The organism is Cryptosporangium phraense (genome assembly GCF_006912135.1).
GTDB lineage: Bacteria > Actinomycetota > Actinomycetes > Mycobacteriales > Cryptosporangiaceae > Cryptosporangium > Cryptosporangium phraense.
Map to the genome: position 1 here is coordinate 1 of NZ_VIRS01000043.1, position 56,940 is coordinate 56,940.

Genomic DNA, 56,940 nt, shown 5'->3' on the forward strand with positions numbered 1-56,940 from the left:
AACGGACGTCCCATCAGCAACAACCTCTTCAACAGATGTTGCAACGACGCCCTGAATCCGCCCCCGCTGAGACCCCGAAAACCCGTGAATCCGCGAGGCCCCGCGCGCAGCGCGGGGCCTCGCGCGCACAGCGCGGGGCCTCGCGCGTGCTCCCGCTCTGCTACCCGGAACCCCTCGGGCGGAGGCTCCGCGCGGCGATGACTAGTGCGTACCCGGGAGGCACGGACGCTTCCCGGGGGTCATGCCAGCCAGGCGGCACGGATGCCGCCTCGCACACACGGGGATTGACATGGATGTCGAGCTTCCGGCCCGCTGGGCCGACGAGCCTGCCCGGCTCGCCGCGGTCCGACTGATGCGCGAGTTCAGCGCGTCGGTCGAGCCGGTGCTGACGAACATCGTCCGGATCGCGGCCGAGGCGGTGCGCGCGCCGATGGCGATGTTGACGCTGGTCGAGGCCGAGCGCGTGCGCGTGGTCTCGCGGCACAACGTCGGCATCACGCAGCTGCCGCGCAACGCCGCTCCGTGCGCCCGCGTCGTGGCCGGCCGGGCCCCGCTGCACATCCCCGACCTGCTCGACGACCCGCGCTACGCGGTCGGCCCGCTCACCGGCGGCGAGACCGGCGCCCGCTCGTACGCCGGCGTCCCGGTGCTCGACCCGACCGGGAACGTCGTCGGCTCGCTCGCCGTCCTCGACCGCACGCCGGGCTCGCTCGGCGCGGAGCGGACCCAGCTGCTCGGCCTGCTGGCCGACCAGGCCACCGCGATCCTCACGCTGGGCGCGACGGCCGACCGCGAGGCCGCCAACGCGGCCGCGATGGGCCAGTTCGGCGCCGAGTTCATCTCGCTGATCACCCACGAGGTGCGGACGCCGGTCGCGGTCATCACCGGCAACCTCGAGCTGCTCGACGAGCTCGGCGACATCCCGGACGTCTCCCGCGAGCGGATGGTCTCGGCGATCCGCCGCAACGCCGACCGGCTCGTTCGGCTGATCGACCACCTGCTGGTCACCGCCCGCGCCGGCGACGCGCTGGCCGCGACCGTGTCCCGGGCCCCGGTCGACCTGTCCGGGCTGGTCACCGAGGCCGTCCGGGCGAACGAGCCGAAGGCCAAGCAGGGTGGCATCGCGCTCGACCTCCAGGTCGAGCAGCCGGCCACCGTGCCCGGCGACGCCACGATCCTGCGCACCGCGATCGACAACCTGCTGAGCAACGCGCTGCTGTTCACCCAGCCGGGTGGCCGGATCAGCGTCCGGGTGTCGGCCGACACCCCGCAGGCCGCGCTCGTGACGATCACCGACACCGGTGTCGGCATCCCGGCCGAGGAGCTGTCCCGGGTGTTCGAGCGGTTCTACCGGGGCGCCCACGCGCAGCGGGTGGAGGCGCCGGGCGCCGGGCTGGGCCTGGCCGTCACCGAGGCGATCGCCGCCGCGCACGGCGGAGGCGTCCGGCTGGACAGCACGCCCGGCGCGGGCACCACGGTCCGCCTGGTGCTGCCCCTCTGAGCTCCCCGGCTCCGGTCGGATCCCCACCGGAGCCGGGTGAACACTCTCCGCCTGCCCGCCCCTCTGGGGAGGGATGGCCGGCGGAGGTCAGCCCACGATGCGGCCCTTCTGTCGAAGGGCCGCATCGTGGTGCGTCCGTCACATCCCACCAGGTGGTCCTCTACTCCGAGTAGAGGTTTCCGGACGCCGTGTCATCGGGCCAGGTGGGCGCTGCACACCACTGGATGGCACCGGATCTCGATCCGTCCCGATTACAGAGATCCGCTGGCCAGGCGTCGTTTGATTAGGCACGCTGAGTGCGGGGTCGCGGGAGCCCCGATTGGTCACCACAGGCACGTTCGACGGAGCGCCGGCCGTCGCAGGAGGGGAAGTCGTGACGGTTTTTGACACGAGTAGACCGACGGCATCCTCGACCGCGCCCAGCCCGGTGCCGCTCCGCCCTCGTGAGCAGGTCCAGCGCCGGCCGACCGGCGGCCCCCGGTGGGCGCCCGCCGCGGCCGGCATCGTCGTCGGCGTCTCCCGTGGCGACGACCCGACCGGAGTTCTGACCTGGGCCGCCCGCGAGGCCCGGGCCCTGCACGCACCGCTGGTCGTCTGCCACGCGGGCCACGACGAACGGGCCGACGCGGTGCTGGCCGAGGCCGGTGCGCTGGCCCGCCGCACGGTCCCGTCCGGGCACGTCCGGACGGTACGCGGCGACGGGCGCCCGCTGTCGGTGCTCGCCAGCGCGGCCGACCAGTCCGGCCTGGTCGTGGTCGGCACCGCCGCCGGGGCCGGTTCCGGCACCCAGCTCGTCGGCACGATCGCGGTCCGGCTCGCCACCGAGGGCCGGTCGGCCGCGGTGGTCGCGCGTCCGCCGGTGCGCACGGGTCAACCCCAGCTCGGGCCGTTCGGTGACCACGTGGTCGTCGGCGTCGACGGCTCGCCCGCGTCCCGGTCGGCGCTCGAGTACGCGTTCGCGCACGCTGCCGGTCACCGCAAGCCGCTGGTCGCGGTGTACGTCTCGACCGGCTCGGCGGCCGACTACTGGCTCGACGACAGCCTGCTCGACACGGTCGTCACCGACGACCCGGGTGCGGCGTCACTGCTCGACGACGAGGTAGGTCCGTTCGTCGAGCGCTACCGGGTCCGGGCGACGACCGCGGTGCACCGGGGCCGGCCGCTGGCCGTGCTCAGCCGGCTCTCCCGCGGAGCCGACCTGCTCGTCGTCGGCGTCAACGGACGCCCGGCCGGCGCGCGCTCGCGTCTGGGTTCGACGGCCCGGGGCGTTCTGCTCGACCCGCCGACCACAGTTGCCGCCGTCCGTGCGTGACCTGTGTCTCAGAGTCATCTGAACCGATCAACCTGGCGGCCACACAGCCGAAACGAAGAGCATGCACGCTCTTCTCATGGACAGTTTGACCGAGCACTACGTCAGCCAGATCAACCGGGCGATCGCCAGCGGCCGAGAAGACCTCATCGACGAGCTGACCGCACAACACGACGTCGAGACCCGCTCCACCTCGCTGCGAGCCCTGCTCAAGCGCGCCGACCGGCACCGCCGCTGATTCTATCGACCCCTGGTCAGCGACACATCAGCTCCCAGCAGGACCCGGTGACACCGTCTGCTGTTTAGGCTTCAAGTTCTGCGCCGAACCACCCCCGAAGCCGGAGCACCGCGTTGACCGACCGTCCATCCGCCCTGACCACCGAGATCGCCGCCGAGCAGCGTCACGTCGACGAGGTGTACGCCCGGCTCGAGGAGGTGCGCTCCGGCACCAGCGCGGTCGAAGCCGAAGGACACCTCCGGGCCCAGCTGGGCAACGAGGGCGCGCTCTACGAACGGGACGTACTGGTCCACAACGCGGCCCGGCGCCGGGCCGCACTCGACCGTGGCTACGACGGCCTGGTGTTCGGCCGGCTCGACCTCCGTACCGGAGAGGCCCGGCACATCGGGCGGCTCGGCGTCCTCGACGCGAAGTACGAGCCGCTGGTCGTCGACTGGCGCGCCCCAGCCGCGGCGCCGTTCTACCGCGCCACCTCCGAGGACCCGCTCGACGTCGTGCGGCGGCGGGTGATCCACTCCAGCGGCACCCGCGTAGTCGGGCTCTCCGACGACCTGCTCGACCCCTCGGCCGCACCCGAGGGCATGGCCGTCGTCGGCGAGGGCGCGCTGATGGCGACGCTGGCCCGGGCCCGCGGCACGGCGATGCGTGACATCGTCGCGACGATCCAGCGCGAGCAGGACGAGGCGATCCGGGCCCCGGCCGCCGGCACCACGATCATCGAGGGCGGCCCCGGCACCGGGAAGACCGCGGTCGCGCTGCACCGCGTCGCCTATCTGCTCTACTCCGACCGCAACCGGTACGCCGGCGACGGCGTGCTGGTCCTCGGACCGTCCCCGACGTTCGTCCGGTACATCGACCAGGTGCTGCCCTCGCTCGGCGAGGAGGGCGTCGTCCTCCGGTCGCTGGGCACGATGCTGACCGGCGTCGAGGCCACCCGCCGCGACGACGCGGCGCTCGCCGCGGTCAAGGGCGGGCTGCGGATCCGCCGCGTCCTCACCCGGCTGGTCTGGCAGCCGGCGCCTACGGCGCCGCAGAGGTTCCGCGCCGTCTACGGCGGTGAGGTTCTCATTCTGGACGCCGCGGCGCTGAGCGCCGCCCGCAAGGCGGCCCGACGGCGGGGCGCAGTGCCGAACGGGTCCCAGGGGCAGGCCCGGACCGCGCTGCTCGACGCGCTCTGGAACGTCTCGCGCGGCTGGGCCGAGCCCCCCGAGCACTGGGAACGCGAAGAGTTCGACGCCGAGATGCGCGAGCGCACCGAGTTCCAGGAGTTCGTCGCGGCCTGGTGGCCGATCGTCGACGCCGAGCAGGTCCTGCGCTGGGCCGCCGACCGGTCGCGGCTGGCCCGCAGCGCCGGGTCCGACCTCACCCGCGACGAGGTGGCCGCGCTGGCCACCTCGTTCCGGGCCGACGGCTGGTCGGTGGCCGACATCGCGCTGCTGGACGAGATCAAGGCCCTGCTCGGCAAGCCACCGCGGTCGGCGGCCCGGCGTCGTCGCCCGGAGGACTGGGAGATGCAGGAGATCCGGCTCTCCTCCGACCGGCCGGAGCGCGCGCCCGCGCCGGTCGACGAGGACGAGGAGTTCTCGCTGATCGTCGTCGACGAGGCTCAGGACCTCTCGCCGATGCAGTGGCGGATGCTCGGCCGGCGAGGGAAGTACGCGTCCTGGACGCTGGTCGGCGACCCGGCCCAGAGCGCCTGGGAGGACGCCGCCGAGGCCACCACCGCGATGGACGCGGCGGTCGGCACCCGGCTGCGCCGCCGGTACCTGCTGACGACGAACTACCGGAACTCGGCCGAGATCTTCGAGCTGGCCGCGCGGGTGCTCCGGCGCTGGGAGCCCGGGCTCGACCTGCCGACCGCGGTGCGCAAGACCGGCGCCGAGCCGAGCGAGCGGGTCGTACCGTCCGGCTCCCTTCCGGAAGCGACCCGCGCCGCCGCCCGAGAGCTCCTGGACGACGTGGAAGGCACCGTCGGTGTGGTGACCACCGCCCGGGCCCGCGACGAGGTGGCGGGCTGGCTGGAGGGGCTGGGTGCCGGGCGCCTCCAGGTCGTCGACAGCATCGAGGCCAAGGGCCTGGAGTACGACGGGGTGGTCGTCGTGGAGCCGGCCGGCATCATCGGCGAGTCGAGCGCCGGGCACCGGGTGCTCTACGTGTCGCTCAGCCGGGCCACCCACCGCCTGGTCGTGCTCACCACCGACCCGGAATGGGCCGAGCCGCCGTCCGACCGCCCGCGCAGCTCCGAGCCGCTGTCGCTGTTCTGAGCCGATGCTGCACCTGCGCCTGATCGTCCCGTCGGACCGGGTCCTCACCGTGCTGGAGCTGCTCGAGGGCGACGCGTCGGTGACGCATCTCGTCGTGCTGGCCGGCGCCGCTCGCGACCCGGCCGGCGACGTCGTCCTGTGCGACGTGGCCCGGGAGGGCGCCAGCGCGGTGCTGTCCGCGCTCCGCGACCTCGGCATCCCCGACGACGGCTCGATCGCGGTCGAGAACATCGACGTCGTGCTCTCGGCCGCCGGCGAGAAGGCCGAGCGGGACGCCCCCGGGCTGGGCACCGACGCGGTGGTCTGGGAGGAGATCGAGCAGCGGGTAGGCGACGAGGTCGAGCTGTCGGCGACGTATCTGGTGTTCCTGACCGTGGCCACGATCATCGCGGCGATCGGCGTCCTGCTGGATCAGCCGATCCTGATCGTCGGCGCGATGGTCGTCGGGCCCGACTTCGGGCCGCTGGCCGCGCTGTGTGTCGGCGTCGTGCTGCGGAAACGTGCGATGGCGGTAAAGGCCGCGGTCGCGCTGGTGGTCGGGTTCCCGGTCGCGATGCTGCTGACGCTCGGGGCGGTCCGGCTGCTCGACGTCGCCGGGTTGGTCGAGAAGTCGATGCTGCTCGCCGACCGGCCGCTGACCGACTTCATCTGGCGGCCGGACGCGCTGTCGTGGGTCGTCGGGTTCCTGGCCGGTATCGCCGGGATCGTGTCGCTGACGTCGGCCAAGTCGGGCGCGCTGGTCGGCGTCCTGATCTCGGTGACGACGGTGCCCGCGGCCGCCAACGTCTCGGTCGCGGTGGCCTACGGCGTCTACGACGAGGCCTGGGGCTCCACCGTCCAGCTGGTCGTCAACCTGGCCGCGATCGTCGTCGGGGGCGTCGTGACGCTCGTCGTCCAACGGACGTTCTGGCGGCAGCGGGCCCTGCGGCCGAAGCGGACCCGGGCCGCCCAGCTGGTGGCCGCGCGGGCCCGGCGGGCCGCACGCACGAAGGGCCGCAGCTGAACGCCCGCCCCGGTCCGGGGCGGGCGTCCAGTGCCTGACCGAGACGTGGAACAGGGCTAGGAGCCCCGCGGGTCAGTCGTCGCAGCGCCAGTCGCAGCCGCGGTGGTGGTGCCACCGCTTGAACGACGGGCAGTCCCAGCGGTGGTGGTACCGACGGCCACCGTCCCACCACCAGCCGCTGCGGAAGATCGGGCCACCGGCGAAGAAGAAGTCGTCGTCATCGTCGTCGTCGTCCACGACGACGATCGGCCGGACGATCGGCTGCACGATCACGGCACCGCGCGGGCCGATGTTGCCCACCGGGCCGGCGTTCCCGATCGGCGCCCCGTTGGCCACCGGAGCACCGTTTCCGACCGGCGCGCCCGCCGCCGGAGCGGCCGCGGCCGGGGCCGCAGCGGCCGGAGCAGCCGTGCCGGTGGCCGGCTGCGCGGCCGGGGCGGCCGGGGTTTCCTCGGCCGGAGTGGCGGCAGCCGGAGCAGCCGCTTCCTCGGCGGCCGGAGCCGCCGCCGCGCCGTACTTCTTCGAACCGACCGGAGTGCCGTCCGCGTTCGGCACCACGGCGGCGCTCGCGTTACCGCCCGAAGGCTTCGAACCCGCCGGAATTCCCGGGTCGGTGTTGCCGTCCTTCACCACTCCGGCCTGGGTGATTCCCGCTTTCGCAGTCACCACTCCGGAGTGCGGAACCGACGCCTGCGCGGCCGCGGCGCCGGCCAGGACGATGCCCGCCGAGACGGTTCCGACCTGCAGCGAACGACGAATCCAGATGTTCATCGAATTGGAGACCTCTCCTGAGGTACGTGTGAACTGAGTAAGTTCCGAGCGAAGGCGTCCGCACAGCGGGAAGCGGCGACTTCGGGTGGTCTCGGCCAAACACCGCCGATAACGACGCCGAATCGCGAGTCGGCTAGTTTCCGACCGACTTCCGACCCCACAATGGACTGTGGCGCAACGGACTAGAGGCCGCGGGAACGGTGCGCGGCGATCGTCGTCAGAGTGGCCGATCCGGCACTACCACGCGGCGCGCGCAACGCGCCGGTCCGGCAGTACACGAAGCATCCTCACCCTCGTACGTGTCAACCCCGTAGCTCCACTACGGCCACGGCACCGTCGAGCAGTAGCGGCAGCACCGCTCGATGAGGGGAACTTTGGTGCCAGAACGGACTATTTGCAACCCCTCAACGGGCCGACCGGGCGAGTTCTCCAATTTCACTCACGTAGTAGCCGTTAGGTGATCACCACTCTTGAATGATCATGTGATTACGGGCGGTATTGGTCGGGTGGCGAGGATCACCCGGTTCCACAAGACGCGTTCCTAATGGCCCCATGCGCTACGCGTAGAGCGTTATCCTGCAATCCACTGCTGACCGAGCAGGCCGACCAGCCACACTCACAGATTTGCGACGCAGCGGAACTCGGCCGACTTCCGATTCGTTGTCGAACGAGTTATCCGACCGTCTGCGGGAATAGTCCGGAACACACCAAGGGTGGGTGCCGGATTCGTTCCGGACGACTAGTAGGGTGTGGCCACCGATAGCACGACGAGGAGAACTTCTGTGGCGCGGAAAGTACAGGTCATGTTGGTGGACGACCTCGACGGCGGCACCGCCGAAGAGACCGTCTCCTTCGCGATCGATGGAACCTCTTACGAGATCGACCTGTCGGGCGACAATGCCGCCGCACTGCGGGAAACGATCAACACCTATGTCCAGGCCGCACGCAAGGCCGGACGCGGCGGAACCCGCGCGAATCGTCGTCCGGCGGCGCCCACTCAGCGATCGGGCCGCGAGCAGAACCAGGCCATCCGGGAATGGGCCAAGAACAAGGGTCTGCAGGTAAGCGATCGCGGTCGTATCCCGCAGGAAGTTATCGACCAGTACAACTCCGAGCACTGAACGTCACCACCGTTAACCGCGCCCCGAAGACACGGTGTGTTTTCCTCGGACGTACCCGGCGGCCCGGCGTGTCGCCGACAGCGACACGCGGGTCAGGCGAGTAGCGCGTACTCCAGCGCCGCCCGGTGGTGCGGCAACGCCAGCACCGCGTCGACGTCGACGTCCGCGAAGTCGCTCGGCTCGTAGATCGTCGAGATGATCAGACGGCACGGATGCCCGGCGAGTCCGGCGCGGATCCGCTCGACCAGCGGCTGGCCGGCTGTGGTCGGCACCAGCGTGTCGATGATGATCGCGTCGGGCGGGCGGCTGCTGGCGACCGCCAGCACCTCGGCCTCGGTACAGACCTGATCGACGCTCCAGCCCAGCGCCTGGAGCTGGAGCGTGAAAAGCGCTGCGAGATCCGGCTGGTCTTCCAGGATGAGCACCCGTCGCGACCGGTCGGACCGCACCGGGAGATCTCCGATTGCGGCCATATCCGTAGCATTCGCCCTTCGGGTGCTACTACGGGTGCGGCCAGGTTGCGGCTCGGTAGCGGCCGTGCCCCCAAAATGACCCCCACAGGGTTGAGGTCGGCCCTCATCGAACGGCCGACTACTCGTAAGTAACGTATCGCTGATCGTTACCGACTGGGACGATGCCGCCCGGAAGGAAACTGCGCCAAAGCGCATCGGTCAGTGCCGACCGCGCGCACCTCGTCGAGGGGGTCGCCGAATGCACGCGGGTGCCTGGTCCGCCCCCGATACGACCGCGGTGCCGGCGTTCTTCGCGGCAGCGAACTCCGTCAAACCCGTCGCGGGTCCGGGCGTTCCGCCTCCGGGGTGTACCGACCCCGACCGGTGGACCGACGCCTATCTGATCTCCGAGGCCCACCGGGCGGAGAACGGCGTGTGCCGGTGCGGTCGTCCGCTGCCGTGCATCGCCGCCCAGCGGGCCGACGAGATCATGGCCGAGACCACCGCGGCCTCCCGGGCCGCGGAGGAGGTGCAGCGCGCGGCCGAGGCGGCCGCCACCGCGGAGTGGGAGATGATGCACGCGATCACCCAGGAGATCCCGGTGATCCGCGTCGAGCCGGAGTTCCTGCCGCCGGCCGCGCCCGCTCCGGTCGGGGCCCGGTTCCGCTCGCGGACGCGCGACGAGGTGGACGAACCACCCCCGGCGCCGGCGGTGGAGTACGTGCTCCCGGAGCCGCGTCAGCCGACCGGCGCACGGTTCTACCGGGAGCGGAAATCGCCGCGACACCGCAGCTGAGGCCCTACTCCTGTGCTCAGCGACTCTCCATACTTTCCTCAGCATCCCCTCAGCTCGCCGACGCACTGTTGAAGGAGTACGTAAGCCCCCTGAGGAGGAACCCCTTGATGAGTTCTGGTGTCTCGAGTGCCCGCCGGGCTACCCGATGAGCGCCATCGGTGCCCTGCTCGGGCTCGTCCTCTGGTTGTTCTGGCTGGTGCTGATCGCCCGGGTCGTCCTGGACTGGTCGGTCGTGCTGGCCGGGCCGCCGGCGTGGGGTGGATTCCGCGCCAAGGCCATCAACGTCGTCACCCGCATCACCGAGCCGGTGCTCGCGCCGGTGCGCCGGGTCGTGCCGCCGTTGCGGGTGGGCGGGGTCTCGATCGACCTCGCGTTCATCCTGGTGTTCTTCGCGGTGATCGTCCTGCGGAACATCGTGTCCCACCTGTAGTCGTTCCACCGGAAGGGCCCCTGTCCGGGGGCCCTTTCTACGTCTTCGGGCGTTCCCAGACGATCCCCGGCTGGGGGATCTCGGTGCTGGCGACCATGTACGTGTGCCAGCGGGACGACGTCGGGCGGAACGCGGTCCGGGTCGACAGCGCGACGAAGATGTCGGCCGTCCCGCCGCGGGTGAACGCGGCCACGTCGTCCCGACCGTCGCCGTCGAAGTCCCCGATGCCGGGGATGGCGTCGGCGGTGGCCCACGAGCGCAGCCACACCGACGTGCGCCCGAACGCCCGGCCGGTCGAGAGCGCTACCGTGACCGTGTGCGAGGTTCCGCGGGCGAACGCGACCAGGTCGGCCTTCCCGTCGCCGTCGACGTCGCCCAGGCCCGGCAGCGCGGTTCCCGGTGCGAACCAACTCCAGCGGGTCGCCGGGCCGAACGACGTCCCGGTGGAGAGCGCGACGGTGACCCGAGCGCTGGCTCCGCGGCTGAACGCGACGACGTCGTCCTTGCCGTCGCCGTCGACGTCGGCGACCGCGGGAACGGCGTCCCCGTCCGCGAACGACGTCGACCAGACCGTGGGCGTGGCGAACCCGCTGCCGGTGGACAGCGCGACCGTGACGGTGGCCGTGCCTCCGCGGGCGAACGCCAGCACGTCGTCCTTGCCGTCGCCGTTCACGTCGCCCACCGCGGGAATCGCCGAGCCGGGCGCGAACGACGTCAGCCAGGCCCGGCTCGGCCCGAACGAACGGCCGGTGGAGAGCGCGACCGCGACCGACGGCAGGTCGCCCCGGGCGAACGCGGCGACGTCGCTCTTCCCGTCGCCGTCGAAGTCGCCGGCCAGCGGGACCTGGCTCCAGAACGCGAACGACGACGACCACAGATCACCGATCCCGGCGAAGCGCGTTCCGGTCGACCGAGCCACGTAGACGTCACCGGCGCGTCCCCGGGTGAACGAGGCGACGTCGTCCCGGCCGTCGCCGTCGTAGTCGCCGGCCCGGCCGACGAAGCCCTCGGACGCCGGCACGAGCGGCGGCTCCGGCGGCAGTTGCGGTGTCCCGGCCCGGGCCGCTGACGGCGCAGCGACCGTCACGACGGTCGCTAGTGCCGCGATCAGCCGTTTTGTTGTAGTTCGGTCCCCCACCGCACCTGAATAGCACCGGTCGCCCCCTCAACCCCGGCACCTCGCCGACCGACGTCCAGTCACCAGGACGTTCACGACGAAGGAGCACGGATGCCGAGGCTCGCTCGCCCATTAGCCGGTGGCGCGGTTGCGCTGGCCGTACTCGCCGCCACCGCGGCCACCCCCGCACCGGCCACGGCCGCCACTCCGGCATCGCCGTATTTCGTGGGCGGCTACACGCCGAGCACCACGGTCGTCACCGCGGCGTCGTCGTCGCACAAGCTCCGGATCGCCGCCGACGACCTGCCGGCCGGCGTCGACCTGCGGGCGGACGCTCCGCCCGTCGGCAACCAGGGCAACGTCGGCGCGTGCGTGGCCTGGACGATCGGTTACTCGATCATGGGTTACTACGGCAAGACCAGCGCGCCCTACGCGCCGCTCTACCTGTACCTGCGGGCGGTCAAGGGGTCGGCCCCGAACACCGGCCTCGTCCCCGAGAACGCGCTCACCGAGGCCCAGAAGAACGGCGTCGACACCCAGTCGGACTACTTCCAGGGCACGGTCGACTACTCGGTCAAGCCGACGTCGGCCGAGATCGCGAACGCGACGAACTACAAGATCACCGGCTGGACGACGCTGTGGTCGGGCGTCGCGAACCAGGGCGCGACCGGCCAGCTGGCCATCGAGCGGGCGCTGGCTGCGGGCAACCCGGTCGCGATCGGCTTCCCGGTCTTCTCCGACTTCCCGTCGTGGAAGTCCGGCTCGGCGTACAGCACGCTGACCGGCAACGTGATCGGTGGCCACATGGTCGCCGCCTACGGGTACGACAGCGAGGGCGTCTGGATCCGGAACTCGTGGACCACCGCGTGGGGCCGGAACGGTGACGCGAAGCTGTCCTGGGCGTTCGTCGACAAGCTGGTCAGCGCCGCCTACACGGTCACCGGGGTCGCGGCCGCGGCCACGCCGAAGGTGCCTGCTCCCACCGTCGTCGGCCTGTCGGCGCGATCGGCCTCGACGTCCGGCGGCAGCACGGTGCTGATCACCGGCACCGGGCTCGCGTCCGCGACCGCGGTCCGCTTCGGCCCGACGACGGCGACGTTCACGAAGTCGACCGAGAACGGCGTCACCCGGCTGCTCGCGACCGTGCCCGCGGGAGCCGCGGGCAGCGCGAACATCACGGTGACGAACCCGGGCGGGACCAGCTCTCCGGCCTCGTTCAGCTACCTGGCCCCGGCACCGACGGTCACCGGGCTCAGCGCGACGGAGTCGGTGATCTTCGGCGGCTCCACGGTGACGCTCACCGGCACCGGGCTCACCGGCGCGACGAGCGTCCGGGTCGGCTCAGTCACCGCGAAGCCCACGGTCACCTCGGACACGTCGCTGACGTTCGTCGTGCCGAAGGCGGCCAAGTCCGGCCCGGTCCACGTCACCGTGGTGACGCCCGGCGGCACCAGCAAGACGACCGACGCCGACGTCCTCACGTACGTCGATCCGCCGGCGCCGGTGGTGACCGGGCTGACCGTGGCGACCGGGAAGGCCTCCGGGACGACCGCGACGACGATCAAGGGCACCGACCTGCTCGGCGTCACCGCGGTCACCGTCGACGGCAAACTGGTTCCGTTCACCGCGGTCTCCGCCACCGAGATCCGGATCACCGTTCCCAAGCACCCGGCCGGCAGCGCCGCGATCCAGGTGTCGACGCCGGGCGGCCTCAGCGCCCCCGGCGACCCATCGCGCTTCACCTGGTCGGCCTGAACGGCCCCACCGGGGCCTGGTGTTGTGTTCTGACGTTGAGCCCGCCCAGGGCGGCGCTGCCGATCGGGCGCGATCACGCCGCGTACAGATTGGTACTCAAGTGGTCGCGCCCGCTCGGCAGCGTCGTTCTGGGCGGGCCGTGCAGAAGGGCCTTTCGGGATTCGCTTCGGGTGGGCACCATGTGGAGGCATGAGTGCGCAGGGTCTTGCGGGGGCCGGTCGGGCGTCGGTCGAGCCTCGCGTCCTGGCGGCCTGGGACGCGTTCCTGAGCAGCGCGGACGCCGCTGACCTGGGGCTCACCAGCGGCGCCCCGGGCCAGCGCGGCCACGACCTGTGCGTCCAGCTCGGACTGTGGACGGAACACCGCGCGGTCCACGACCTCGTCACGTCGGCCCGCGCCGGCGGGCACGGCGCTCCGCCGGACGTCCGGATGGTGCGTGACGCGGTCCTCGACACACATCGGGACGCGTCCCGCGCGGAGGTTCTCTCCGCGTTGCGCCGCAGGCGGGACGCGGTCTCGATCTACTTCCAGAACTACGACGAGACGCTCGACCTGGCGCCCGCCGTCTCCCCGTTCGGCCGGATACCGCTGCTCTCGGTGCTGGTCGGGGAGGCGTACCTGCTCGCGGTCACCGCGCTCGACCTGGTGCCGTGCGGGGCTCCCCGGCCCCCGGAACCGCTGCTGCAGGCCGGGCTGGCCGGCCTGTGCGAGGTGCTCGGCGCGCTCGCGGTGGAGGCCGACCTGACCGGCAGCGCCGCGTTCCGGACGCCGTCGGGCGGGTGGGGGTTCGCGGTGTCCGAGGACGGGTGGAGCGTGCGTGATCTCGGCTCCCGGCTGCCCGGCGGCACCGTGGTCGAGGGCGAGGCCGCCGACCTGCTGGGCGTCGCCGCAGGCCGGCTCGAGGGGACGCGGCTGCTGCGGGCCCGCCGGCTGCGGACCCAGCAGATCACCGGCCTGCTCCGGCTCGCCCCGCTCGCCGACCTCCCCTGGACCCCCGGCGCACCCCTCCTCCGCCTCCCTTAGAAGCCGCCTCCCCTAGAAGCGGCCGCCGCCGGTGCTCTCGCCCGACAGCCGCTGGGCCAGATAGACCGGCACCACCGAGAGCACGATCAGCACCGTCGCCACCACGTTGACGACCGGCGCCTGGTTGGGCCGGAACAGGTTGTTCAGGATCCAGATCGGCAGCGTCGTCGTACCGGCGCCGGCGGTGAACGTCGTCACGATGATCTCGTCGAACGAGAGCGCGAACGCCAGCAGACCGCCGGCCAGCAGCGCGGAGCGCAGCATCGGGAACGTGACCAGGCGGAACGTGGTGAACAGGTCGGCGCCGAGGTCCATCGACGCCTCCTCCAGGTTGCCCCCGAGCCGGCGCAGCCGGGCGATCACGTTGTTGAAGACGATCACCACGCAGAACGTCGCGTGCGCGACGACGACCGTGATGAACCCCAGCTGCAGACCCAGCACCGTGCGGAACGCGTTGTTCAGCGCGATGCCGGTGACGATGCCGGGCAGCGCGATCGGCAGCACGATCAGCAGCGAGATCGAGTCCCGCCCGAAGAACCGGTGCCGCTGCAGCCCGAACGACGCCAGCGTGCCCAGGACCAGCGCGATCACCGTCGCGACGAAGCCGACCTGCACACTCGTCCACAACGCGTCCAGAGCGCCGGTGTTCTGCGCCGTCCGTCGCCACCACTCGAGCGTGAACCCCGACGGCGGCCAGCCGAACGTCCGATCGGAGTTGAACGAGTTGACGACGACGACGAGCAGCGGGACGTAGACGACGGCCAGCGCGAGAACCATGATCGTGCGCAGCACGATCCGGGAGGTGCGGGACAGGGTCATAGGTTCTCCAGCGCGCCGGTCCGCCGCACCGCGGCCAGGTACACGAGCATGATGACGACCGGCACGGTCGCGACCGCGGCCGCGAACGGCAGGTTGTTCGCGGCCCCGATGTTGTCGTAGACGACGTTGCCCAGCAGCTGTTTCGTGCCGCCGACGATGCGGACCGCGATGTAGTCGCCGAGCGACAGCGAGAACGTGAAGATCGACCCGGCGACGACGGCCGGGAAGATCGTCGGCAGCACGACCGTGCGGAAGATCCGGAACGGGCGGGCGCCGAGGTCGCCGGCCGCGTCGAGCAGCGAGTCGGGCAGGCGCTCGAGCCCGGCGTAGACCGGCAGGATCATGTACGGGAGCCAGAGGTAGGCGAGCGTGATGGTCGTCGCGGACAGGCCGTAGCCGGGGGTGCCGCCGAGCCACGACAGGATGCCGTCGCCGGAGAACATCAGCCGCCACGCGTAGACCTTGACCAGGTAACTCGCCCAAAGCGGGGTCAGGATCGCGACGACCAGCCACCGCTGGGCCCGCGGCGACGCGACCTTGGCCATGTAGAACGCGACCGGCAGCGCGATCAGCGCGTCGATGACCGTGACGCCGATCGCGACGCCGATCGTCCGGAGCGAGATCGTCCGGTAGACCTGGCCGGTGAAGAGCTCGGTGAAGTTGTCGAGCGTCCAGGTGCGGACGACCTGGCCGGTGAAGTCGTTCACCGACCAGAACGCCGCCACGAACAACGCTGCCAACGACCCGAGATACGCCAGCCCGAGCCACAACAACGGCACGCTCAACAACAGCGCAAGCCGAGCCCTGGGCCGCCGATACAGCGCGGTGGAAAGCCGCCTCATCCCTTGATCTCGGTCCAGGCCTGGGTCCACTTGGCGTAGTCGGTGCACTTCACGTCGGTGCGGCCGTCCAGGCACTGGGTGATCGGCGTGCTCCAGTACCAGATCTGCTTCGCGTAGGCCTCGTCACCGGCGTGGTACGTCGTGCAGTGGTTCTTGTCCACCGTGAAGTCGCACGCCTTGGCGTTGCCCGGCGACTCACCGAAGTACTCCGCGACCTGCGCGTTCACCTTCGGGCTGATGATGTGGTCGAGCCACTTGTACGCGCACGTCTTGTGCTTCGACTTGGCCCCGACCATCCACGTGTCCGACCACCCAGTCGACCCCTCCGACGGCAGCACGGCCTCCACCGGAGCCTTCTCCGACTTCGCCACATTCGCGATGACCTGCCAGGTCGTCCCGATCGCCGAGTCACCCGACTTGAACGCCGAGACTTCCTTCAGGTAGTCGCTCCAGTACTCGCCGACGTTCGCCTTCTGCTTCTTCAAAAGATCGACGGCCGCCCCGAACTGCTTGTCGTCGAGCGCGTACGGGTTCTTGATGCCGAGGTCGGGCTGGTGCTTCATCAGGTACAGGGCCGCGTCGGCGATGTAGATCGGCGAGTCGTACGCGGTGACCTTGCCCTTCGTCGCCGCGTTGTCCTCGAACACGGCACTCCACGACGTCGGCGCCGGCTTCACCACGTCGGTGCGGTACATCAGCAGGTTCGCGCCCCACCCGTGCGGGATCCCGTACGAGACGCCCTTGACGCTGTTCCAGGCCTGGTTCTTCAGGAACGGGAAGACGTCCTGGTAGTTCGGCACCAGGCCGGTGTTGACCGGCTCCACGTCCCCACCGGCGATCAACCGCAGCGACGCGTCACCGGACGCGGACACCACGTCGTACTGGCCGGTCTTCATCAGCGAGACGGCCTCGTCGGAGGTACCGAACACCTTCACGTTGACCTGACACCCGGTCGACTTCTCGAACGGCGTCACCCAGTCGACCTTCGGGTCGTTCGACCCGTCCTCGGCGTACCCGGCCCAGGCCAGCACGTTCAGCGCGCCCTCGGGCGTCCCGAGCTTGTCCAGCGCCGACAGCTTCGGCGGGGTGAAACCCGCGTTGGTTCCCGAGGACGACCCGGAGTCGTCGGACGTCCCGCACGCAGCGGCCGCGAGGACCAGCGTCGCGACCATCGCACCGGCAAACGATTTGCGTAACTTCACGGTGGCCTGCTTTCTCAGGAGGTGGAGGAGAGAGCGTGCGTGCGATTCCAGCTCAGCTGGACGCGGTCCCCGCGGCTGATGCCGGCCGGGTCGCCTTCGTTCTGGCGTTGCGCCACCAGTTGGCCGCCGGCGTCGAGGTCCACCACGTACCGGGTGGAGGCGCCGAGGTAGATCGTCTCGAGGACGGTCCCGTCCGCGGTCGCGTCCCCGGGGGCCGGCGACCCGATGCGGATCTTCTCCGGCCGAATGCTGACGGTGTCCGGCGCGCCGAGGATCGTCGTGGCGGGCTCGCCGGACAGCAGATTCGTCATGCCGACGAACCCGGCGACGAAATCGTTGACCGGCCGCTCGTACAGCTCAGCCGGCGACGCGATCTGCTCGAGGCGGCCCGCCCGCACCACCGCGACCCGGTCGCTCATCGTCAGCGCCTCGTCCTGGTCGTGCGTGACCAGCACGAACGTAATTCCGACGTCCCGCTGCAACTGCTTGAGCTCGACCTGCATCTCCAGCCGGAGCGCGCGGTCGAGCGCGCCCAGCGGCTCGTCGAGCAGCAGCACCTTGGGCCGGTTGACCAGCGCGCGAGCCAGCGCGACCCGCTGCCGCTGGCCGCCCGAGAGCTGACCGGGCCGCCGATCGCCGAACCCGTCGAGCCGGACCGACGTCAGCGCGGCCAGAGCCCGCTCCCGGCGCTCGGCCTTGCCGACCTTCTTGACCTTCAATCCATATTCGACGTTCCCCAGCACGGTGAGGTGCGGGAATAGCGCGTAGTCCTGGAACACCGTGTTGACGTCCCGGTCGTACGGCGGCAGCGTCGTGACCTCGGTGCCCGACAGCAGCACCTGGCCGCTGGTCGGCAGCTCGAACCCGGCGATCATCCGGAGCAGCGTGGTCTTGCCCGAACCGGACGGCCCGAGCAGCGAGAAGAACTCGCCGTCGGGGATCTCGAGATCGACGCCGGCGACGGCCTCCACCTCGCCGAACGTCTTGCGCAGCCCGCGCAGCTCGATCGCGGGAGCATTCAACGGAACTCCTGGGGGGACGAAGGCGTTGGATCGACCACGGGCCGAAACCTATGACGTCATAGTTCACAGCACAATATGGGCCCTCTGGAATTTATCGTCGAGTAACAGAGTGCACAAAGGAGGGTGGAGGGATGCGACGGGTCTCCCGGGGTCCGCGCTCCGCGGTGTTCGCACCGTTGGAAAGCTTGAGCCGGACCGAGCTGGTCACCCACCGTCTCGCCGACGCGATCGTGCTCGGGCTGCTCATCCACGACGAGCAGCTGCCGAGCGAGACCGACCTGGCCAACGGCTTCGGCGTCTCGACGGTCACGGTCCGGGAAGCGCTCACCATCCTTCGCCAGCGCGGGCTGATCGAGACCCGCCGGGGCCGCGGTGGCGGCAGCTTCGTCCGCTCCCCCGGCGAGGACGCGCCCGGTGCGCTGCACGACCGGCTGCGCGATCTGAGCCCGGGGACATTACGGGACATCGGTGACCACTACGCGGCGATCCGGGGGGCGTCCGCGGCGCTCGCGGCCGAGCGCGCCGACCACGACGACGTCGACCGGTTGTCGGCCGCCGTGTCGGCACTGGAGTCCGCGGCTACGCCCGGTGACCGGCGAAGAGCCGACGGACACTTCTGGATCGAGGTCGCCGCGGCCGCCCAGTCGGCCCGGCTGACCCGGGCCGAGCTCGCGCTGCAGACCGAGGTCGGCCCGTTGTTCTGGCTGGTCCTGGAGGACTCGTCGGCGCAGGCGCCGGCCGTCTCGCGCTCCCGCGCGGTCACCGCCGCGATCGCGTCCGGCGACGGCACCGCGGCCCGGGCCGCGGCCGAGGACCGCGTCGTCGATGCTGTGAAAACCTTGACCGAACGTCACCTCGAATTGGTACGCGAGGTTGCGGGATGATCCGGTGGTGGATCGCTCGCCTGCCCATCTGACCGCGGCACCGCTGGAACCGGCCGTGGCCGGGGTGGTGACCGCGGTCCGCGCGGTCGTCGAGGGCGTCTTCGCCGACGTCGCCGCCCTCCGCCAGGGTGTCGAGGCGCTCTTCGAGCGCGCCGGCGCTCCGGTCGTCCGCGACGATCTCGCCGAGCTGTACCCCTCGCTCACTGCTCCACTGCGGACGCCCGGCGGGCCGGCCAAGGGAGCCGGGTTCGTGGCCGCGCCGCACGTGCTCGCCGACGCACCGTGGTGGCTCGAGTGGTGGATCCGCGAGCCGAGCGGCGAGCCGAGCCGGCTGATCGTCGACGTCGACCCGGACGGCGAGCATTTCTACGACTACACGACCCTGCCCTGGTACCGGGATCCGGCGCGCACCGGCCTGCGCAACGTCACCGGGCCGTACGTCGACTACCTCTGCACCGACGAGTACACGCTGACGTTCACCGAGTCGGTGCGCAGCGGCGGCCGGTTCCTCGGGGTCGTCGGAACCGACGTCGACGTGGACCGGTTCGAGGTGACCGTGCTGCCGTCGCTGCGCGCGGTGCCGGGCGCGGCGACGCTGATCAACGCGCACGGACGGGTGATCGCGTCGAACTCGCCGCACCGGAGCGGAGGGTCGCTGGTGCGTGACGTGGACGTGGCCGAGATGTGGGCGGCCGGCGATCCCCGGTTGATTCCGTGCGGGAACTTCCCGATCGGGCTGCTTCTCGTCCCTTAGAGGCTCGTTCCTCAGAGGCAGGGGGCGTCGGCGGGCCAGCGCTCGGCCAGCACCAGGTGGAAGTGGCCGACGTCGCCGAATTCTTCGAGCCCCCGGTAGTCGTGGGCCACCCGGACGAAGCCCGGCGGGACCTCCAGCGCGAGGGCCAGGCCGAGCTGGTCGCGGGCGTCGGCGGTGGTGGCGGCCTCGACGCCGTCGAGCACGCTGAACAGGTCGGCGGTCATCCCGGACGGGGCCGGATCGACCCGGACCCGGTGGCCGGCGTTCTCGACCCGCATGCCGGCCGGGACGCGCTCGCGGTAGTAGCGGGCGCAGGCGTCCAGCCGCTCCTGCTGCTCGGCCGTGGGGGCGTCGGCGCCGTAGAGCGGAGGTAAGAACTCGAAGCGCAGGCCGTCGTGGACGACGCCGTGACCCTCGAGCGGGACCTGGACCGTCTCCTCGTCGACGTCGGCCCGTTCGCGGACCAGGGCCCGGGCCGTCGGGAGGTCGGGCGCCGGGGCCAGGATCTCGCCGGAGGCGAGGATCGGCTCCCAGCCGTCGTCGGTGTGCCGGTACGTCACGTCCACGCGGCCATCCTGCCGGATGCGGAGCTAATGCACGGGGCGCGTCAGCGCCGAGAGGATCAGGATGCTGAGGCGGCGGGCCAGGTCCTTGGTGAACCCGGCGTCCTCGGCCGCCTCCTCGACGATCTGGCCGACGGTGGCGGTGCCGAGGCTGCTGAGGTGCGGGAGCGTGGTGGCGGCTCCGGCGATCAGCCGGCTGCGGGCCGCCTGGCGGTTTCGGTGCCACCGCGAGACGCCGTTGTGGTGGCGGGTGCCGACGTGTCCGAGCGCGCCGGTCGCGGCGCAGGTGAGGACGGCCAGGGAGAGGGCCGTGACGAGGTCGGCGTCGTCGCCGCCGAGCTCGAGGGCGAGCGGGTCGTGGCGCTTGGCTCCGGAGAGGGCCCAGTGGATGACCCGGCGTCGGAGGATGGGGTCGGCGAAGAAGCGGTCGGCGACCACCGGGAAGCGGTCGAGTTCTTCGGGGGCGAGCTCGCGGACGATGAGCTCGGCGGCGCCTCCGACGGTGTCGGGGCCGAGTTCCGGGAAGTCGTCGTCGTAGTCGTAGTCGTAGTCCTCGAAGTCTTGCGGCTCCTCGGGCTCCGGCGGCTCTTCGGGCTCCGGCGATTCTTCGGGCTCGGGTTCGGGTTCCGGCTCGGTGTCGGCCGGCGGGTCCGGAGGGGGTGGCGGCGGAGGCGGGTTGAAGTCCGACTCGTCGAGATCCATCCAGCGCCAGGCGGACGCCTCCGGCGCGTCCCCGCGCCAGACGACCTCACCTTCGATGACGGCCCCGGCGCCGCTGGCGGCGTAGGAGTTGAACACCAGACGGGTGGTGGGAATGTCGTCTTCGTCCAAGTAGGGCGCGTAATAGGTGTTCACCACGAACGGCACGGTGGGTGCGTCGTCGTCGTCGAACGGAACGGTCATACGCACCTCCCCGGCGTAAAGACGCTTCAGGGGTTAATTCGACGCCAGATCCAGATACTTGAGCGCTGGATCCCCCGGGCCGATCTCGTATCCGGACGCACCGGACCCACCCGCCGAACCACCGCGCCACGACCACAGCAGAACTCCGGCCACCCCGGCCCGCTCCTGGGCCGCGATCTTGCGGCCGATCACCGCACCCCGCTCGTCGACCCCGCCGACCCGATCGGCCCGCACCCCCATCTCCCCGACGATCAGCGGCTTGCCCAGGGCCGCCGCCTGCCTGAGCCGGGCGGCCAGGCCGTTCCACCGATCGCCGGGCAGCTCCTCGACCGCGTAGTCGTGGTATTCGGCGACGTCGACGACCGGGAGCCGGTGCAGCGCCTCCCACTCACGATCGACCGCACCGCACTGACCGCTGCCCGCCGTACCCACGCTGACCAGGTGATACGGGTCGACGGCGTGCAGCAGGCCACCGACGTCCGCGGTGAAGTTCCGGAGCAGGCCGGCCGCCGACGGCGGGCAGGCACCCCCGAGCGACGCACCGGGTTCGGGCTCGTTGACCAGCTGCCAGATCATGATCGTCGGGTCGTGCCGGTAGCGTTCCGCGACCTCACGCACCCACTCCCGGTAGGTCGCCGGCTGGCCGGGCGGCGGGGCGTCCCGGTACCCCGCCCGGTACCAGGCGTCGGTCTTGTACCCGGCCTCGGCCGAGGGGTAGCCCTCGCAGTCCGCCCACTGATTGCCCAGCACGGCGATGATCTTCAGCCGGTGCCGACGGGCCGCGGCGACGATCCCGTCGAGCCCCGACCAGTCCCGCCGCCCGTCGGACGTCGTCGCCAGCCGCTGGAAGAACCAGGTGCGGACGACCTGGACACCGGGGCCGAACGAGGAAGCGTCGACGTCGAGGTTGCTCGGGTCGCCACAGAAGCGTGCGCTCTCCGAAAAATCCGTGGCCGCATTCCAGACATTCAAGCCACCGAAGCGAAATGGTGCTCCGTCGAGGAAAAGCTGACCTTGCACGCTTGTGACGTATTCCTCCCGGTAACTCGCTCCGCCCAGGCCCACCATGATCAGTCCCATCACGAGCAGCGTCCGAAAGGAGAATCGGGACGGCCCCCGTGGTGCCGCATGACGCGCACGATGCACTCGGGTCACCGTACTTTCTTACGCTGCCGAATGGAGGTCAATGACTCGGAACGGCCGATGAAGCGTCCCCTAGCTTTAACCTATGGGTAACGTAGGAACCGCGATTCGCCACTACGTTTGATTCGCTGTCTCCATCGGGTCGTCGATGACCCACGGTCGAATACCGCGCGACGCAGCGGTCGCAGACACGCTTCAGCACTAGCCGTTCCCAAGCACCCATCAGCAGGGGTGATCGGACGGGGGGACATCTGTGCTTTCTTCACTGCCTACCTCGCGATGGTTCCGAGACGTCCGTCTTCGTCAAAGGTAGGTCCGAACAGCGCCATATTCTACCCATCGGGCATAACTCGCGAAGCTCCCCGGTGGGCGCGATATTTCTTCCGCTTTTCCTCAGCTGATTCGGCTGCGCCCATTTCGTCGGCGCGCCATTTCGGCTCTCAGTAATGCGCTCGAGGTTCGAAATGGAGCCGGCTCGTGGCCGACGTACCCGATTCCGATCCCCATCCGAAACCCGTCGCCGACGGCGATGACGGTCCCTTACTCCTCGCGACTCGACCGGTGGAATCGAATTCTCTTTCGACCGCCGAATCACCCTCCCCCGAAAAGACCATTGCGGCTCCACCGAGCGCCCGACGCCGACTCGATTGGCGTCCGCCTTTTCGCGTCGCTCTGGTGGCCGTCGCCATCGCCTTACTGGTGGCCGGCACGGCCGACCGGCTCTGGCCGGTCGTGCAGTCGGCGGGGATCCGGTCGTACCTGATCGCCGCGATCGCGGCCGGCGTCGTCGCGGTCCTCGTCCGCGGACGCCCGAGCCCCGACGAACCGAACATCCACGACCGGCAGGTCGACTACCTCGTCGGGCTGCCGCTGCTGGGCGCCTCGCTCTTCGTGGTCACCGCCCTGCCCGGGCGGTTCGGCCCCCAGTTCTGGACGTCCTACGCCGGGCTGATCTGCGTCCCGTTGTTCCTGGCCGGTGCGCTGGCGCTGGTGTTCGGCACGCGCGCGCTCTGGCGGCTCCGGCTGACGCTGACGCTCCTGACGATCGTCTTCCTCCCGATCTCCGACCCGGTGATCACGGCGATCAACGAGGCCCTGCGCCGTCCGTTCCTGGCCGGGGTCCGGGCGGCCGGGGGTGGCGACTCGATCGCGTACTTCGAGTCGGCGCTGAGCGGCCTCGCCGGTCCGCTGGCCTTCCTGGTCGTCGTCGTCCTGCTGACCGCGACGGCCTCCCGGCGGGCCGAGGCGATCCGCCGGTTCGCCTGGCTGTCCGGTCTCGGCCTCGCGGTTCTGGTGACCCGGCTGGGCGGCGGGCTGGTCGCCGCCAGTTACGGGCCGGAGGCCGTCCACGCGGTTCTCGGCCCGCTGAACGACCTCTACGCCTTCCTGGTCTTCCTGGCCGCGACCAGCGTCCAGATCGTGCTGGCCGAGCGCCAGGGACGGCGGCCGGCCGTGGGCGTCGTCCGCGGACGACCGGTCGGCCGGGCCCGGGTCGCGCTCGTCATCGTCACCGCGACGGCGGTCGCGGTGGCCTGGCTCGGCCTGTCCACCGACCGTCGGTCCGACCTGCTGTCCGGCGCCGAGACCACGGCCGAGACCTGGAGCGCGCGATGACCGCGAACGACCTGGCCCCGGCCGAGAGGCCGGTGGCGGCCGCCGCCGTACCCTCCCGCCTGTCGGCGCGCGACCGGCTCTCGACCGGCCAGCGGGTGACGTTCGTCGTGGTGGCGGTCGTGCTGGTCGCCGGCCTGACGCTGGCGACGATGCCGACGCTGGTCGTTCTCGTCGCGGTGATCAGCGTCGCCTACCTGGCGATCTTCGCCGAACGGCTGATCCTGCTCCGGAAGGCGCTGACCGACCCGGGGACGCTCACGATCACGCCGGAGGAAGCGGCGGCCGTTCCCGACTCGGACCTGCCGATCTACACCGTGCTGATCCCCGCCTACCGGGAGCCGCAGGTGCTCCCGCACCTGCTGCACGCCATCACCGAGCTCGACTACCCACCGGACAAGCTCGATGTGATCCTCCTGCTCGAGGAGGACGACGAGGAGACCTACGCGGCCGCGACCGCGGTGGACCTGCCCGGCTACTTCCGCGTGCTGCGGGTGCCGTACTCCGAGCCGCGAACCAAGCCCAAGGCCTGCAACGTCGGGCTGGAACTGGCCCGGGGCACGCTGGTGACGATCTTCGACGCCGAAGACCGGCCCGAGCCGCTCCAGCTCCGCCGGGCCGCGGTCGCGTTCGCCGACCTGCCGCCGGGCGTCGTCTGCCTGCAGGCGAAGCTCGCCTACTTCAACCACGACCAGAACATCATCACGAACTGGTTCACCACCGAGTACGCGATGTGGTTCGAGCAGATGCTGCCCGGGCTGGTCCGGCAGGACGCCCCGATCCCCCTCGGCGGGACGTCGAACCACTTCCGGACCGACGTCCTGCGTCGGCTGGGCGGGTGGGACCCGTTCAACGTGACCGAAGACGCCGACCTCGGCGTCCGGTTGCACCGCGCCGGGTACCGGACGCTCGTCCTCGACTCGGTCACGCTGGAAGAGGCCAACAGCGACGCGATCAACTGGTTGAAGCAGCGTTCCCGCTGGTACAAGGGCTACCTGCAGACGTGGCTGGTGCACTCCCGGCATCCGATCCAGCTCACCCGCGAGATCGGGCTGCTCGGCCTGCTGCGGTTCAACCTGTTCGTCGGGGGAACGCCGCTGCTCGCGCTGCTGAACCCGGTGCTGTGGGCGCTCACCCTGATGTGGTTCGTCGGGGAGCTGGGGTTCATCGATCGGCTCTTCCCGACCTGGTTGTACTTCATCGGGCTGGCCTGTCTGGTCCTCGGCAACTTCACGTTCGTCTACTGCAACGTCGTGGCCGCGCGGGTGACCGGCATTCCGTCGCTCGTGTCGCGGGCGCTGCTCTCCCCCGCCTACTGGGTGCTCATGTCGCTGGCCGCCTGCAAGGCGCTCGTGCAGCTGGTGGTGGCCCCGTCGTTCTGGGAGAAGACGACGCACGGCCTGGGCGCGACGGTTCCGGTCCCGGTGACCTCCGAGGTGACCCATGCCAACGCTTGATCAGGACGGCCCCACCCGGGTCCTGGCCCCGGTCCGTCCTTCGTCGGAGCGCCCGGACCGGGTGGCACCGTGGCGTCGGCCGGGCGTCCTGCTCTTCGCGGCCGCCGCCGCGCTCTACCTCGCCGGTGGCCTGTGGCTGAGCCTGTCGGCCGACAGCGTCATGTCGGACGCGTTGAGCCGCACCGCCAACGGCTACTACCCGGTGTTCAGCCGGGACCCGCACCTGGCCGCGATCGGCTTCGTCTGGAACCCGCTGCCGTCGCTGGTCGAGCTCCCGATGCTGCTCCTGACGCCGCTGTGGGGGGCGATCGCGAACCACGGCGTCGCTGCGATCGTCCAGTCGGCGCTGTTCATGGCCGGCGCGGTCTACCAGGTGCAGCGCTCGATGGACGCGCTCGGTGTGGGCCGGCGGGTCGGCTGGGTGCTCACCGCACTGTTCGCGCTGCACCCCGAGATCGCCTACTACGGAATGAACGGGATGAGCGAAGCCTCGTACCTGTTCTTCCTGCTCCTCGCCGTCCACCAGCTGATCCGCTGGATCACGTCCGGACGGTCGAACTCGCTCGCCGCGGCCGGGCTGGCGCTCGGCGCGGCCTACCTGACCCGATACGAGTCGGTCGCGGCCGGCTTGGCCGCCACCGTCGCGGTGGCGCTGATCAGTTACGCGCGGGCCGACGGTTCCCGCGCCTTCCGGTGGGCGACCGCACGGGCCGACGCGGTGGTCCTCGCGACCCCGTTCGTGTTCTCGGTGACGACCTGGGCGCTGACCAGCTGGCTCATCGTCGGCTCGCCGTTCGCGCAGTTCACGTCCGTCAACGGGAACACCGCGCAGACGAAGCTGGCCTCGGCGGGCATCAACGCGATCGTCGGGCAGCCCGGTGGCGCGTTGAGCTACCTGCTGCACCAGTCCTGGGTGCTGCAGCCGTTCGGGATCGTGCTGATCGTCGCCGCGGTGGTTCGGTGCTGGTACCGGCGGGACCCGGTGCTGCTCGCGCCGGTCTCGGTGCTGGCCGGTGCGTACGGCTTCTCGGTGCTCGCGCTGCTGGCCGGCCAGACGTTCGGCTGGTTGCGGTTCTCGATCACGATCGTGCCGCTCGTCGTGTTCGCCGGTGCGATCCTGCTGCGACCGGCGCCGGCGCGCTCTGTGCTCGGGGATCGCGTCGATGCGCGGGTTGCTGCTGTGGTGGTGGTCGTGCTGCTCGGCGTCGCGTTGCCCGCGGCGGCCCACGGCATGCTCAACCCGGGGCTGGCGCGGGAGGAGTCGTACTTTCTCACCGGGATCTTCGCTCCCGACCGGGCCAGCAAGGAGCAGAAGCAGGTCCGGCACCGGTACGAGCAGGACCGCACGCTGGCCGGCTGGCTCGACCGTCAGCACCTTCCCGAGGGCGCGGTGCTCCTCGATGCGGCCGTCGGCTACGACGTCGTGCTCTCGTCGGAGCGCCCGCGGCAGTTCGCGATCACCCCCGACCGGGACTTCCCTCTGCTGCTCGGCGACCCCGGCGCCCACGGCGTCCGCTACCTGGTGACCCGGCCGGTCGCGACCGGCGCACCGGCCGACGCGATCAGCGACGCCTACCCCGACCTCGCCCGCAATCCGTCGTTCGAGTTGGTGCGGGTCGAACCCAACCGCGGAGACCTGCCCGCGTGGCACGTCTACGCCGTGCGTTAGCCGCGTTCGGAAGGAGAGCTTCGATGGCGACTTTATGCGTGATCCCCACCTACAACGAGGCCGAGACCATCGTTCCGCTGTTGACCGCCCTGCTCACCACCGCACCCGACGTCGACGTCCTCGTGGTGGACGACGGCAGCCCGGACGGCACCGCGCGGCTGGTCGAGCGCCTGGCCGGAGAGCGTCCGCAGGTGCACCTGCTCGAGCGGACGGCCAAGGAGGGCCTGGGCGCGGCCTACCGGGCCGGGTTCGCCTGGGGGCTGAGCCACGGCTACGACCTGCTCGTCGAGATGGACGCCGACCTGTCGCACGACCCGGACGAGCTGCCGACGCTGCTGGCCGCCGTCGAGGCCGGTGCGGACCTGGTGATCGGGTCGCGGTACGCGCCGGGCGGCTCCACCGTGGGCTGGTCGAAGTCCCGTCGGGCGCTGTCCCGGGCCGGGAACCTCTACGTCCGTGCGCTGCTCGGGCTGCCGGTCCGCGATTCGACCGCCGGCTACCGCGTGTTCCGCCGCGAAGTTCTCGAGCGTCTGCCGGTTGGTGCCCTGACGACCAGCGGCTACTGCTTCCAGATCGACACGGTCTACCGCGCGTGGCTGGCCGGGTTCCGCGTCGTCGAGGTCCCGGTGACGTTTCGGGAGCGGGTGGCCGGCTCGTCGAAGATGTCCCGGCGCATCGTGACCGAGGCGATCGGCCAGGTGACCCGCTGGAGCTGGACGAACCGCCGCCGCGGCCCGAGGACGGCCGGCCCGGCAGTCGCGGGGGTGGCTGGGGTGGGCGGCGGTTCGGCGGCGCCGGCGGCGGCGCGGACGACGCCGTGACCGCGGTCGTCCAGCGGCCACCGTCGCGCCAACGACGGTGGGTGCAGCTCGCCCGGTTCGGGGCGGTGGGCGGCGTCTGCGCGGTCGTCGACCTCGGTGTATTCAACCTGCTGCACTTCGGCGTCGGAATCGGCCCGCTGACGTCGAAGACGCTGGCCGTGGGCGTCGCCACCCTGGCGTCGTACGCGGGCAACCACGTCTGGACCTTCAGCCCCGGACGGGCGGCCCGCCACCACCGCGACCTGCCGGTGTTCGCGGCCCTCAACGGCGCCGGACTGCTGATCGCGCTGGCGGTGCTGGCCCTGGTGAGGTACGGAGCCGGAGTGACCAGCCCGCTCGCGCTCAACGTCGTCGGCAACGGGGGCGGGATCGCGCTCGCCACCGTGTTCCGGTTCTGGTCCTATCGACGGTGGGTGTTCCGCGCCGGTGCCTGATCGCTGCGACACAGCCCGCCGATACACCATCTGGCCAGGGCGACTACCGTGTCGGCATGGACCGGGCCCCTGCGCAGACCACGTACCTACTGGTCGACGGCGAGAACATCGACGCCACGCTGGGCAGCAACATCTTCGGCGGTCGCCGGCCGAGTCCGCAGGAACGGCCGCGCTGGGAGCGGGTCCGGGACTTCGCCAGCGAGACCTGGGACCGCCCCGTCAAGGCCCTGTTCTTCCTCAACGCCAGCTCGGGCCAGCTCCCGCTCCCGTTCATCCAGGCCCTGCTGGCGCTCGACTACCAGCCGATCCCGCTCTCCGGCTCCACCGGCGAGAAGGTCGTCGACATCGGTATCCAGCGCACGCTCGACGCACTCGTCGACCGCCCCGGCGACGTGCTGCTGGCCAGCCACGACGGCGACTTCTTCGACCAGATCGAGCGCCTGCTGGACGGTAGTCGCCGGGTCGGCCTGCTCGGGTTCCGGGAGTTCGTCAACTCGCGCTTCACCGAGCTGACCGCCCAGGGCCTGGAGATCTACGACCTGGAGGACGACGTCCGCTGCTTCAACGCCCGCCTACCGCGCGTTCGAATCATCGACATCGGCCGCTTCGACCCGCTCCCGTACCTCTAACCCGGCCAGAGGCGCACCGGCGCCGGGATGCGCGAGATGGGCAGCACCCTCGCCGGAGCTGCTGCGGAAGTTCATCTCGCTCGGCGACGCGACCCGCCGGATGGACGGCGCCACCCAGACCTGCGCGGGAAGCGACGTGGCACTGCTCGTGCGGCTGACCCGGGACGGCGCCACGGTCCGGCCGGATCAGCTGACGAAGACGTACTCGTCGGTGGACCTGGAGCAGATGGCCCAGCGGGTGCTACCGGCCATGAACGACGCCGAGTTCGAGGCGGTCATCGACGACCACTACGTCGGCGAGGTGCAGCCGCTGGCCTCACACCGAGGCGAACCTGCTGAAGCTCGGCGAGCAGCGCGTACATCGCGTCCGCGGCGAACCCGCGCGCTGGGCCGCGGTCAAGGAGAGCTACCTGCGCGAGCGGGCCCTCGGCGGCACCGACGACCCGCTCGGCCGCGCGGTCGGCGCGGTGAGCCGGCTTGCCGACCGGGTCCGCCACGTCGAAACCGCGATCACGACGTCGGAACCGCGATCACCCGGCTTCGCACCTGATCCAGTGGTAGCACGGATGCTGCTGGTGAACGACGCGCGGATCGTTTCGAGGCATGCCTCCAGACAACGCGCCCCAGACGTTCACCCCGCTCACCGGGCCCGGCGGCGACGAGCCGGTGCCGATGGACCCCCGCCTCCAGCTGCAGGTGGCGCTGCAGCAGGAGGGCCGGACCAAGCCGGCGACGTTCTCCACCGGCACCGACGAGATCGCGGTCATCGCCAAGGTGTCGAACAAAGAGGCCTTCGAGGCCATGCCCGAGGTGCGGCCGGGCGTACAAGTCGGTGACCCGGCCGCGGACGGCACGGTCATCGTCACCGCTAGGGTGCCGATCACCGCGCTCGAGCTCGTCCGCCGGCAGGACTTCGTCTTCTCGCTGAAGGCCGCGCAACGGCTTCGTCCGCAGCTCGGCGCCACCACCGAGGACGTCGGCGCGCGGCCGGAGAGCTTGCCCGACGGGCAGTGGACCGGCGGGGAGGGCGTGATCGTCGGGATCGTCGACTTCGGTGGCGACTTCGCGCACCGGAACTTCCAGACCGCGACCGGCCGCACCCGGTTGCTCGCGCTCTGGGACCAGAACACCCAGGGCTTCACCGTCGACGGCGACCACCTCTACGGCACCGTCCACGAGCAGGCCGACATCGACGCGGCGCTGGAGAAGGAAGACCCCTACTCGGCGCTGGGCTACACCGTCGCGGACGCCACCCACGGCACCCACGTCATGGACATCGCCGCCGGGAACGGCCGCGGCACCGGGACGCCCGGCGTCGCGCCGGAGGCGGAGCTGATCTTCGTCGACCTCGCGGGCACCGACCTCCCGGCCCAGGGAGCCGGCGTCGTCGGCAGCAGCTTCGGCGACTCCGTGCAGTTGCTCGAGGCGCTCGCCTTCATCTTCGTGCGCGCCGGCGAGACGCCGTGCGTCGTCAACGTCAGCCTGGGGACGAACGGCGGTCCGCACGACGGCACGACGCTGGTGGAGCAGGGCATCGACCGGTTGCTGACCCAGGCGCCGAACCGGGCGGTCTGCCTGGCCGCGGCGAACTCGCACGACGACGGCGCGCACGCGTCCGGAACCGTGCCGGCCACCGGCAGCCTGAGCCTGACCTGGAACATCACGGCCGGCGACCCGACCCAGAACGAGCTCGAGATCTGGTACCCCGGCTCGGCGGCGCTCCGCCTGGAGCTCGTCCGGATCGTTCCGAACCCCGCGGACGGGACGGACCGCCAGGTGACCGTGGGCACGCTGGACCCCGGCCAGAGCGGCACCCTGACGCTCGACGGCGGCCCGGCGATCTTCGCGGCGAACCGGCTGCACGACCCCAACAACGGCGACAACACGATCGGCGTGTTCCTCACCGAAGGCATCACCGGACGCTGGCTCGCCCGTCTGACCAGCACGACCGGGGCCGCGGTGCCGATCCACGCCTGGATCGAGCGGGACGACTCCGGTCGCTCCACGTTCAGCGGACCGCTGCTGGACGACACGCACACGATCGGGTCGATCTCGTGCGGGCGCGAGTCGATCGTGGTCGGCTGCTACGACGCCCACACCCCCGGGACGCCGATCTCGTCGTTCTCCAGCGCCGGACCCACCCGGGACGGACGGCAGAAGCCCGAGGTCTCCGCGCCGGGCGCCCGGGTCGTCGCCGCGCACTCGCAGTCGGTCAGCGGCGTCACCAGGAAGTCCGGGACGAGCATGGCCAGCCCGGCGGTGACCGGCGTCGTCGCCAACCTGCTGGCCGAGGTCGTCGTCCGGCAGAAGCGGTCGCTGACCATCGACGAGATCCGGACGCTGCTGATCTCGACCGCCCGCGGCAGCCTGCCGGCCGCCGGGGCCTGGGATCCGCAGTACGGGTTCGGGCGCGTCTCGGTTCCCGCCTTGCTCGACGCCGTCAGCGAGCCCCCTCCCGCGTGAGGTCCGCCGCGCTGCGCCGGCCGCGAAGCGTCCGGATCATCAGGAGGACGAGAACGACGGCGATCAGTCCGACGACGACCGTCCCACCGGTGCTGAGGTACTTCTCGACGTTGCGCGCGGCGGAGCCGAGCGCAACGCCGAGGCCGATGTGGACGGCCGACCACGTCGCAGCGCCGAGCGCGGCCGCGGGCAGAAAGCGGTGCGGGCGCAGCCCGGCGCTGCCCGCGGCGGCCGGGGTGAGCGCCCGGACCGCGGGCAGGAAGCGGACGAAGAACACCGCCCAGGCGCCGTGGCGCCGGAGCCCGTCGGCGGCCCGGTCCCAGAGACCGGCGCCGTAGCGGCGGACGAGCCTGGTCTCCCGCAGACGCGGCCCGTAGCGACGCCCGATCAGGTAACCGAGCGAGTCGCCGAGGATCGCGGCCACGGTCACGACCGCCCAGAGTGCGAGGAAGCGAGGCGCGTCGGAGACCGTCGTCGACGCGACGAGCAGGCCGGACTCGCCCGGGACGACGAGGCCCAGGCCGAGCGTGCACTCGCCGAGCACGAGCAGGCCGGCGACCAGCAGGACGACGGTGGGCGGCAAGGTTTGTAACCAATCGAGCATGGGTGGAGCCTCGCAGTGAAAAGGGCCCCTTTCGTCAGGGATCAAGCCGGATTTCAGGGGCTCGTGGTTGGCTGGGGGCATGCTTCCCTGGGACGCCGAAATGGCCGGTCAGCTGCACCGGGAAACGATCACCTCGACGCTGCTCCAGGGAAATCCCCTGGGTGATCCACACGAGCGGCCGATCTGGGTCTACACACCGCCGGGGTATTCGGACGCAGACACCAGGTACCCCGCCGTCTACGTGATCCAGGGCTTCACCGGCCACCTCGCCATGTGGGCGAACCGCTCGGCGTACAGGCAGCCGTTCCCGGAGACCGCCGACGCGGTGTTCGCCTCCGGCGAGGCGCCCGGCTGCATCGTCGTCTACGTGGACGCCTGGACGGCCTACGGCGGGTCACAGTTCGTCGACTCGCCCGGGACCGGGCCCTACCACTCGTACCTCTGCGACGAGGTCGTGCCGTGGGTCGACGCCCGGTACCGGACGCTGGCGCAGCCGGCCTCGCGGGCGATCACCGGGAAGTCGTCGGGCGGGTTCGGGGCGATGATCACGCCGATGCTGCGCCCGGATCTGTTCGGCGCGCTGGCCACGCACGCCGGCGACTCGCTCTACGAGTACGCGTACGTGCCCGAGTTCGCCAAGGCCGTGCGGTACCTGCGGCCCTACGACGGGGACATCTTCCGCTGGTGGGAGGACTTCCGGTCGAGGCCCGCGTTCAGCGGCGACGGCGACGGCACGCTGCTGATCCTGCTCGGGTGCTCGGCCTGCTTCTCCGCCGACGACGACGGGACCGTGCGGCTCCCGTTCGACCCGGTGACGGGCGAGCTGGTGCCGGAGCGGTGGCAGCGGTGGCTCGACTGGGATCCGGTGCGGATGGTCGACACGTACGCCGACGCGTTGCGGTCGCAGCGGGCGATCTGGATCGACGCCGGAACCCGCGACGAGTGGTACCTCGACATCGGCGCGCAGGCGTTCCGGGCCGGCCTGAGCCGGATCGGCGTTCCCGACGATCGCGTGCATTTCGAGCTCTTCAACGCCGGTCACGGGGGCATCGACTACCGCTACCCGCAGGCCCTGGCCTGGCTCGCCCACCGCCTCGAGCGCTAGGGCCCATCAGAACGAGCAGTTCACCAGGTCGCACTCGGGGCCGAGCCGGATCTTGAACGCGCGTTCCACACCCTCGCGGACGTGCGCGGCGAACTCCATCACGTCGGTGGTCGTCGCGCCGCCGCGGTTCGTGACCGCGAGCGCGTGCCGGGTGGAGAGGCCCACCGGTCCGCGGCGGTAGCCGGGCGCGAAACCGGCGTTGTGCACGAGCCAGGCGGCCGCCAGCTTGGTGCCCTGCGGGTCGGGGAACTGCGGGCAGTTCCGCGCTTCCTCCGGCACCTCGGCCAGCACCGGGTTGATGAAGAACGACCCGACGCTCCAGGTGTCGTGGTCGGCCGGGTCGAGCACCATTCCGCGCTGGCGGCGGAGGCCCAGCACCGCCTCGCGCACGTCGGCGGTGCCCGCGGTACCGCCGATCGCCAGGTCCAGAGCGGTCGCCAGCCCGGCGTACTTGATCGGACCGGACTGTTTGCCGGCCTGGAGCCGGAACGTCACGTCGACGACCGCCCAGCGGTCGCTGTGCTTGAAGACGGACTGACGGTGGCTGCCGAACCCCAGCCGCTCGGTGGGCCAGCTCTCGGTCTCGCCGGTCTCCCGGTCGAGGACCGTGACGGTCTCGAGGACGTCCGACGTGAGCGCGCCGTACGCGCCGACGTTCTGGATAGGGGTGCCCCCGACCAGGCCCGGTATGCCGGACAGGCACTCCAGGCCGGCCAGGCCCTCGTTGATCGTGAGCTCGACCAGCTGGTCCCACCCGACGCCGGCAGCCGCGGTGACGCGGGTGCCGTCGAGGTCGATCTCGCTCGACGCGACCTTGATCACCGGCCCGGGCCAGCCCTGATCGCCGACGACGAGGTTCGAGCCGCCGCCGATGATCAGCGCTGCTCGGCCGGTGCCGCGGACCGTCTCGACGAGCTCGGAGGTGGACGTGGGGACGTGCAGCTCCCCGACCGGGCCGCCGACCCGCATGGTCGTGAGGTCGGCAAACGTAACGGACAAAACGATCCAACCTCGCGCGGGGGTATGACCACGCAACTTTACCGCGGGGGCCGGTGGGCACCGATTCGCGTGATCGTCTCGGCCGCTTCGATCAGCAGGCGGCGGGCCGACCGGATGCCCGACAGCGTCTCCTGGAGGAGGTACTCCGCCGTCTCGGGACGGTCCCCCCACTCCGCGCCGAGGCCGATCACGTCCGGCTCCAGCCCGTACGGCAGGTACAGCAGCCGGAGCGCGTCGAACGTCTGGAACGGAACGAACACCCTCGTCGTGACGACCAGCACCCGCTCGCCGGCCTTCGGGCCGGCCGAGCGGGCCCACAGGTCGAACGTGTCCGACGTCTGCGGGCGGTGCGGAGGGCGGCCGGTGCCGGCCGAGTACGCGCGGGCCCGGAGGGCTCCGGACGAGTCCACCAGGTCGACGCGGCGCTCGTGGGTGAAGGCCGGGGGCGTGTCCGGGGCGTGCGTCGAGTCGCGCCGGGGCCAGGCCGGGCACGGATCGGCGTCGGACGCGCACCCGCACACGAACTCGACCGCCACCGGGTGCAGCCCGAACTCGGTCTGGGCCGCGCCGACCATCAGGTCGAACTCGTCGGTCGCGCCGGGCGCGTAGGTGTCGGCCACCGGTTGCTCGGGCGGCTGCTCGGTGAGGAACCGCGGGCTGCCGAGGAAGCTCAGCTCGCCCAGGTCGACGCCGTTCCGTTGCAGCTGGGCCGCATACCTCGCGCGCAGCAGCGGGGACCGGTAGCCACCGCCGAGCACCAGCGTCCGGTCGTAGCTCCGGTGCCTCGGCTCGCTGGTGCCGACCAGCCCGAGCGTGGTCGCGAACTCCAGCACCTGCTCGCGCACCGCGTCGCTGAAGTCGGCGGTCCGGGCCTGCGAGCGCTCCCGGTACGCGCCGGCTGGGTCGTCGCGGAAGTTGAAGTCGTCGGCGACCTCGCGTTCGATCGCCAGCGTCCGGCGGAGGAGGTCGACCTGTCCGGCCGACAGGCCCGGAACGGTCGGCGACGCGACCCAGTCCGGCAGTTCCTCGTTCAGGTGCAGCCAGAGGTCGTCGCCGCCCCGGCGGTCGGCCGGGAGCCGTTCGCCGAACAGCGCGATCAGCCCGGCCATCGCGTCGCTGAGCAGCCAGGCCCCGGCCGTCGAGAACACTTCCGCAGCTCGGTCGGGCACCCCGCGCTCGATCACGCCCCGAGGCTAGCGTCCGACGACCGGCTCGGCCGCCTCGACGAGAAGGCAGCACCGACGACGTCACCGACCGGGCCGGGGGTCATCGCCGGGACGGGCTGATCACGGCCTTGGTTGGGGGCGCGGGCCGCGGGCCGCGGAGATAGCGCCAGGGGCCGGCGAGCATCCCCCGGCGGCTCGCGCCCAACAGCTCACGCGGGAAGTCGCCTCCCGCCCGGAAGTCCCTGAACACCCGCGGGAGCAACCGGATCAACGCGAGGAGCACCCGAGGCTCGGACCGGATCAGCGCCACATAGAACGCGGTCAGCCCGGCACCATACGCCGCCAGCTGATTCCACAAGCCGTCCAGGTCAGCTCGGTGCACCCGCCGGACCAGCGCCGACGGCCGGTACAGCGTCGTCGCGCCGCCGCGCAGGAGACGACTGAACATCAGCGTGTCCTCGCCGCCCTGGGCCGGAGTTCCGGCGCCGAGCGCCTCGTCGAACCCGCGGAGCTTCCGCAGCGCGGCCAGCCGGAACGCCATGTTCGCGCCGAGGCCGAAGGCCGGCAGCGGGTACAGCGGGCTCTCCCCGCTCAGCGGCCCGAACTCGTCGGCGACGAACCCGCGCCCCTTGCTGTGGCCGCCGAACCGCTCGAACCAGACCTGGGCGTCGGTACGAAGCTCGGCCGGGACGACCGCGCCGGACACCGCCGCGGCCGCCGGGTTCTCGACGAACGCGCGAACGACCTCGGCGACCCAGTGCGGGTCGGCGCGCACGTCGTCGTCGGTCCAGGCGACGATCCGCTCCCCGGGCTCACCAGCGAGCGCCGCGATCGCCGCGTTCCGGGCCCGCGACAGCCCCGGGCCCGGCTCGACGACGTACCTGAGCGCCAGCCGCGGTGCGAACTCGTCGACGACGTGCCGGGTGCGGTCGCTGGTCGGCGCGTTGTCCACGACCAGGACGTCGAACCGGTCGAAGTCCTGGTCGGTGAGGCTGATCAGGCAGTCGCGCAGGGCGTCCGGGCGCTCGCGGGTGCAGATCACGACCGTGACCGGCGGGGCGAAGTGGAGCGCCCGGGTCCGTCCGGCCAGATACGGCGGCGTGCCGGTGATCGCGGTCAGCGCCAGGCCGTCGGCGGTCAGGTCGTGCACCGTGAGCCCGACCAGCGCGAGCCGCTCCCCGAGCGCGTGCCCGGCTTCGGCCCGGATGCCGGCCAGCAGCGCGTCCGGCGCGAGGTCGTCGGACAGGTCCAGCGTCACCATCGCCAGCGGCTCGGTGAACAGCCGGACGATCACCCAAGCCGCGTCGCGCCGGTGCCCCAGCGTGTCGAGGGCGTGCACGAACGGCAACGGCGCGGAGAGCTCGACGTCCAGCACGACGCCGGGGATGCGGGTCATCGGAAGTCCTCAGGCTCGCGCCGAGGTCCGTAAATGGGGAGTCACGGCCTCGACATCGGCCGCCGGGCGGGCGTCCTTAGGGCCGAACCGCTCGCGCACGACCGTCACCAGCACGCGCCAGCCGTCGCGTAACGTCGGCCGGTTGCTCTCGCCGGTGAGGACCTCAACGACGACGAGGTCGGCCCGGCCGACCCGGATGTTCATCAGGGTCGCGACCTCAGGGCCGTCGCCCCAGCGGGCCCCTCCGACGTGGGCGGGCGGGAGGCCGAAGGCCGGGATCACCGTCCGGCGGAACGCGCTGACGCCCCGGCGCCCCTTGACGTAGTCGGCCCCGTTGTCGAGCGCCTGCAGGAAGGCCCCGATCTCGTTCGGGTCGGTCGAACCGTCGGCGTCCAGCACGACGATGTAATCGCCGGTCGCCGCCTCCAAGCCGGCCGCCAGCGCGTTGCCCCGGCCCTGGCGGGTCGGGCGGATCACCCGCGTACCGGGGGCGTCGACCGGGCCCGCGTCGATCAGGAGGACCTCGGTGACCGAGGTCGGCAGGGCAGCGAGGACGGTCGGAATGGTGCGGGCGTCGTTCATCGCCGGGACGACGACGCTGACCGTTCGCTTCATGGGTGCCCCTGCCTCGTGGTGTCACGAGGAGAGATCAAGTAAGGGATGTCCCTGATACTTCGGGCATTTGTGACGGCGGGCACATTGCTCCGACGCGGGACACTTGGGATATGAGTGTGATACGCCTTCTGCTCAACATCATCTGGCTGGTCTTCGCCGGCTTCTGGCTGGCGGTGGGCTATGTGATCGCCGGGCTGATCTGCTGCCTGCTGATCGTCACGATTCCGTTCGGTGTCGCCTCGTTCCGGATCGCCGGGTACGTGCTGTGGCCGTTCGGGCGCGAGATGATCCGCAAGCCCGGCGCCGGCGTCGGGGCCGGGTTCCTGAACGTCATCTGGTTCGTGGTCGCGGGCTGGTGGCTCGCGCTGGGGCACCTGTTCACCGCGGCCGCGCTGGCCGTCACGATCATCGGTATCCCGATGGCCTGGGCCAACATCAAGCTGATCCCGATCTCACTGGTGCCGTTCGGCCGCGAGGTCGTCGACAGCGACCGGCTGGTGTTCGCGCCACGCGTACCGGCCGGTCAGCACTGACACCGTTCCCCAGGCCGTCGCCAGGAGCAGAAACAGTCCGACCGCGGCGGCCGTCAGCACCGGGTCACCGGTGCGGGCGGCCAGCCCGGTCGTCCCGGTGACGAGCGTGCCGACCGGGAACGTGAAGCTCCACCAGGGGAGCCCGAACGGGATGCGTTCACGCAGCGTCAGCGCACTCACCAGGACCAGCCAGAACATCGCGAATCCCCACACCGGGAGGCCGAATTTCGTGGCGGCGGCCGGGTCGAGCAGGTTCATCGCGGTGATCGACTGGCCGAGCGGGCCGAGCACGATCCACAGCGTCGGAATCAGCCGGGCCGGGGTCGGGGCCTGGGTGAGCAGGTGGCCCCAGAGGTGGGCGATCATGAGCAGCGCGGCGATCAGGCTCGCCCCGAACATCGCCAGGCAGAGCGTCCGCAATTCCGGAACGTGCGGGATCAGCAGGGCGCCGTTGGCGGCCGAGACCATCGGCGGGACGACCGGCATCAGCCAGCCGCCGAAGGCGGCGCTCTTCTCCGGACGGGTGATCATCCGGTACGGGATCGCGACCGCGGTGGCGAGCCCGGCGATCGTGCCGACGGTCCAGAGGACCAGGTCGATCGCGACCGCGGCCCGCAGGCCGATCCAGTCGGACCCGAGCAGCAACGTCCCGCCGCCGACCGTCATCAGCGCCATCGGCGGCGCGCCGTAGAACTGCATCATGACCGGGTCCGCCCGGTGGGCGGCTGAGGCCTTCCACTGCCATGCGGACGCTACGCCGAGCGCGACGAGCAGGATGGCGGCGGCGGCCCAGACGAGCTGCGCGGCGGTGCGGAGGCCGGGGGGCTGGATCGGCAGCCCGGCCGCCGAGATGGCCACGATGCCGGTGCCCATGACCGCGGCGAACCAGTTGGGGGTCACGCCTCGGGGAATCCCGGCGGCCGGGTGGCCGGGCGCGGCGGCGGCCGGGTGGCCGGGCGCGGCAGCGGCCGGGTGGCCGGGCGCGGCAGCGGCCGGGCTGGCGGCCGGGTGGGCGAGGAGCGTGGTCATGTCGCCAGACTGCGACCGGCTTCGGCGGGGCGGTAGGGGCCGATCCGAGCTGAGCTCATAGTCTGCGGTTATGCCTCTACCGTCGCTGTTCGCCGACCTCGGCAGCTTCGACCTGCTGCTGTCGGTGGCGCGACTGGGCAGCGTCGGCCAGGCCGCGCGCGAACACGGCGTCTCGCAACCGGCCGCCTCCGCGCGCCTGCGCCAGCTGGAACGACGGCTCGGCGTCGCGCTGCTGAACCGCACCCCACGCGGTTCGACGCTCACCGGCGAGGGCGCGCTCGTCGCGGACTGGGCCCGCACCGCGATCGAGGCGGCCGAGGCGCTCGCGGCCGGCGTCGGCGCGCTCCGGGTGGCGCACGACAGCACGCTCCGGGTCGCCGCGAGCCAGACCGTGGCCGAGTACCTGCTCCCCGGCTGGCTGGTCGCGGTGCGGTCCGCCCACCCGGCGCTGGGAGTGACGCTCAACGCGATGAACTCGGCCGACGTCGCCCAGCGGGTGCTGGCCGGCGACGTCGACCTGGGCTTCGTCGAGGGACCGGACCTGCCGGCCGGGCTGCACGCGGAACGCGTGCACTCCGACCGGCTGACCGTGATCGTGGCTCCGGGACACCCATGGGGGCGTCGGCGGCGGGGCATCACGATCGCCGAGCTGGCGTCGACGTCGCTGGTGTCGCGGGAGGCGAGTTCCGGCACCCGGCGGGCGCTGGAGAGCGCGCTGGTCGGCTCCGGGATCGAGCGCATCGCCCCGCCGCTGCTCGAGCTCTCGTCCACGACCGCGATCAAGCACGCGGTCGCCGCGGGCAGCGGGCCCGCCGTCCTGAGCTCGCTGGCGATCGCCGGGGAGCTCGCGTCCGGGGCGCTCGTCGAGATCGCGGTCCGGGCCGAGCCCGGGCAACCGCCGCTCGGCCTGCGCCGAGAGCTGCGCGCGGTGTGGCCGATCGGCCGGCAGCTGTCCGGGCCGGCCCGGGATCTGTACGCGATTGCCCGCAAATAGTGGCCGCCGCCGGTTGCCGCCGCGGGCGGGAACGACAAGGATGTAAGACGTGCTGGAACTGGGTCTGTCGTTAGCCGTCGCCGCGATCGCGGTCGTTCTCACGGTTGCCCTGGTCACCACGTTCTTACCGGTCGGCGCGGGCCTCGGCGGCGTCGCGGTCACGTTCCTCGGGCTCTCCGGCGCGATGTCCGGCTACTCGGCCTGGCGCTGGGTGCGGTGGGTCCGCTCGCGCGTCGAGCGCATGCACTGGTCGGTGGTGGCGGCGCTGGGAGCCGGGGTCACGGCCTCCGAGCTCTTCGCGATGACCCGCCTGGCCACCGACCCGCTGGTCGGCAGCTACCAGCAGCTCTCCGGTCTGGCCGGGTTCAGCCTGCTGGCCGCGCTCACGCTCGCGATCACCGGCGTCACCAGCCTGGGCATCCACCACCGGGCGATGACCGACCGGGCCATCGACGGCTGGGCCCAGCGGCGCTTCAGCCGCCTCGTCGCCGCCTGAGTCTCGAAAACGAGTAGCCGCCCCGGACGGGGAGTCCCCAGGGCGGCTACCGATTCCTCCAGTGTCCTCAGCAGGCCACCGAACCGCTGCCCCTCCCCCAACTACAGGCGTCGATCTGCTTCCCGGCCGCGTTGCGCAGGTACGCGGCATCACCGGTGTTGTTCCAGATGTAGTTGCCGGAATTCCAGTACCGGTGGCTGGCCGTGTTGGTGCCCCGCCCGGTGTGCAGCCAGAGCGTCGCGCCGGCCTTGAGCGTCACGGTTCCGGTGAACGTGTAGACGTGGTTGGCCTTGTCGCGAACCGTCCAGCGGGAGAGATTGACGGTCGCCTTGGACGTGTTCTTGAGCGTCACGTACTCGGCGTTCAGGCTCGCGTTGGTGCGGGTGTCCTTGCCCGGTGAGTCGTAGTAGGCCCGGGTGAACGACACCACCGGTGCAGCGGAGGCCGGCGCGGCCGGGATGAGTACGGCGGCGGCCGGGATCAGCACGGCGGCGGCGGCCGAGGCCAGAATTGAGCGCAGCATTTGTCAGTGCCCCTCGTCGTCGAAAAGCAGCGCGGAGGCGCTGACTGTAGTGAGAGGCGCCGACTACCGGCGTCGGGCTGCCGGACGCATTTGCGTCACCGGCCGGAAGAAAAACTCTGGCGATTCAGCCCGGCCCGTCGGACCGCCCACCGAATCGCGCTCTGCTATGCGCCCTATCCACAGCGCGATCGCAATTTTCTCCTCCCTGTGCACAACGGACTTTTGGCCGTGGGGTTTCTTAGCGTCGGGGGCATGACGAACGTGATTGCCGACGACGGCGTGCCGGTGGATTTCGAGCCCGACGCGCAGCACGTCCTGCTGACGACGCTCAGCGCCGTTCTCGCGGGCCGCAGCGCCCGCCCGGCGTACCGGATCGCCTCGCGCCTGCTGGAGCGCGAGCAACAGGGCTCGTTCGACCTGGCCCCGGGCGACTCGGTCCTGATCGGCGAGGCGGTGGCGATCGGGCTGGTGCTCGAGTTCCGACACAGCGAGAAGCCGCCAGATCCGGTAGCCGCCGTGCGCTGGGTGCGAGATCAACTAGGTGCCGAACACGGCCGCCGCGCCCAGCGGGTGGCGGGCCTGCTCGACCACCCGGACGCGCCGTCATGGACCGAGGTACAACCACCGGCCGAGGGAGAAGAACCGCTGCTCCCGGCCCTGGTGCTGCTACTGGCGGGAGTGGCCGCGACGAACTCGACCTGAGCCGCCGCTCGTAGGAGGCGGGCCCCCCACGGTCCGCCGCCACGAGCGCGTGTGCGGGCGGTATTGGAGGCCCGCCACTACGGGCGCGAGCCCGAATACGGGTGCCGCATCGTCGACGGACCCGGGCGCCAGACGGTCGACCGCCGCCGACGCGTGCCGCATGGCCCGCCACCACCGGCGCAAGTGCGGGCGCGCGGGCCCGGTCCGCGTCCAGACGGTCTGCCACCACGGGTCCGGACGCCAAGCAGTCGGCTACCGCGTGCCCGGGCCGCACTGCCGCCGCCATCACCGCGTGCCCGGGCCGCACTGCCGCCGCCATCACCTCGCGCCGGGGCGAGCGTGAGTCCAAGCAGGCCGCCGTGCGCGGGCGCGGGTGCCATGCGGTCGACCGTCGCGGGCTGATGCCGCAGCTTCCGCCGCCGTGGCCGCAGACACGGGTCCGCGTAGCGGTACCGGGTACCGGGTAGCCCGCCCACTACGGGCATGGACGCCAAACGGTCAGCCACGGGGGCAAGAGTTCAGGTCCGGACAGTCCGCCACCGTAGCCGCGGGCCCGAGTCCGGGTTCGGCTCGTCGTCCGCCGCCGCGAGCGCGAGTCCGGGTTCGGGTCGTTGTCCGCCGCCGCGGGCGCGGGTCTGGGTTCGGGTCGTCGTCCGCCGCTGCGGGCGCGAGTCCGAACCTTGGCCCGAATCCGGGCCAAGGCCCGAGTCCAGGTCCAGGTCCACGTCTTGGCCCGAGGCCGGGTCCGGGGTCTGGGTCCGGACGGTCTACCGCCACCGCCACCGCCGTCGCCGTGGGCGCGTGGCGGGCGGTCGGCCGCCGGGCGCATGTCGCCGGTCAACCGCCGCTGGCACGGGTGCCGGGCAGCGGCCCGTGCGTATTGCGTCGCCCCGGTCAGTCCGGTCGGTCCGGTCAGGCCGGTCAGGCCGGTCAGGCCGGTCAGGCCCGTCAAACCGGTCAGGCCCGTCAAGCCGGTCTGGTCGGCCAGGCCTCGCAAGTGCAGCCGGCATCAGACGCCATCCGGCCGCGCCGGCCAGCCACGGAGCCGACCCGTACAAGTTCTGGCCAAGAAGGTCTGCGGGTCGTCCCGCGTCTACCGCCCACCTGCCTCAAAGGCGGAATCTCGCCGAGCTCCCGCCACCAGCCGACCGAATCACCCACCTCAGACGCCGCAGCCCAACGCGGAATCGCCCGCGAGAACCGTGTCCCCCCAAACGCCTACGCGAGGAAAGCTCGCACGAAGTCGTACTTGTTATCGCTGGAACCGGCACAAGCATCCGACGTCGCATCAGCCTCATTCCCATCACCACAAGGCTGATCCCGCGCAATCTGCCACATAGACACCCAAGCCGCCCCCACCGACCGCGCGAACGCGCTCAACTGCCGGGCGTCCGACTCCGTGAAGACCTCGGTCGACGGCTCGTTCACACCGATCAACGTAGTGACCGCTACCCGCGACCAAGCCTCCGCCGACGACAACCCGAATACGCTCTTGACCTGCGCGTGCGTGCCCTTCATCGACTGGATCGCGTAGTACCCCATCTTGCCGTCCGGGTCGGGCGCAGCCGACTCGCCGAAGTCCATCGCCATCACGTTGACCGCGTGGATCGTCGCGCCGTTGCTGGCTGCGCTGTTCAGCAGGCTCAAGCCGGCCGACGTCAGCCCACTGGGGTTGACCGGCAGCGTCACCGACACGTCGAGCGTCTTGCCGGCCGACGAGGCGTTCCGCTGCATGATCGCGATCGCCTTCGAGCGGCGGTCGTTGGCGTCGGTGTCGGAGAGCACACCGCCCTCGATGTCGAAGTCCACTTTGCTCACGCCGAACTCGTCGATGACGCCCTGGTACGCCGACGCGAGCTCATCGGCCGACGAGCAGGAAGCCGCCAGCTCGGTGCCCGACTCGCCACCGAACGAGATGCGCACCGACCCGCCGGCCGCTCGGTAGGCCGCCACCCGGGCCTTGATCGTCGCGTCGCCGACCGACGTCGAGCCGCCCCAGCTCGCGGTGCAGCCGTCGCCCGACACGATGAACGCCAGGTTGAGGTGCTTGATCCCGGCGGCGCGAACCGCGAGCAGGTCGACCGCCGGGTACTGCAGCAGATCGACGTAGGGCGCGAACTCGGTGCCGTTCGACGCGGTCTTCTTCGGCGTCGGCGACGCCTTGCCCACGCCCGGGGCCGGGTGCGAGCGACGCACGTGCCGGGCCGGGCTCTCCGTCGACGGCGCCGGCTCGGTGGAGGGTTCCGGGTGCCTGCACGCGTCCGACCGGCACGAGGCCAGCTCGCTCTCGCCGCCGCCGTCGAACGGCGACCCCACGGCCGCGTAGGCGCCGGCCGTCGTCATCACGATCCCGAGGACGAGTCCGACGGGAATGAGTAAGCGTCTGGTCGACCGGGCGACGCGGCGGCGGTGAACGCCGGTGGCCGCTCTTCTGCTCGCTCTATGCGAGCCCGCGGTGACCTGGGCCTGTTCCGGGCCCGGCAGAGGGGGTCGCACGGGTTGTGACTCCTGAGGTGGCGGTTCTTTCGTGGTGAACCTTATCGGTCCAGACCCAGGGCGAACCTCCCTCGAAAACGGAACATGCGATTGCCTTAAGGCAGCATTAGGTTCATATCTAGGATTCGCACAGCCGTGTCATGGCCCAAAATCTGACAGAACCGGATCAGGCCCCCGACCAGCTCCCTAGTGGACGGTGAAGGATGTAACCCTCGTTACACTGCGCGCCATGGGTGGTTCGGAGAACGTCGAGATCGACACGTCAGTGGTGCACTCCGCGCGACGGTACGATTACTGGCTCGGGGGCAAGGACAATTTCGCGGCCGACCGCGAATCCGGTGACGCGATCGCGAGCCGGTTTCCGTCGGTGCCATTGGCCGCGCAGGAGAATCGTAAATTCCTCCGGCGGGCCGTGACGTACCTGTCCAAAGAGGTGGGCATTCGTCAGTTCCTGGACATCGGGACGGGCATTCCGGCCGCGAACAACACCCACGAGGTCGCGCAGTCGATCGCGCCGGAATCGCGCGTGGTCTACGTCGACAACGACCCGATCGTGCTCGTGCACGCGCGCGCCCTGCTCTCCAGCAGTCCGGAGGGCGCCACCGCGTACCTGGACGCCGACTTCCACGAGCCGGAGCGGATCCTCGAGGACCCGGACCTGCAGCGGGTCCTCGACCTGTCCCAGCCGGTCGGACTCATGCTGATCGCGATCCTGCACTTCATGAAGGAGGCGGACCGCCCGTACGAGAACGTCGCCCGGCTGGTCGACGCGCTGCCCTCGGGCAGCCACCTGACCGTGACCAACGCCACGCTCGACTTCGCCGCTCCCCAGGACGCGGCCGACGCCCGAGCGATGCTCGGGCACGAGATGGAGTGGCGGTCCAGCGCCGAGCTGGCCCGATTTTTCGACGGGATGACGCTGATCGAGCCGGGCGTGGTGCCGGTGAGCGAGTGGCGCCCCGAGGAGACCGACCGGCCGGCCCCGGCCCAGGTCTCGTCGTACGGCGCGATGGGGGCGAAGTAAGGGACAGGCGTTGGCCGCTCTCGAGCTCAGCCGCGGGCGGCACGCGGGCCCCCTCGCCGCCAAGTCCTAAGAGGACCCCTCCGAACTTTAGCCGCATTTAAAGAATAGCCAGCAACCTTTTTTCAATTTCCCGCCATCCGAATAGCAGCCGGTTGACGTGCACTTTTCCCTGGCTAATATTCGAATTGCTTCCCGAGCAACCCCAAAAAACTTGACGCTGACTACGCACCCGGCAGCGTCGAGAGGAGGTGGAAGGCGTGCCCGTTCGGCCCCGCGAGCATGCCTTCCACCTATTTTTCGAGACCCATCACGTGGAGCTGGCCCGAATGGCGTCGCTGATCACCGGCGACCAGAGCGTCGCGGACGACCTCGCCGCCGACGCGTTGGCCGAGATCTGGCGCTACTGGGACCGCGTCAACGCGGCCGACGACCCGCTCGCCTACGCCCGCGGTGTGCTGGTGAACGTGGCCCGGAACTGGAACCGCAAGAACGGCCTCGAGCAGCGCGGCGCGCGCTTGACGAGCCTGTTCCGCCGGGAGAGCCCGATCACCGAGACCGACGTCCCGTTCGCGCTCGACGTCCGGGCCGCGCTGGCCCGGCTGCCCTACCGGCGTCGGGCCTGCGTCGTCCTCCGCTACGCGTTCGACCTGTCCGAGCGGGAGGTCGCCGAAATCCTCGGCATCTCGGTCGGCACCGTGAAGAGCCAGACCTCCCGCGGCGCCGCTCAGCTGGCCGAGCTCATCTCCCAGGACCACCTCGGCGAACCCGAACTCCGCCGCGCCGTACTCACCAGGGCCGCCCGGCACAGCGAGCTGGAGGCCGGGCGATGAACCCCGACGACTACCGGACCGAAGAGCTGCGCCTGCGGCTCCGCGCCGCCGCCGACGAGCACCACCCCGACCGGGCCGCGATGCTCGAGCGGCTCGCGCGCCGCCGGGCGTCCGCGCCGCCGTCGTACGGCCGGCGTCCGTTCGCCCGCTCGGCCGGGCTCGGCCCGGTCCGCTCCGGCCCTCGCGCCGCCTGGGCGGCGGCCGCGCTCGTCGGGGTCGTCGCGCTCAGCATGGGCGGCACCTGGTTCGCCGTAGACCTCGTCGGACGTCCGGCGCCGCGCGAAGTGGCCGAGGCGCCGCCCGCCCCGCTCCCGCCCGCGACGACGCCGGCCGCCGAGACGCCGTCCGCACCGGAACCGAGCGCCTCCGCCCGGCCCACCTCGAAATCCCCGCGCCCGTCCGCGTCGAAGCGCACCAGCAAGCCGCCGTCACCGGTGGAGACGGTCCCGAGCGGCAGCAACCCGGTTCGCGACTACCTGTGGTCGGACGGCTCGATCGACCCGAACTCGAACGACAACTGGGCCCAGAGCAACGTCACGCTCAAGAACCGGCAGCCGGTGACCGCGCTCGACGTCACGATCAAGGTCGCGGTCACCAACGGAGTGAAGGTCGCCGGCAAGTGGACCAGCGTCCCGAACGACAAGATCACGCTGAGCGTTCGCGAGCAGTCCGGCTGGCTGTACTACCGCTTCACGCTCGACGACGGCGCCACGCTCGCGCCCGGTAGCTACGTCTTCGCCGGTCAGTACAGCCACTCCGGCGCCCGCGACGCCAACGACGACGCCTACTTGGCGACCGCGTCCGCCGGCCACGACGACGTCTCGGTCCACGGCACGTTCGCCTGATCCGCCACACCCGGGTGCGCCCCGGGCCCGCTGGGTTCGACCCCGGGCCCGGGGTCGGCAGAACCGCTCGCCCGGCCGATCGACGCGTACACCGAGGGACGCGTCGACCGCAGCACCAGCGCGGTCACCACCCCGAACACGAACGCGGTACCGATCAGCACGGCCAGCAGCCACGACGGGCGGCCACCGGCCGGCGGGAACACCGACGTCAGCCGCAGCAGGCCGAACACGAAGACGAACCCGGTCACGACGGTGGACAGCGCCCCGGCGACGACACGCACCTCCCAGCCGCCGACGCCGGTCTCGCCCTCGCCCGTACGCAGGAACCAGAAAACCGCGCCGATCGAGGTCAGCGTGAGCGCGCCGGTGATGCCGAGCCCGCTGGCCAACCCGAGCCAGAGCGCGTAGATCCGGTCCCCGGTGGCGACCACGGCCACCGCACCGATCGCCGCGATCGCCGGAACGATGAGCCGGACCGGCCCACGCGTCCCGAGCCCGAACGACGAGGGCAGCACCCCGTCGCCGGACAGACCGGCGAGTTGCCGGTTCACGGCCTTGTGCAGGACGACCGCGGTGCCGACGGTCGCCAGCAGCAGCGTCCACATGATCAGGCGCCCGATCCCGGTGGCGTGCTCCGGCCCGACGATCCGGCCGATCAGCGTGAACAGCGACTGGCCGGTCGTCCCGGCGGTCGCCGCCACGTCGTCGGGTGCGACCGCGGCCCGCGCCTGGCCGCTGGTGGCCGCACCGACCGCCCAGGCCGACAACGCCGACGCCGCCGTCATCAGCGCGCCGGCCAGGTACGCGGCGAACGGCACCGACCGGCCCGGCCGACGCACATCCCGGACGAAGTTCAGGCTGGTGTCGAGGCCGATGAACGCGGTCACCGCGAAGCAGAGCGCGATGCCGAACGACCCGCTGAACAGCCAGCCCGGGTGGAGCGGCGCGATGAAGTCCTCGTGCTGCATCGGCAACTGCAGGGCCCGGACGTCGAACCAGAGCAGGACGACGATCTGCGCGGTGAGCAGCCCGCCCAGCAGCCAGATGACCCGGCGTAACGGCACGAGCCCGAGCAGCGAGATGACGACCGCCCCGGCCACCGCCGACACCTCGACCGGCAGGTCGTGGCCGAACGCGTCGGTGAACAGGGCCGAGAACGTGAGCCCGAACACCGCGTAGAGCGACACGATCGAGCCCAGGTACGAGATCAGCACGACGACCGCGACGCCGAGCCCGGCCGCCGGGCCGAGCCCGTGCGACACCAGCGAGTACAGCCCGCCGGGGTGCCGGATGCGCCGGGCCATGCTGGTGAACGCCAGCGCGGCGCACAGCAGCGTGATGCCGCCCAGCACGTATACCAGCGGCATCGCCACCAGGTGTCCGAACTGGAAGGCGCCGGGAATCGCCACCCACGCGACGATCAGCGGCGCGTGGCTCATCGTCGCCACGATCGCCAGTTGCCATCCGGCCAGCGGGCCGGAGTCGGTCTCGGACAGGTGCCTGGCCATGCTTAACCTCGACGTCTTACGCGAACAACGTTCGCGTAACAGTAGGAGCAGTGTCACCATGCGTCAAGATGGGCGTGTGGAAACAACACCGCGACCGGGCAGCGCCGGGTGGTGGCGCGATCGCCGGGCCGCCCGGGCGAAGCGCCGGAACCGGCCCGGCGGCCTGACGATGGACCAGATCACGAAGACCGCGCTGGTCATCGTCGACGAGGAGGGGCTGGCCGCGCTGACCATGCGCCGGCTCGCCGACGCGCTCGGCACCGGAGCCGCGTCGCTCTACCGGCACGTCGCCAACCGCGAGGAACTACTCGTCGAGGTCGTCGACCACGTCCTCGGCGACGTCGAGTTCGCCGAGCTCAAGCCCACCTGGCGGGAGGACTTCGGGACGGTCGCGCACAACCTGCGGGCCGCGCTGCTGCACCACCCGCACCTGCTGCCGGTCGTGCTGCGCACTCCCCTGCTCGGCCCGAACGCGCTCCGCGGACGCGAGGCCAGCCTCCGGCGCATCCTCGACTTCGGGTTCTCCCGGGCCGACGCCCAGCCGATCTACACCGTGCTCGTCAGCACCGTGCTCGGCCAGGCGGTGTTCGCGGCCCACGACCGGCCCGAGCCGCTGCGTCCCGAGGTCTACCGCGACCAGTCGGCCGACGACTACCCGACGGTCGCCGCGCTGGCCGACGAGACCACCCCGCAGACGTCCTCGGCACTGTTCTCCCTGATGATCGACATCATGCTCGACGGCATCGCCGCCAGATATCCCCGGGAGAGCTAGTGCTGACCGATCTACCGCTCGACCAACTGCGCACCTACCGCAGCGCGCAGACCCGGCCCGACGACTTCACGGCGTTCTGGGACGAGACGCTGGCCGACGCCGCCCGGCACGACCTCGACGTCCGCGCGACCGAGGTGGAGACCGGCCTGACGACGCTCACCACCTTCGACGTCTCGTTCCGCGGGTTCGGCGGGGAGGAGATCCGGGCCTGGCTCCGCGTCCCGGCCGGGGCGAGCGGTCCGCTGCCGACCGTCGTGCAGTACATCGGCTACGGCGGCGGCCGCGGCCACGTGCTCGAGAACCTCGTGTGGGCGTCCGCCGGGTTCGCCCACCTGGTGATGGACACGCGCGGCCAGGGTGCGAAGTGGGCCGTCGGCGACACCGCGGATTCCGGTCCGGCCGGACCGTCGGTCCCCGGGGTGATGACCCGCGGGATCGCGGATCCCGCGACCTACTACTACCGACGCCTCTATACGGACGCCGTCCGCGCGGTGGACGCGGCCCGGGCGCTGCCGCAGGTCGACGCCGACCGGATCGCGGTGCTCGGCGCCAGCCAGGGCGGCGGGCTGGCGCTGGCCGTGGCCGGGCTGCGCGACGACCTCGCCGCGGCCGTCGCCTACGTGCCGTTCCTGTGCGACTTCCCGCGCTCGACCCGGATCACCGACGACCACCCGTACCGGGAGATCGCCGACTACCTGGCGACCCACCGCGACCAGGTCGAGCGGGTGCACCACACGCTCTCGTACTTCGACGGGGTGACCCTGGCCGCCCTGGCCACCGCGCCGGCGCTGATCTCGGTCGCGCTGATGGACCCGGTGTGCCCGCCGTCGTCGGTGTTCGGGGCGGCCAACGCGTACGCCGGGCCGTGCGAGGTGCTGACCTGGGACTACAACGGCCACGAGGGCGGCGGCCCGTTCGACGACGCCCGCGCGCTGGAGTTCCTGCGGGAGAACGTCGACCGGTAGAGGTGGAAGCCGACGTCGACGCCGATGCGTTCCAGGTGCGCGGCCAGCGCGTCGAGGTCCTCGGCTTCGTCGTCCGGCTCCAGTTCGAGCACGCCGAGGACGTCGCCCGTCCCCCGCAGGACGGTCGCCAGACCGGTCGCCGTCCGGACCGGGGCCGGGTCACCCGAGGCCCAGGCCGCGCCGGCGAGGCCCTCGCCGTACCCGAGCCGACGGCCGGACCCGTCCCCGGGCCCGGCCGAGTCGGCCATCAGGCGCAGCGCGGCCGCCGTGGGCCCGGTGGCGGGCTCGACCACCCACAGTCGGACGCGGAAGCGCCGGGGCGTGCCGGCCACGGTCTCGACGATCCGCTGGGCGGTCGTCGGCGAGTAGCCCTCGTGCAGCAGCAGCCGCGCGACCGCGAGTTCGTCCCGGCGTAGGCGCTGCTCGCGATGGGTGTCGGTCACGTCCCGGAGCGCCACGACCGCGCCGGTGGCCTCGCTGCCGACCATGATCCGCTCGGCGTTGGCGAGAAAGTACCGGGTCGGCTTACCCGGACTGACCAGCGCCATCTCGGCGTCCCGCACGATCTCGCCGGCCAGCGCCCGCATGCTCGGGAGGTCGGCCTGCTCCATCCGGTCGCCGGTCTCGTGCCGGGCGCTGGTCCGGAGCAGGGCGATGGTCTCCGCGAACGACCGCTCCTCGCCGTCGGCCAGGCTCAGCAGCGCCGGGTTGCCGAACAGCGGGCGCCCGTTCTGGTCGCAGGCGAACACCGCGGTGTCCAGGCTGTTCAGCACCGCCTGCAGCAGCCCGTCGCGGCGGTCGGCGTCCGCCTCGGCGTCGAACCGGCCGGACGCGTCCAACATGGACACGCAGAGCCGGGAGCCGTCGGCGCTCGGCACCGCGCGGATCGAGGCGTCGACCGGGAGCCGCTGACCGTCCCGGGTCGTCGCCCAGACCGTGTGGCGCCGGGCCTGGCCGCGCTGGGCCGGCGGCAGCGTGGCCAGCGTCGCCAGCACGGCCCGGATCGTCACCGCGTCCCGGTCCGGGAACAGCAGCGAGTGCAGCGAACAGCCCATCGCCTGCTGCCGGGTCCAGCCGAAGGTCGAGGTCGCGGCCGCGTTCCAGGCCAGGATCGCGCCGTCGCCGTCCACCACCACGAACGCCTCGGCCAGCGCGTCCAACAACGGAACGAGGTCGAGCAGGTTGACGGTGAGCTCGGACGCGACCCCGGCCACGCCGGGCAGCAGACCGGTCGTGGCCGCGACGCCCTCCAGCGCGGCGCGCTGGGAGGCGCTCCACTCGCGCGGGACCGCGTCGAGCGCGCAGACGCTCCCGACGACGGCGCCGTCGGCGCCGAGCAGCGGGACGCCGGCGAACGCGCCGAGGCCCAGATAGGACACGACGGCCGCGCCCTCGGCGCGGTGGTCGGTGACCGCGTCGGAGATCCACACCGGACGGCCGGACGAGACGACCGTGCGGCAGAGCGAGTCGTCGACGGCGATCCGGCGGGTGAGCGCGAAGACGCCGCCGATGCCGTGCAGGCCGACCAGGCGGTCCCACTCACCGTCCACGAGCGACACGACGCCGATCGGGGCGTTCGCGACGCGGGCCGCCGCCCCGGCCACCGCGTCCATCGAGAGCGGCACGCCGGTGAGGACTGCGGTGGCACGACCGACGGCCGCGAGACGCCGTTCGTCGTAGAGGTCGCCGTCTTGGCTCATCAGGAGTGCCGTTCGGCTGGCGGGTGGAAATCGATGTCACCGTAGCATCATTTACGGTGTTTCCAACCGCTTGTCCGTTTTACTGGGTCCGTAGCTCGACCGCAGTGGCGGGCGCTTCGTGCGCGCGGGCACGCGCGGCCACCGGATGCGCCTGCGTCGGGGCCGACGTCTCCCACGGGCCCAGCCGCTCGAACAGATCGGCCAGCGCACCCATCGCGGCCAACAGGATCAGCGGGAACACCGGGCCGAACTGCCGGGCGCCGGCCGGGACGCCGGTCGCCACCTCGTACGCGATCGCGGCGACGATCCCCCCGAGCGCGAGCGCGGCCAGCGGGTCCTTCGCCGCCCGCACCGGGGTCGCGACGATCGCGAGGACGAGCACCGCACAGAGCACGGCGTCCACGGACACCGTCGTGAGGTCGGCCGGGAGCAGGCCGTCGATCCCCGGGGTCCCGAGGTAGCGGGCATCGGCGGGCCGGAACACCGTTCCGAGCGCGACCATCGCCCCGGCCAGTCCGGTGGCGACTGCGAGGTACGGCAGCCACGGGTTCCGGATCGACCGCACGCCGCCGAACAGCCAGGCCACGCCCAGCGCACCGAGGATCGCCACGGCCGGTGCCCGCGAGGCCAGCAGCAGCGCGACGAGCACCCCGAACCAGACCAGCGCCCGGCGGCTCCGCGGCCCGTCGAGCGGGAGCGTGAACACGCAGGCGGCGCAGAGCGCGATCGCCAGCATGTCGGCCGAGCCGGACAGCGCCGAGACCGCGATCAGGTCGCAGAGCGCGAACGTCACGCCGGTGACGGCTCCGGCGAGCGCACCCCACCGCCGCGCGGCGAAGTACGTCAGCAGGCCGACCGTCGCCAGGAACGCGAGCACCGGGACGACGAGCAGGCCGGGCGCACCGAGCACCGCGACGAACGGGGCCGAGAGCAACGGGTAGGTCAGGTTCGGATCGGCCGACCCGTGCACCGCGAACAGGTTGGCCGGCCAGCAGGAGCCGCCGGTGCACCCGGTGGCGAAGAACGGCTGCGACGACAGCTGGTCGTACGTCCGGGTGGTCGCCTCGGCCGGCGAGAATCCGAGGAACCGGTACGCCCAGGCCAGGTGGTACAGGCTCGTCCGTCCGTAGAACGACGACGAGCTGGCGAAGACGGCCAGGCAGGTGGCCGTCACGACGCCGACCGTCACCCAGGCATGGACGGGAAGCCCGACCGCCCACCGCGACCGCGGCGGATCCCCGGACTCCGGAGGCCCGGACTCCGGAGGCGCAGCCTCCGACGACCGGGACGGGCGACGGCGGACCGGCCCCCACAGGTCGGCGAGCAGCGCGACGACCGCGAGCACCAGGATCGGGACGATCGGCGCGTGGTACCGGAATCCGGCCGGCCAGAACTCGAAGACGTTGATCGCGCTCACGACCAGGAACGCCCCGGCGGCCAGCGCCGAGATCTCGCTCCGGAACCGCCAGACGACCGCGACCAGCGCACCGACCAGCAACACGATCAGCGGCAGGTCGGCCTTCATGCGATCCAGGTCGGAGTGGATCACGAACCAGGTGACGTCCGGGATCGCCGCCACCCCGCGGACCCCGAAGTACTGCTCGGCCAGGTCGTCGAACCGCTCGCTCAGCGACAGGTCGTCGCCGGCGAACAGCAGCGGCGTCACCAGCATCTGCACCAGCAGCACGGCCAGCCCGACCGCGTTGCCCCAGAACGCGAACGGCAGCCACGGATTCCGCAGGGACCGGTCGCGGATCGCCACCAGCAGCCAGGCCGCCCCCACCGCGGCCGGCAGCGCGACCGCGAACTGCCGGTTCAACAGCCCGACGACGACCAGCACGACGTACCAGATCACGTCCCGCCGACTCGCCCGCCGGGCCAGCGGCAGCAGCAGCAACGGCACCGCGACCAGCGCGAACGCCGGCCCCTCGGTCTGCGCGACGACGCTCCACCGGGACACGAAGATCGGCAGCAGCATCATCGCCCCGGCGACCAGCGCCCACCGCTGGCCCCACAGCCGCGAGGCCAGCACGACGGTCGCGAGCACGGCCAGCGCGTACCCGACGATCGGCGCGACGAGCATCCCGCTCGGGCCGAACAGCCAGACGAACGGCGCCGAGAGCACCGGCAGCAGCAGCCGCGGCCCGACGACGATCGCGTACTGGCCGGTGAAGAAGCTGGTCCGGAAGTCCGGCCGCCAGCACGTCCAGCAGTTCACCAGGCCGGGATCGTCGTGCAGGTAGTCGTACGAGAGCTGGGCCGCGTCGGCCGGGGAGTGGCCGAGGTACCAGTACGTCCAGGCCAGGTAGATCCGCGAGTCCGGGCCGTACTGCGGGTTCGTCGCCAGCGCGAGCACCACCGCGAGCACGCAGAGCGCACCGAGGAGCAACCAGCCACGGAGGGTCAGGGCAGTACGGAGCGCCTTCATCGATTCGGAAGGCTAGGCGTCGCGAGGGCAATACCTCGTCCCCGCGCCGTCGAGTTCGCAGGAAGTACAGGAGATGTTCGCCCCGGCGGACCGATGTAAGAGATTCTTGACATCATGTCGGCTCCGCCTGACACTCGTCTGTGTCAAGGATGCTTTACATCGGAGGTTGCCGTGACCCTCACGGAGAAGCGAGCCTGGATACGGCTGGTCGTCGCCGTGGTCACCTACGCGCTCTACGCCGGGCTGGTCCTCAGCCGGGCCGACGGGCGGGCCCTCGCCGACGTGTCGTACGCCGGGCCGCTGCTGGCCACGATCGGGGCGTCGATCCTCGCCTCGATCGTGCTCGAGGTCGGGCTGGCGATCGTCACGCCCGGAGCATCCCGCGCCATCGACGTCCGCGACCGGGAGATCTCCCGGCTCGGCGAGCACGTCGGCCAGTCGTTCGTCGTGATCGGCGGCGTCGCCGCGATGCTCATGGCGTTGGCCGACTGGGACCGTTTCTGGATCGCCAACGTCGTCTACCTGTGCTTCGTCCTCTCGGCCGTGCTGGGTGGCGTGACCAAGGTGATCGTGTACCGGAGGCCCTTCCCGCAATGGTGAAACCGACCCGAGTGACGAACTCGATCCGCGCCCTCCGGTTCGCCCGGGACGAGATGACGCAGGCCGATCTGGCCGACCGCATCGGCGTGACCAGGCAGACCGTCATCGCCATCGAGCAGGGCCGGTACTCGCCGTCGCTGGAGATGGCCTTCCGCATCGCCCGCGTGTTCGACGTCCCCCTCGACGACGTTTTCCACTACCCGGAGGAATGACATGAAGGCGTGTACCCGCGACACCTACGGCGAAGCCGACGTACTCGCGGTCCGCGACGTCGACACCCCCACCCCGGCCGCCGACGAGGTCCTCGTTCAGGTGCGGGCCAGCAGCAACGACCGCGGGGTCTGGCACCTGATGACCGGCCGCCCCTATCTGATGCGCCCGTTCACCGGGCTGCGCGCCCCGAAGGTGCGGGTGCTCGGCCGGGCGTTCGCCGGCACGGTGACCGCGGTCGGCCCGAACGTCACCCGGTTCGGGCCCGGCGACGCGGTGTTCGGCACCAGCGGCCACGGCACCTGGGCCGAGTACACGGCCGCGCCCGAGAAACTGGTGGCGCCGATGCCGGCGAACGTCAGCCCCGAGCAGGCGGCCGCGGCCGTGATCTCCGGCGTCACCGCCTTACAGGCCCTGCGCGACACCGCGAAGCTCCGGCCCGGCCAGCACGTGCTCGTGATCGGCGCGGCCGGCGGGGTCGGCTCGTTCGCGGTGATGATCGCCAAGTCGATGGGCGCCACGGTCACCGGGGTGTGCAGCACGTCGAAGGTCGACCTGGTGCGCTCGCTCGGCGCCGACGACGTCGTCGACTACACCCGCGAGGAGGTCGACGCCCGTGGCCCGCGGTACGACGTCGTCGTCGACACGGCGGGCAACCGTCCGCTCTCGCTGCTCGCCCGCGCGCTGACGCCGGACGGGACGGTCGCCCTGGTCGGCGGCGAGGACAAGCAGGGCCTGCTGCTGCACGGCTTCGAACGTCAGCTGTTCGCGCCGCTCACCGGGCTGCGCCACCGCAGGACCATGCGCAACGTCCTGACCCGCGAGAACGCGGCCGACCTGGCCGCGCTCGGCGAGCTGATGTCGTCCGGCGCGGTGACGCCGGCGATCGTCCACACGTATCCGCTGGCCGACGCGCCCGAGGCCATGCGCTACCTGGCCGCGGGCCACCCGGCCGGCAAGGTCGTGATCACGGTCTGATCAGCGGGTCGTGTACCCGATGGCCGCGCCGATCGCGATGCTGATCACGGCCACGACCGCCACGACCGCGGCCAGCAGGATCACCATCCGGCGCGAGATCCCCTCGTCTTCCTCGGGGCCGCCGACCGGCTCGGGTCGACGTCTGCGCCGGGCCGCCCGTCCCTCCGGGGCCGGGTGGTCACCCGAGGCGTGCCTGGCCGGCCCCGGGCTCTCCGGCCGCCATGCGCCGGCCTGCTCCGCGTCCGGATCGGCCGCGTGCCGGCCCGACCGTCCGCGATGGACTTCCGCCGGACCCGGCGCGGGGGTGATCGGGGACGGGCCCGACGGGCCCGGGTTGGGCGTGAGGACGTGGCCGTAGGAGGTGCCGACCGACGGTTGCGGTGGGGTGAGCGGCGGGAGGCCTCCGGACGGGTCCTCGACGAACGAGGTCGGGGTCGCGGGAGGCGCGGCCGCCGACGAATACGGGGGCGGGGTCATCGGCGACGGGGTCATCGGCGACGGAGCCATCGGGGGCTGGTGGCCGTGGCCGAAGGAGGTGGGGGTGTAGCCCCAGGCCGGGGTCGCCGGGGGTGCGACGTCCGGCGCGTCGTAGCCCGGGATGGCCAGGTGGCCCGGCGGAGGGGTCTGCAACTGCACCGGCGTGTCTCCGGACCGCTGCCGCCTGGCCGGCGACCGCGGGCGGATCGCGGCCGCTCGCGCCTGCCCGGCTCCGCCGGTCAGCGTCACCGCGGCCCGGATGTCGTCGTCGACCCGCAGCGGGGTCTCGGCGCGCGCCGACCACCCCGTCCCGAACTCGGCCGCGGCCGCGTCGGCCAACGCCAGAGCAAAAGCCTTGGCGGACGCCGGACGATCGGCCGGTTCCTTCTCCAGCGCCTGCCCGACGACCTCGGCGATACGCGGGGGCATACCCGCGGGCAGCTCCGGCCGCATGTTCAGGTGGTGGTGCAGCATGGCCGAGAACGGCAGCTCCAGCGAGAACGGCGTCCGCCCGGCGAGCATGTGGTAGATCAGGCCGCCGACCGCGTACACGTCGGTCTGCGGTCCGATCCGCTGACCGAGGATCTGCTCCGGGGCCGCGTAGGCGGGCGTCCCGACGAGCGTGCCGGTGGTGATCGTCGAGCCCTCGAAGAGCTTGGCGATGCCGAAGTCGGTGACCTTGACCGCGCCGTCGGCCGCGAACAGGACGTTGTCGGGCTTGATGTCGCGGTGGACGATGCCCCGCTCGTGGGCGGCGTGCAGTGCGTCGGCGATCGCCAGCCCGATCGCGATCGCGGTTTCGGGCCGGAGGCCCTCCGCGATGCGCGAGGTGAGTGTTCCGCCGGGCAGATGTTCCATCACGATCAGGCAGAGCCCGTCGCTTTCCGCATAGTCGTGCACCCGGACGACGTGCGGGTGGTCGAATACGGCCATCACTTGCGCTTCGGCG

General features: G+C 71.5%; 54 protein-coding genes (1 of these 54 only partly in view). 32 read left to right on the forward strand and 22 right to left on the reverse strand.

Annotation, left to right across the window (positions count from 1 at the left end; genetic code table 11):
• The first annotated feature begins 289 nt into the window (after window positions 1–289).
• The 5 genes from FL583_RS35325 to FL583_RS35340 all read left to right on the forward strand — a co-directional run bounded on the left by FL583_RS35325 (window position 290) and on the right by FL583_RS35340 (window position 6,315).
• Window positions 290–1,501: a sensor histidine kinase gene (locus FL583_RS35325; protein WP_170324037.1), complete on the forward strand. Its 1,212-nt coding sequence runs from the start codon at window positions 290–292 to the stop codon at window positions 1,499–1,501.
• A 373-nt stretch (window positions 1,502–1,874) separates the two neighbouring features.
• Window positions 1,875–2,813 carry a universal stress protein gene (locus tag FL583_RS35330; protein WP_142709251.1) on the forward strand — a complete coding sequence of 313 codons (939 nt, stop codon included), beginning with the start codon at window positions 1,875–1,877 and terminating at the stop codon, window positions 2,811–2,813.
• Between the two features lie 76 nt (window positions 2,814–2,889).
• Complete coding sequence (locus FL583_RS40575; RefSeq protein WP_170324038.1) at window positions 2,890–3,048, forward strand: hypothetical protein; 159 nt, start codon at window positions 2,890–2,892, stop codon at window positions 3,046–3,048.
• A gap of 113 nt (window positions 3,049–3,161) precedes the next feature.
• Window positions 3,162–5,312 carry a HelD family protein gene (locus FL583_RS35335; protein WP_142709252.1) on the forward strand — a complete coding sequence of 717 codons (2,151 nt, stop codon included), beginning with the start codon at window positions 3,162–3,164 and terminating at the stop codon, window positions 5,310–5,312.
• A gap of 4 nt (window positions 5,313–5,316) precedes the next feature.
• Window positions 5,317–6,315 (forward strand): DUF389 domain-containing protein, encoded by a 999-nt coding sequence (locus tag FL583_RS35340; RefSeq protein WP_142709253.1) that lies wholly within the window; start codon window positions 5,317–5,319, stop codon window positions 6,313–6,315.
• A 72-nt stretch (window positions 6,316–6,387) separates the two neighbouring features.
• Here the strand turns inward: FL583_RS35340 and FL583_RS41285 are convergent, their stop codons facing one another.
• Entirely contained in the window at window positions 6,388–7,086 is a 699-nt protein-coding gene (locus FL583_RS41285; RefSeq protein ID WP_205752744.1) for a hypothetical protein, read from the reverse strand.
• Between the two features lie 782 nt (window positions 7,087–7,868).
• On the opposite strand from FL583_RS41285, the gene FL583_RS35350 reads away from it, so the two are divergent.
• A complete protein-coding gene (locus FL583_RS35350; protein WP_142709254.1) occupies window positions 7,869–8,207 on the forward strand; it encodes a histone-like nucleoid-structuring protein Lsr2 in 339 nt (112 codons plus the stop codon).
• Between the two features lie 92 nt (window positions 8,208–8,299).
• Here FL583_RS35350 and FL583_RS35355 read toward each other — a convergent pair whose 3' ends face one another.
• On the reverse strand, window positions 8,300–8,680 hold the full coding sequence (locus FL583_RS35355) for a response regulator (protein WP_170324039.1): 381 nt from the start codon (window positions 8,678–8,680) through the stop codon (window positions 8,300–8,302).
• A gap of 238 nt (window positions 8,681–8,918) precedes the next feature.
• Between FL583_RS35355 and FL583_RS35360 the strand changes: the two genes are divergently transcribed.
• Complete coding sequence (locus FL583_RS35360) at window positions 8,919–9,455, forward strand: hypothetical protein (RefSeq protein ID WP_142709256.1); 537 nt, start codon at window positions 8,919–8,921, stop codon at window positions 9,453–9,455.
• Between the two features lie 145 nt (window positions 9,456–9,600).
• Window positions 9,601–9,885 carry a YggT family protein gene (locus tag FL583_RS35365; RefSeq protein WP_142709257.1) on the forward strand — a complete coding sequence of 95 codons (285 nt, stop codon included), beginning with the start codon at window positions 9,601–9,603 and terminating at the stop codon, window positions 9,883–9,885.
• Window positions 9,886–9,922: 37 nt separating this feature from the next.
• Here the strand turns inward: FL583_RS35365 and FL583_RS35370 are convergent, their stop codons facing one another.
• Window positions 9,923–10,972, reverse strand: a complete 1,050-nt coding sequence (locus FL583_RS35370; protein WP_170324040.1) for an FG-GAP repeat domain-containing protein — start codon at window positions 10,970–10,972, stop codon at window positions 9,923–9,925.
• Window positions 10,973–11,113: 141 nt separating this feature from the next.
• On the opposite strand from FL583_RS35370, the gene FL583_RS35375 reads away from it, so the two are divergent.
• Window positions 11,114–12,757, forward strand: coding sequence for an IPT/TIG domain-containing protein (locus tag FL583_RS35375; RefSeq protein ID WP_142709259.1), 1,644 nt, complete (start codon window positions 11,114–11,116; stop codon window positions 12,755–12,757).
• A gap of 189 nt (window positions 12,758–12,946) precedes the next feature.
• Window positions 12,947–13,780 (forward strand): hypothetical protein, encoded by an 834-nt coding sequence (locus tag FL583_RS35380; RefSeq protein WP_142709260.1) that lies wholly within the window; start codon window positions 12,947–12,949, stop codon window positions 13,778–13,780.
• A 12-nt stretch (window positions 13,781–13,792) separates the two neighbouring features.
• Here FL583_RS35380 and FL583_RS35385 read toward each other — a convergent pair whose 3' ends face one another.
• The 4 genes from FL583_RS35385 to FL583_RS35400 are packed head-to-tail and all read right to left on the reverse strand — an operon-like array spanning window position 13,793 to window position 17,665.
• The gene (locus FL583_RS35385; RefSeq protein WP_170324041.1) at window positions 13,793–14,599 is read right to left on the reverse strand and encodes an ABC transporter permease; all 807 of its coding nucleotides are present in this window, start codon (window positions 14,597–14,599) and stop codon (window positions 13,793–13,795) included.
• Window positions 14,596–15,441, reverse strand: a complete 846-nt coding sequence (locus FL583_RS35390; RefSeq protein ID WP_142709261.1) for an ABC transporter permease — start codon at window positions 15,439–15,441, stop codon at window positions 14,596–14,598. The genes FL583_RS35385 and FL583_RS35390 overlap by 4 nt, the downstream gene beginning before the upstream one ends.
• Window positions 15,438–16,643 (reverse strand): ABC transporter substrate-binding protein, encoded by a 1,206-nt coding sequence (locus FL583_RS35395; RefSeq protein WP_142709262.1) that lies wholly within the window; start codon window positions 16,641–16,643, stop codon window positions 15,438–15,440. Before FL583_RS35395 ends, FL583_RS35390 begins: the two co-directional genes overlap by 4 nt.
• A 14-nt stretch (window positions 16,644–16,657) precedes the next feature.
• On the reverse strand, window positions 16,658–17,665 hold the full coding sequence (locus tag FL583_RS35400) for an ABC transporter ATP-binding protein (protein WP_142709263.1): 1,008 nt from the start codon (window positions 17,663–17,665) through the stop codon (window positions 16,658–16,660).
• Window positions 17,666–17,796: 131 nt separating this feature from the next.
• Here FL583_RS35400 and FL583_RS35405 point away from each other — a divergent pair, with 131 nt between their 5' ends.
• Window positions 17,797–18,549: a FadR/GntR family transcriptional regulator gene (locus FL583_RS35405; RefSeq protein WP_142709264.1), complete on the forward strand. Its 753-nt coding sequence runs from the start codon at window positions 17,797–17,799 to the stop codon at window positions 18,547–18,549.
• A 7-nt stretch (window positions 18,550–18,556) separates the two neighbouring features.
• A complete protein-coding gene (locus FL583_RS35410; RefSeq protein ID WP_205752745.1) occupies window positions 18,557–19,303 on the forward strand; it encodes a cache domain-containing protein in 747 nt (248 codons plus the stop codon).
• Between the two features lie 11 nt (window positions 19,304–19,314).
• On the opposite strand, the gene FL583_RS35415 is transcribed toward FL583_RS35410, so the two are convergent.
• The 3 genes from FL583_RS35415 to FL583_RS35425 are packed head-to-tail and all read right to left on the reverse strand — an operon-like array spanning window position 19,315 to window position 21,741.
• Entirely contained in the window at window positions 19,315–19,869 is a 555-nt protein-coding gene (locus FL583_RS35415; protein ID WP_142709265.1) for a hypothetical protein, read from the reverse strand.
• Window positions 19,870–19,893: 24 nt separating this feature from the next.
• The gene (locus FL583_RS35420) at window positions 19,894–20,769 is read right to left on the reverse strand and encodes a hypothetical protein (protein WP_142709266.1); all 876 of its coding nucleotides are present in this window, start codon (window positions 20,767–20,769) and stop codon (window positions 19,894–19,896) included.
• Between the two features lie 33 nt (window positions 20,770–20,802).
• Window positions 20,803–21,741, reverse strand: coding sequence for a cellulase family glycosylhydrolase (locus FL583_RS35425; RefSeq protein WP_170324042.1), 939 nt, complete (start codon window positions 21,739–21,741; stop codon window positions 20,803–20,805).
• Between the two features lie 846 nt (window positions 21,742–22,587).
• On the opposite strand from FL583_RS35425, the gene FL583_RS35430 reads away from it, so the two are divergent.
• From FL583_RS35430 to FL583_RS35460, 7 genes are all read left to right on the forward strand, one after another.
• Window positions 22,588–23,526: a hypothetical protein gene (locus tag FL583_RS35430; protein WP_142709268.1), complete on the forward strand. Its 939-nt coding sequence runs from the start codon at window positions 22,588–22,590 to the stop codon at window positions 23,524–23,526.
• The gene (locus tag FL583_RS35435; protein WP_142709269.1) at window positions 23,523–24,980 is read left to right on the forward strand and encodes a glycosyltransferase; all 1,458 of its coding nucleotides are present in this window, start codon (window positions 23,523–23,525) and stop codon (window positions 24,978–24,980) included. Before FL583_RS35430 ends, FL583_RS35435 begins: the two co-directional genes overlap by 4 nt.
• Window positions 24,967–26,649 (forward strand): glycosyltransferase family 39 protein, encoded by a 1,683-nt coding sequence (locus FL583_RS35440; RefSeq protein WP_142709270.1) that lies wholly within the window; start codon window positions 24,967–24,969, stop codon window positions 26,647–26,649. The genes FL583_RS35435 and FL583_RS35440 overlap by 14 nt, the downstream gene beginning before the upstream one ends.
• 23 nt (window positions 26,650–26,672) lie before the next feature.
• A complete protein-coding gene (locus FL583_RS35445; RefSeq protein ID WP_142709271.1) occupies window positions 26,673–27,470 on the forward strand; it encodes a polyprenol monophosphomannose synthase in 798 nt (265 codons plus the stop codon).
• Window positions 27,467–27,904: a GtrA family protein gene (locus FL583_RS35450; protein ID WP_142709272.1), complete on the forward strand. Its 438-nt coding sequence runs from the start codon at window positions 27,467–27,469 to the stop codon at window positions 27,902–27,904. The genes FL583_RS35445 and FL583_RS35450 overlap by 4 nt, the downstream gene beginning before the upstream one ends.
• Window positions 27,905–27,960: 56 nt before the next feature.
• The gene (locus FL583_RS35455) at window positions 27,961–28,533 is read left to right on the forward strand and encodes an NYN domain-containing protein (RefSeq protein ID WP_142709273.1); all 573 of its coding nucleotides are present in this window, start codon (window positions 27,961–27,963) and stop codon (window positions 28,531–28,533) included.
• Between the two features lie 603 nt (window positions 28,534–29,136).
• Entirely contained in the window at window positions 29,137–30,996 is a 1,860-nt protein-coding gene (locus tag FL583_RS35460) for a S8 family serine peptidase (protein WP_142709274.1), read from the forward strand.
• On the opposite strand, the gene FL583_RS35465 is transcribed toward FL583_RS35460, so the two are convergent.
• Window positions 30,974–31,600 carry a DedA family protein gene (locus tag FL583_RS35465; protein WP_142709275.1) on the reverse strand — a complete coding sequence of 209 codons (627 nt, stop codon included), beginning with the start codon at window positions 31,598–31,600 and terminating at the stop codon, window positions 30,974–30,976. The two genes, FL583_RS35460 and FL583_RS35465, sit on opposite strands and share 23 nt — an antisense overlap.
• 79 nt (window positions 31,601–31,679) lie before the next feature.
• Between FL583_RS35465 and FL583_RS35470 the strand changes: the two genes are divergently transcribed.
• Window positions 31,680–32,705: an alpha/beta hydrolase gene (locus tag FL583_RS35470; RefSeq protein ID WP_142709276.1), complete on the forward strand. Its 1,026-nt coding sequence runs from the start codon at window positions 31,680–31,682 to the stop codon at window positions 32,703–32,705.
• A gap of 6 nt (window positions 32,706–32,711) precedes the next feature.
• Here the strand turns inward: FL583_RS35470 and FL583_RS35475 are convergent, their stop codons facing one another.
• The 4 genes from FL583_RS35475 to FL583_RS35490 form a co-directional block, all read right to left on the reverse strand.
• Window positions 32,712–33,704, reverse strand: coding sequence for a UDP-N-acetylmuramate dehydrogenase (locus FL583_RS35475; protein ID WP_142709277.1), 993 nt, complete (start codon window positions 33,702–33,704; stop codon window positions 32,712–32,714).
• Window positions 33,705–33,742: 38 nt separating this feature from the next.
• Window positions 33,743–34,888 carry a hypothetical protein gene (locus FL583_RS35480; protein WP_142709278.1) on the reverse strand — a complete coding sequence of 382 codons (1,146 nt, stop codon included), beginning with the start codon at window positions 34,886–34,888 and terminating at the stop codon, window positions 33,743–33,745.
• A gap of 82 nt (window positions 34,889–34,970) precedes the next feature.
• On the reverse strand, window positions 34,971–36,266 hold the full coding sequence (locus FL583_RS35485) for a glycosyltransferase family 2 protein (protein WP_142709279.1): 1,296 nt from the start codon (window positions 36,264–36,266) through the stop codon (window positions 34,971–34,973).
• Between the two features lie 9 nt (window positions 36,267–36,275).
• Window positions 36,276–36,881 (reverse strand): glycosyltransferase family 2 protein, encoded by a 606-nt coding sequence (locus FL583_RS35490; protein ID WP_142709280.1) that lies wholly within the window; start codon window positions 36,879–36,881, stop codon window positions 36,276–36,278.
• Between the two features lie 110 nt (window positions 36,882–36,991).
• Here FL583_RS35490 and FL583_RS35495 point away from each other — a divergent pair, with 110 nt between their 5' ends.
• Window positions 36,992–37,414: a YccF domain-containing protein gene (locus FL583_RS35495; protein ID WP_142709281.1), complete on the forward strand. Its 423-nt coding sequence runs from the start codon at window positions 36,992–36,994 to the stop codon at window positions 37,412–37,414.
• Here FL583_RS35495 and FL583_RS35500 read toward each other — a convergent pair.
• A complete protein-coding gene (locus FL583_RS35500) occupies window positions 37,334–38,443 on the reverse strand; it encodes a TDT family transporter (protein WP_142709282.1) in 1,110 nt (369 codons plus the stop codon). The two genes, FL583_RS35495 and FL583_RS35500, sit on opposite strands and share 81 nt — an antisense overlap.
• 70 nt (window positions 38,444–38,513) lie before the next feature.
• On the opposite strand from FL583_RS35500, the gene FL583_RS35505 reads away from it, so the two are divergent.
• Window positions 38,514–39,437, forward strand: coding sequence for a LysR family transcriptional regulator (locus tag FL583_RS35505; protein ID WP_142709283.1), 924 nt, complete (start codon window positions 38,514–38,516; stop codon window positions 39,435–39,437).
• A 49-nt stretch (window positions 39,438–39,486) separates the two neighbouring features.
• On the forward strand, window positions 39,487–39,933 hold the full coding sequence (locus FL583_RS35510) for a hypothetical protein (protein WP_142709284.1): 447 nt from the start codon (window positions 39,487–39,489) through the stop codon (window positions 39,931–39,933).
• 67 nt (window positions 39,934–40,000) lie between these two features.
• Here the strand turns inward: FL583_RS35510 and FL583_RS35515 are convergent, their stop codons facing one another.
• Window positions 40,001–40,456 carry a lamin tail domain-containing protein gene (locus FL583_RS35515; protein WP_142709285.1) on the reverse strand — a complete coding sequence of 152 codons (456 nt, stop codon included), beginning with the start codon at window positions 40,454–40,456 and terminating at the stop codon, window positions 40,001–40,003.
• 252 nt (window positions 40,457–40,708) lie between these two features.
• Between FL583_RS35515 and FL583_RS35520 the strand changes: the two genes are divergently transcribed.
• Entirely contained in the window at window positions 40,709–41,158 is a 450-nt protein-coding gene (locus FL583_RS35520; protein ID WP_142709286.1) for a dehydroquinate synthase/iron-containing alcohol dehydrogenase family protein, read from the forward strand.
• A 1,218-nt stretch (window positions 41,159–42,376) separates the two neighbouring features.
• Here FL583_RS35520 and FL583_RS35525 read toward each other — a convergent pair.
• Window positions 42,377–43,504 (reverse strand): chitinase, encoded by a 1,128-nt coding sequence (locus FL583_RS35525; protein WP_142709287.1) that lies wholly within the window; start codon window positions 43,502–43,504, stop codon window positions 42,377–42,379.
• A gap of 379 nt (window positions 43,505–43,883) precedes the next feature.
• On the opposite strand from FL583_RS35525, the gene FL583_RS35530 reads away from it, so the two are divergent.
• The 3 genes from FL583_RS35530 (at window position 43,884) to FL583_RS35540 (ending at window position 46,353) form a co-directional block, all read left to right on the forward strand.
• A complete protein-coding gene (locus FL583_RS35530) occupies window positions 43,884–44,678 on the forward strand; it encodes an SAM-dependent methyltransferase (RefSeq protein WP_142709288.1) in 795 nt (264 codons plus the stop codon).
• Window positions 44,679–44,935: 257 nt separating this feature from the next.
• Window positions 44,936–45,508, forward strand: a complete 573-nt coding sequence (locus FL583_RS35535) for a SigE family RNA polymerase sigma factor (protein WP_142709289.1) — start codon at window positions 44,936–44,938, stop codon at window positions 45,506–45,508.
• Window positions 45,505–46,353, forward strand: coding sequence for a hypothetical protein (locus tag FL583_RS35540; protein WP_142709290.1), 849 nt, complete (start codon window positions 45,505–45,507; stop codon window positions 46,351–46,353). The genes FL583_RS35535 and FL583_RS35540 overlap by 4 nt, the downstream gene beginning before the upstream one ends.
• Here the strand turns inward: FL583_RS35540 and FL583_RS35545 are convergent.
• Window positions 46,293–47,861 (reverse strand): APC family permease, encoded by a 1,569-nt coding sequence (locus FL583_RS35545; RefSeq protein ID WP_170324043.1) that lies wholly within the window; start codon window positions 47,859–47,861, stop codon window positions 46,293–46,295. The genes FL583_RS35540 and FL583_RS35545 overlap by 61 nt on opposite strands.
• 76 nt (window positions 47,862–47,937) lie before the next feature.
• Here FL583_RS35545 and FL583_RS42645 point away from each other — a divergent pair, with 76 nt between their 5' ends.
• Entirely contained in the window at window positions 47,938–48,633 is a 696-nt protein-coding gene (locus tag FL583_RS42645; RefSeq protein ID WP_276611666.1) for a TetR/AcrR family transcriptional regulator, read from the forward strand.
• Window positions 48,633–49,598, forward strand: coding sequence for an acetylxylan esterase (locus FL583_RS35555; RefSeq protein WP_142709293.1), 966 nt, complete (start codon window positions 48,633–48,635; stop codon window positions 49,596–49,598). Before FL583_RS42645 ends, FL583_RS35555 begins: the two co-directional genes overlap by 1 nt.
• Here FL583_RS35555 and FL583_RS35560 read toward each other — a convergent pair.
• Both FL583_RS35560 and FL583_RS35565 read right to left on the reverse strand, forming a co-directional pair.
• Entirely contained in the window at window positions 49,520–51,298 is a 1,779-nt protein-coding gene (locus tag FL583_RS35560; protein WP_142709294.1) for a PAS domain-containing protein, read from the reverse strand. The genes FL583_RS35555 and FL583_RS35560 overlap by 79 nt on opposite strands.
• A gap of 79 nt (window positions 51,299–51,377) precedes the next feature.
• Window positions 51,378–53,726, reverse strand: a complete 2,349-nt coding sequence (locus FL583_RS35565; protein WP_142709295.1) for a DUF2079 domain-containing protein — start codon at window positions 53,724–53,726, stop codon at window positions 51,378–51,380.
• A 171-nt stretch (window positions 53,727–53,897) separates the two neighbouring features.
• On the opposite strand from FL583_RS35565, the gene FL583_RS35570 reads away from it, so the two are divergent.
• The 3 genes from FL583_RS35570 to FL583_RS35580 are packed head-to-tail and all read left to right on the forward strand — an operon-like array spanning window position 53,898 to window position 55,514.
• Entirely contained in the window at window positions 53,898–54,326 is a 429-nt protein-coding gene (locus FL583_RS35570) for a hypothetical protein (protein WP_142709296.1), read from the forward strand.
• The gene (locus tag FL583_RS35575; protein ID WP_142709297.1) at window positions 54,320–54,538 is read left to right on the forward strand and encodes a helix-turn-helix transcriptional regulator; all 219 of its coding nucleotides are present in this window, start codon (window positions 54,320–54,322) and stop codon (window positions 54,536–54,538) included. The genes FL583_RS35570 and FL583_RS35575 overlap by 7 nt, the downstream gene beginning before the upstream one ends.
• Before the next feature lies 1 nt (window position 54,539).
• Window positions 54,540–55,514, forward strand: a complete 975-nt coding sequence (locus FL583_RS35580) for an NAD(P)-dependent alcohol dehydrogenase (RefSeq protein ID WP_142709298.1) — start codon at window positions 54,540–54,542, stop codon at window positions 55,512–55,514.
• Here FL583_RS35580 and FL583_RS35585 read toward each other — a convergent pair whose 3' ends face one another.
• Window positions 55,515–56,940, reverse strand: the 3' portion of a protein-coding gene (locus FL583_RS35585; protein WP_142709299.1) for a serine/threonine-protein kinase. 173 nt of this gene lie beyond the right edge of the window; the window shows 1,426 of its 1,599 coding nt (coding positions 174–1,599); its start codon lies off the right edge, out of view — the gene reads right to left on this strand; its stop codon occupies window positions 55,515–55,517.

Coding starts and splice junctions, on each gene's coding strand:
- FL583_RS35325 (WP_170324037.1), top strand. CDS start 290: ATGGATGTCGAGCTTCCGGCCCGCTGGGCCGACGAGCCTGCCCGGCTC.
- FL583_RS40575 (WP_170324038.1), top strand. CDS start 2,890: ATGGACAGTTTGACCGAGCACTACGTCAGCCAGATCAACCGGGCGATC.
- FL583_RS35340 (WP_142709253.1), top strand. CDS start 5,317: ATGCTGCACCTGCGCCTGATCGTCCCGTCGGACCGGGTCCTCACCGTG.
- FL583_RS41285 (WP_205752744.1), bottom strand. CDS start 7,086: ATGAACATCTGGATTCGTCGTTCGCTGCAGGTCGGAACCGTCTCGGCG.
- FL583_RS35355 (WP_170324039.1), bottom strand. CDS start 8,680: ATGGCCGCAATCGGAGATCTCCCGGTGCGGTCCGACCGGTCGCGACGG.
- FL583_RS35360 (WP_142709256.1), top strand. CDS start 8,919: ATGCACGCGGGTGCCTGGTCCGCCCCCGATACGACCGCGGTGCCGGCG.
- FL583_RS35365 (WP_142709257.1), top strand. CDS start 9,601: ATGAGCGCCATCGGTGCCCTGCTCGGGCTCGTCCTCTGGTTGTTCTGG.
- FL583_RS35375 (WP_142709259.1), top strand. CDS start 11,114: ATGCCGAGGCTCGCTCGCCCATTAGCCGGTGGCGCGGTTGCGCTGGCC.
- FL583_RS35380 (WP_142709260.1), top strand. CDS start 12,947: ATGAGTGCGCAGGGTCTTGCGGGGGCCGGTCGGGCGTCGGTCGAGCCT.
- FL583_RS35385 (WP_170324041.1), bottom strand. CDS start 14,599: ATGACCCTGTCCCGCACCTCCCGGATCGTGCTGCGCACGATCATGGTT.
- FL583_RS35390 (WP_142709261.1), bottom strand. CDS start 15,441: ATGAGGCGGCTTTCCACCGCGCTGTATCGGCGGCCCAGGGCTCGGCTT.
- FL583_RS35405 (WP_142709264.1), top strand. CDS start 17,797: ATGCGACGGGTCTCCCGGGGTCCGCGCTCCGCGGTGTTCGCACCGTTG.
- FL583_RS35420 (WP_142709266.1), bottom strand. CDS start 20,769: ATGACCGTTCCGTTCGACGACGACGACGCACCCACCGTGCCGTTCGTG.
- FL583_RS35435 (WP_142709269.1), top strand. CDS start 23,523: ATGACCGCGAACGACCTGGCCCCGGCCGAGAGGCCGGTGGCGGCCGCC.
- FL583_RS35440 (WP_142709270.1), top strand. CDS start 24,967: ATGCCAACGCTTGATCAGGACGGCCCCACCCGGGTCCTGGCCCCGGTC.
- FL583_RS35445 (WP_142709271.1), top strand. CDS start 26,673: ATGGCGACTTTATGCGTGATCCCCACCTACAACGAGGCCGAGACCATC.
- FL583_RS35455 (WP_142709273.1), top strand. CDS start 27,961: ATGGACCGGGCCCCTGCGCAGACCACGTACCTACTGGTCGACGGCGAG.
- FL583_RS35460 (WP_142709274.1), top strand. CDS start 29,137: ATGCCTCCAGACAACGCGCCCCAGACGTTCACCCCGCTCACCGGGCCC.
- FL583_RS35465 (WP_142709275.1), bottom strand. CDS start 31,600: ATGCTCGATTGGTTACAAACCTTGCCGCCCACCGTCGTCCTGCTGGTC.
- FL583_RS35470 (WP_142709276.1), top strand. CDS start 31,680: ATGCTTCCCTGGGACGCCGAAATGGCCGGTCAGCTGCACCGGGAAACG.
- FL583_RS35485 (WP_142709279.1), bottom strand. CDS start 36,266: ATGACCCGCATCCCCGGCGTCGTGCTGGACGTCGAGCTCTCCGCGCCG.
- FL583_RS35490 (WP_142709280.1), bottom strand. CDS start 36,881: ATGAAGCGAACGGTCAGCGTCGTCGTCCCGGCGATGAACGACGCCCGC.
- FL583_RS35495 (WP_142709281.1), top strand. CDS start 36,992: ATGAGTGTGATACGCCTTCTGCTCAACATCATCTGGCTGGTCTTCGCC.
- FL583_RS35500 (WP_142709282.1), bottom strand. CDS start 38,443: ATGACCACGCTCCTCGCCCACCCGGCCGCCAGCCCGGCCGCTGCCGCG.
- FL583_RS35505 (WP_142709283.1), top strand. CDS start 38,514: ATGCCTCTACCGTCGCTGTTCGCCGACCTCGGCAGCTTCGACCTGCTG.
- FL583_RS35515 (WP_142709285.1), bottom strand. CDS start 40,456: ATGCTGCGCTCAATTCTGGCCTCGGCCGCCGCCGCCGTGCTGATCCCG.
- FL583_RS35520 (WP_142709286.1), top strand. CDS start 40,709: ATGACGAACGTGATTGCCGACGACGGCGTGCCGGTGGATTTCGAGCCC.
- FL583_RS35530 (WP_142709288.1), top strand. CDS start 43,884: ATGGGTGGTTCGGAGAACGTCGAGATCGACACGTCAGTGGTGCACTCC.
- FL583_RS35540 (WP_142709290.1), top strand. CDS start 45,505: ATGAACCCCGACGACTACCGGACCGAAGAGCTGCGCCTGCGGCTCCGC.
- FL583_RS35545 (WP_170324043.1), bottom strand. CDS start 47,861: ATGGCCAGGCACCTGTCCGAGACCGACTCCGGCCCGCTGGCCGGATGG.
- FL583_RS35560 (WP_142709294.1), bottom strand. CDS start 51,298: ATGAGCCAAGACGGCGACCTCTACGACGAACGGCGTCTCGCGGCCGTC.
- FL583_RS35565 (WP_142709295.1), bottom strand. CDS start 53,726: ATGAAGGCGCTCCGTACTGCCCTGACCCTCCGTGGCTGGTTGCTCCTC.
- FL583_RS35575 (WP_142709297.1), top strand. CDS start 54,320: ATGGTGAAACCGACCCGAGTGACGAACTCGATCCGCGCCCTCCGGTTC.
- FL583_RS35580 (WP_142709298.1), top strand. CDS start 54,540: ATGAAGGCGTGTACCCGCGACACCTACGGCGAAGCCGACGTACTCGCG.